This window comes from Methanoculleus sp. UBA208 (assembly GCF_002498065.1).
GTDB lineage: Archaea > Halobacteriota > Methanomicrobia > Methanomicrobiales > Methanoculleaceae > Methanoculleus.
Genome location: NZ_DAFZ01000095.1, coordinates 22,454 through 70,362, shown reverse-complemented (window position 1 = coordinate 70,362; position 47,909 = coordinate 22,454). Strand labels below are relative to the sequence as shown.

45 protein-coding genes, 3 tRNA genes and 1 pseudogene are annotated in these 47,909 nt (G+C 61.7%); 14 read left to right on the top strand and 35 right to left on the bottom strand.

What is annotated here, in order from left to right; all coding sequences use genetic code 11:
* Window positions 1-319 precede the first annotated feature (319 nt).
* Entirely contained in the window at window positions 320-1,498 is a 1,179-nt protein-coding gene (pscS, locus tag BRA62_RS10075; RefSeq protein ID WP_292366437.1) for an O-phospho-L-seryl-tRNA:Cys-tRNA synthase, read from the bottom strand.
* Window positions 1,495-1,677 (bottom strand): hypothetical protein, encoded by a 183-nt coding sequence (locus BRA62_RS10070; RefSeq protein WP_048112783.1) that lies wholly within the window; start codon window positions 1,675-1,677, stop codon window positions 1,495-1,497. Before BRA62_RS10070 ends, pscS begins: the two co-directional genes overlap by 4 nt.
* Window positions 1,678-1,807: 130 nt before the next feature.
* Here BRA62_RS10070 and BRA62_RS10065 point away from each other — a divergent pair, with 130 nt between their 5' ends.
* From BRA62_RS10065 to BRA62_RS10050, 4 genes are read left to right on the top strand one after another with little or no spacing between them, the layout of a single operon-like run.
* A complete protein-coding gene (locus BRA62_RS10065; RefSeq protein ID WP_292366436.1) occupies window positions 1,808-2,968 on the top strand; it encodes a metallophosphoesterase family protein in 1,161 nt (386 codons plus the stop codon).
* A complete protein-coding gene (locus BRA62_RS10060; protein WP_292366435.1) occupies window positions 2,955-6,128 on the top strand; it encodes an AAA family ATPase in 3,174 nt (1,057 codons plus the stop codon). The genes BRA62_RS10065 and BRA62_RS10060 overlap by 14 nt, the downstream gene beginning before the upstream one ends.
* On the top strand, window positions 6,125-7,165 hold the full coding sequence (locus BRA62_RS10055; RefSeq protein ID WP_292366434.1) for a DNA double-strand break repair nuclease NurA: 1,041 nt from the start codon (window positions 6,125-6,127) through the stop codon (window positions 7,163-7,165). Before BRA62_RS10060 ends, BRA62_RS10055 begins: the two co-directional genes overlap by 4 nt.
* Entirely contained in the window at window positions 7,143-8,741 is a 1,599-nt protein-coding gene (locus BRA62_RS10050; protein WP_292366433.1) for an ATP-binding protein, read from the top strand. Before BRA62_RS10055 ends, BRA62_RS10050 begins: the two co-directional genes overlap by 23 nt.
* A gap of 88 nt (window positions 8,742-8,829) precedes the next feature.
* Here the strand turns inward: BRA62_RS10050 and BRA62_RS10045 are convergent, their stop codons facing one another.
* Window positions 8,830-9,339: a nucleotide-binding protein gene (locus BRA62_RS10045; RefSeq protein WP_292366432.1), complete on the bottom strand. Its 510-nt coding sequence runs from the start codon at window positions 9,337-9,339 to the stop codon at window positions 8,830-8,832.
* Between the two features lie 11 nt (window positions 9,340-9,350).
* Window positions 9,351-10,223, bottom strand: a complete 873-nt coding sequence (locus BRA62_RS10040) for a formate/nitrite transporter family protein (protein ID WP_292366431.1) — start codon at window positions 10,221-10,223, stop codon at window positions 9,351-9,353.
* Between the two features lie 964 nt (window positions 10,224-11,187).
* Between BRA62_RS10040 and BRA62_RS10035 the strand changes: the two genes are divergently transcribed.
* Window positions 11,188-13,080 (top strand): chloride channel protein, encoded by a 1,893-nt coding sequence (locus tag BRA62_RS10035; RefSeq protein WP_292366430.1) that lies wholly within the window; start codon window positions 11,188-11,190, stop codon window positions 13,078-13,080.
* Between the two features lie 10 nt (window positions 13,081-13,090).
* Here the strand turns inward: BRA62_RS10035 and BRA62_RS10030 are convergent, their stop codons facing one another.
* From BRA62_RS10030 to BRA62_RS09995, 8 genes and pseudogenes are all read right to left on the bottom strand, one after another.
* Complete coding sequence (locus BRA62_RS10030) at window positions 13,091-14,356, bottom strand: Coenzyme F420 hydrogenase/dehydrogenase, beta subunit C-terminal domain (RefSeq protein WP_292366429.1); 1,266 nt, start codon at window positions 14,354-14,356, stop codon at window positions 13,091-13,093.
* Between the two features lie 3 nt (window positions 14,357-14,359).
* A complete protein-coding gene (gene fdhF / locus BRA62_RS10025; protein WP_292366428.1) occupies window positions 14,360-16,420 on the bottom strand; it encodes a formate dehydrogenase subunit alpha in 2,061 nt (686 codons plus the stop codon).
* 93 nt (window positions 16,421-16,513) lie between these two features.
* Window positions 16,514-17,128: a hypothetical protein gene (locus BRA62_RS10020; RefSeq protein ID WP_292366427.1), complete on the bottom strand. Its 615-nt coding sequence runs from the start codon at window positions 17,126-17,128 to the stop codon at window positions 16,514-16,516.
* 203 nt (window positions 17,129-17,331) lie between these two features.
* Window positions 17,332-17,751 (bottom strand): annotated as a pseudogene (locus tag BRA62_RS12840) (hypothetical protein); the annotation flags it as partial.
* Window positions 17,752-17,787: 36 nt separating this feature from the next.
* Window positions 17,788-18,651 (bottom strand): DNA-methyltransferase, encoded by an 864-nt coding sequence (locus BRA62_RS10010; RefSeq protein ID WP_292366425.1) that lies wholly within the window; start codon window positions 18,649-18,651, stop codon window positions 17,788-17,790.
* 58 nt (window positions 18,652-18,709) lie between these two features.
* A complete protein-coding gene (locus BRA62_RS10005; RefSeq protein ID WP_292366424.1) occupies window positions 18,710-19,210 on the bottom strand; it encodes a hypothetical protein in 501 nt (166 codons plus the stop codon).
* A gap of 41 nt (window positions 19,211-19,251) precedes the next feature.
* Window positions 19,252-19,324: transfer RNA gene (locus BRA62_RS10000), tRNA-Thr, on the bottom strand.
* A gap of 51 nt (window positions 19,325-19,375) precedes the next feature.
* Window positions 19,376-19,648, bottom strand: coding sequence for a DUF504 domain-containing protein (locus BRA62_RS09995; RefSeq protein WP_292366423.1), 273 nt, complete (start codon window positions 19,646-19,648; stop codon window positions 19,376-19,378).
* Between the two features lie 125 nt (window positions 19,649-19,773).
* Here BRA62_RS09995 and mmp10 point away from each other — a divergent pair, with 125 nt between their 5' ends.
* Window positions 19,774-21,000 (top strand): methyl coenzyme M reductase-arginine methyltransferase Mmp10, encoded by a 1,227-nt coding sequence (gene mmp10 / locus BRA62_RS09990; RefSeq protein ID WP_292366439.1) that lies wholly within the window; start codon window positions 19,774-19,776, stop codon window positions 20,998-21,000.
* Here the strand turns inward: mmp10 and BRA62_RS09985 are convergent.
* Together BRA62_RS09985 and BRA62_RS09980 are read right to left on the bottom strand one after the other, a co-directional pair.
* On the bottom strand, window positions 20,988-21,563 hold the full coding sequence (locus tag BRA62_RS09985; protein ID WP_292366422.1) for a type 1 glutamine amidotransferase: 576 nt from the start codon (window positions 21,561-21,563) through the stop codon (window positions 20,988-20,990). The genes mmp10 and BRA62_RS09985 overlap by 13 nt on opposite strands.
* On the bottom strand, window positions 21,560-22,240 hold the full coding sequence (locus BRA62_RS09980; RefSeq protein ID WP_292366421.1) for a diphthine--ammonia ligase: 681 nt from the start codon (window positions 22,238-22,240) through the stop codon (window positions 21,560-21,562). The genes BRA62_RS09985 and BRA62_RS09980 overlap by 4 nt, the downstream gene beginning before the upstream one ends.
* A 548-nt stretch (window positions 22,241-22,788) precedes the next feature.
* Here BRA62_RS09980 and BRA62_RS09975 point away from each other — a divergent pair.
* Window positions 22,789-24,663, top strand: coding sequence for an ATP-binding protein (locus tag BRA62_RS09975; RefSeq protein WP_292366420.1), 1,875 nt, complete (start codon window positions 22,789-22,791; stop codon window positions 24,661-24,663).
* 100 nt (window positions 24,664-24,763) lie between these two features.
* Window positions 24,764-25,282, top strand: coding sequence for a flavodoxin domain-containing protein (locus BRA62_RS09970; protein ID WP_292366419.1), 519 nt, complete (start codon window positions 24,764-24,766; stop codon window positions 25,280-25,282).
* Window positions 25,283-25,302: 20 nt separating this feature from the next.
* Here BRA62_RS09970 and BRA62_RS09965 read toward each other — a convergent pair.
* From BRA62_RS09965 to dps, 3 genes are all read right to left on the bottom strand, one after another.
* Window positions 25,303-25,387 (bottom strand) — tRNA-Leu (locus BRA62_RS09965).
* A 288-nt stretch (window positions 25,388-25,675) separates the two neighbouring features.
* Complete coding sequence (locus BRA62_RS09960; RefSeq protein ID WP_292366418.1) at window positions 25,676-26,488, bottom strand: ZIP family metal transporter; 813 nt, start codon at window positions 26,486-26,488, stop codon at window positions 25,676-25,678.
* A 107-nt stretch (window positions 26,489-26,595) separates the two neighbouring features.
* The gene (gene dps / locus BRA62_RS09955; RefSeq protein ID WP_292366417.1) at window positions 26,596-27,147 is read right to left on the bottom strand and encodes a DNA protection during starvation protein; all 552 of its coding nucleotides are present in this window, start codon (window positions 27,145-27,147) and stop codon (window positions 26,596-26,598) included.
* 149 nt (window positions 27,148-27,296) lie between these two features.
* Here dps and BRA62_RS09950 point away from each other — a divergent pair, with 149 nt between their 5' ends.
* Window positions 27,297-27,716, top strand: coding sequence for a tetratricopeptide repeat protein (locus BRA62_RS09950; RefSeq protein WP_292366416.1), 420 nt, complete (start codon window positions 27,297-27,299; stop codon window positions 27,714-27,716).
* Window positions 27,717-27,912: 196 nt separating this feature from the next.
* Here BRA62_RS09950 and BRA62_RS09945 read toward each other — a convergent pair whose 3' ends face one another.
* Both BRA62_RS09945 and BRA62_RS09940 read right to left on the bottom strand, forming a co-directional pair.
* Window positions 27,913-28,698 carry an SDR family NAD(P)-dependent oxidoreductase gene (locus tag BRA62_RS09945; RefSeq protein ID WP_292366415.1) on the bottom strand — a complete coding sequence of 262 codons (786 nt, stop codon included), beginning with the start codon at window positions 28,696-28,698 and terminating at the stop codon, window positions 27,913-27,915.
* A gap of 52 nt (window positions 28,699-28,750) precedes the next feature.
* The gene (locus BRA62_RS09940) at window positions 28,751-30,580 is read right to left on the bottom strand and encodes an aldehyde ferredoxin oxidoreductase family protein (protein WP_292366414.1); all 1,830 of its coding nucleotides are present in this window, start codon (window positions 30,578-30,580) and stop codon (window positions 28,751-28,753) included.
* A gap of 356 nt (window positions 30,581-30,936) precedes the next feature.
* Here BRA62_RS09940 and BRA62_RS09935 point away from each other — a divergent pair, with 356 nt between their 5' ends.
* The gene (locus BRA62_RS09935) at window positions 30,937-31,815 is read left to right on the top strand and encodes a glycine betaine ABC transporter substrate-binding protein (protein ID WP_292366413.1); all 879 of its coding nucleotides are present in this window, start codon (window positions 30,937-30,939) and stop codon (window positions 31,813-31,815) included.
* A 38-nt stretch (window positions 31,816-31,853) separates the two neighbouring features.
* Here BRA62_RS09935 and BRA62_RS09930 read toward each other — a convergent pair whose 3' ends face one another.
* The 16 genes from BRA62_RS09930 to BRA62_RS09855 all read right to left on the bottom strand — a co-directional run bounded on the left by BRA62_RS09930 (window position 31,854) and on the right by BRA62_RS09855 (window position 43,917).
* Window positions 31,854-32,348, bottom strand: coding sequence for a nucleotidyl transferase AbiEii/AbiGii toxin family protein (locus BRA62_RS09930; protein WP_292366412.1), 495 nt, complete (start codon window positions 32,346-32,348; stop codon window positions 31,854-31,856).
* A complete protein-coding gene (locus tag BRA62_RS09925; protein ID WP_292366411.1) occupies window positions 32,345-33,103 on the bottom strand; it encodes a type IV toxin-antitoxin system AbiEi family antitoxin domain-containing protein in 759 nt (252 codons plus the stop codon). Before BRA62_RS09925 ends, BRA62_RS09930 begins: the two co-directional genes overlap by 4 nt.
* 253 nt (window positions 33,104-33,356) lie before the next feature.
* Window positions 33,357-33,466 (bottom strand) — tRNA-Met (locus BRA62_RS09920).
* 73 nt (window positions 33,467-33,539) lie between these two features.
* Window positions 33,540-35,015, bottom strand: a complete 1,476-nt coding sequence (locus tag BRA62_RS09915) for an acetyl-CoA carboxylase biotin carboxylase subunit (protein ID WP_292366410.1) — start codon at window positions 35,013-35,015, stop codon at window positions 33,540-33,542.
* Window positions 35,016-35,029: 14 nt separating this feature from the next.
* On the bottom strand, window positions 35,030-36,778 hold the full coding sequence (gene oadA / locus BRA62_RS09910; RefSeq protein ID WP_292366409.1) for a sodium-extruding oxaloacetate decarboxylase subunit alpha: 1,749 nt from the start codon (window positions 36,776-36,778) through the stop codon (window positions 35,030-35,032).
* A gap of 53 nt (window positions 36,779-36,831) precedes the next feature.
* Entirely contained in the window at window positions 36,832-37,485 is a 654-nt protein-coding gene (locus tag BRA62_RS09905; RefSeq protein WP_292366408.1) for a hypothetical protein, read from the bottom strand.
* On the bottom strand, window positions 37,467-38,165 hold the full coding sequence (locus BRA62_RS09900; protein WP_292366407.1) for an ATP-binding cassette domain-containing protein: 699 nt from the start codon (window positions 38,163-38,165) through the stop codon (window positions 37,467-37,469). Before BRA62_RS09900 ends, BRA62_RS09905 begins: the two co-directional genes overlap by 19 nt.
* A complete protein-coding gene (locus BRA62_RS09895; RefSeq protein ID WP_292366406.1) occupies window positions 38,162-38,833 on the bottom strand; it encodes an energy-coupling factor ABC transporter ATP-binding protein in 672 nt (223 codons plus the stop codon). Before BRA62_RS09895 ends, BRA62_RS09900 begins: the two co-directional genes overlap by 4 nt.
* On the bottom strand, window positions 38,830-39,339 hold the full coding sequence (locus BRA62_RS09890; RefSeq protein WP_292366405.1) for a biotin transporter BioY: 510 nt from the start codon (window positions 39,337-39,339) through the stop codon (window positions 38,830-38,832). Before BRA62_RS09890 ends, BRA62_RS09895 begins: the two co-directional genes overlap by 4 nt.
* Window positions 39,340-39,406: 67 nt before the next feature.
* On the bottom strand, window positions 39,407-40,387 hold the full coding sequence (locus BRA62_RS09885; RefSeq protein ID WP_292366404.1) for a biotin--[acetyl-CoA-carboxylase] ligase: 981 nt from the start codon (window positions 40,385-40,387) through the stop codon (window positions 39,407-39,409).
* Window positions 40,388-40,392: 5 nt separating this feature from the next.
* Window positions 40,393-40,839, bottom strand: a complete 447-nt coding sequence (locus BRA62_RS09880; protein ID WP_292366403.1) for a DUF2111 domain-containing protein — start codon at window positions 40,837-40,839, stop codon at window positions 40,393-40,395.
* 7 nt (window positions 40,840-40,846) lie between these two features.
* A complete protein-coding gene (locus BRA62_RS09875; RefSeq protein WP_292366402.1) occupies window positions 40,847-41,425 on the bottom strand; it encodes a hypothetical protein in 579 nt (192 codons plus the stop codon).
* Window positions 41,422-42,858, bottom strand: a complete 1,437-nt coding sequence (locus tag BRA62_RS09870; protein WP_292366401.1) for an RtcB family protein — start codon at window positions 42,856-42,858, stop codon at window positions 41,422-41,424. The genes BRA62_RS09875 and BRA62_RS09870 overlap by 4 nt, the downstream gene beginning before the upstream one ends.
* 9 nt (window positions 42,859-42,867) lie before the next feature.
* Complete coding sequence (locus BRA62_RS09865; protein WP_292366400.1) at window positions 42,868-43,275, bottom strand: archease; 408 nt, start codon at window positions 43,273-43,275, stop codon at window positions 42,868-42,870.
* 3 nt (window positions 43,276-43,278) lie between these two features.
* Window positions 43,279-43,452, bottom strand: a complete 174-nt coding sequence (locus BRA62_RS12775) for a hypothetical protein (RefSeq protein WP_331519213.1) — start codon at window positions 43,450-43,452, stop codon at window positions 43,279-43,281.
* A 150-nt stretch (window positions 43,453-43,602) separates the two neighbouring features.
* On the bottom strand, window positions 43,603-43,917 hold the full coding sequence (locus BRA62_RS09855; protein WP_292366398.1) for a DUF2551 domain-containing protein: 315 nt from the start codon (window positions 43,915-43,917) through the stop codon (window positions 43,603-43,605).
* A gap of 401 nt (window positions 43,918-44,318) precedes the next feature.
* On the opposite strand from BRA62_RS09855, the gene BRA62_RS09850 reads away from it, so the two are divergent.
* The 4 genes from BRA62_RS09850 to npdG all read left to right on the top strand — a co-directional run bounded on the left by BRA62_RS09850 (window position 44,319) and on the right by npdG (window position 47,626).
* A complete protein-coding gene (locus tag BRA62_RS09850) occupies window positions 44,319-45,173 on the top strand; it encodes a protein translocase subunit SecF (protein WP_292366397.1) in 855 nt (284 codons plus the stop codon).
* Window positions 45,170-46,630 carry a preprotein translocase subunit SecD gene (locus BRA62_RS09845; RefSeq protein ID WP_292366396.1) on the top strand — a complete coding sequence of 487 codons (1,461 nt, stop codon included), beginning with the start codon at window positions 45,170-45,172 and terminating at the stop codon, window positions 46,628-46,630. Before BRA62_RS09850 ends, BRA62_RS09845 begins: the two co-directional genes overlap by 4 nt.
* 61 nt (window positions 46,631-46,691) lie before the next feature.
* Window positions 46,692-46,979 (top strand): thioredoxin family protein, encoded by a 288-nt coding sequence (locus BRA62_RS09840; RefSeq protein ID WP_292366395.1) that lies wholly within the window; start codon window positions 46,692-46,694, stop codon window positions 46,977-46,979.
* A complete protein-coding gene (npdG, locus tag BRA62_RS09835) occupies window positions 46,976-47,626 on the top strand; it encodes an NADPH-dependent F420 reductase (RefSeq protein ID WP_292366394.1) in 651 nt (216 codons plus the stop codon). The genes BRA62_RS09840 and npdG overlap by 4 nt, the downstream gene beginning before the upstream one ends.
* Window positions 47,627-47,909: the final 283 nt, after the last annotated feature.

Sequence of the window (47,909 nt, the reverse complement as noted above, 5' to 3'; positions counted from 1 at the left end):
CTCGTGCTCCTGTCGTCCCGACAGTCGCACACCCCCGTGGCGATAAACGATGCGTGCCCGAAGGGCAGGCTGAGTTCGAGCACCAAAGGTGCGAGTCTCCCACGGTCCAGTGTACTGGTTTTGCCCCCGTTCTTATCTGTTCAACAGGTGTAGTGACACAGCCGGGACGCTTAATTTTCGTCATCTCTAACTTGATGGGCATTTACTTGGTTCCAGACTTGAAGCCTGGTTGCTACCCCAAAAAATCTCTGGGAATGATAACTGCGATAGACGCCCCGGCCCGCACGCACCCGCTCAAAAAAGAATTCCGAGGTCTCCTTCAGACTATATTCAGCCCGTTCTCCCGCGCAATCTCGACAAACGACTCCCCGACGTGCCGGATCTGCTTCTCCGTCAGCCCGAAGGTGTTGAACTTCCAGACCCTGGTGGAGCCGGGGATGACGCCGGTGATGCCCCGCTTTTTTAACTCGCTCGATAGGAAGTAGCCGCGTTTCTTGTGCTGCTCTGCCACCTTATCGAAGGACTCGCGGGTATCGATCCGGGTCAGGGTGTGCTGCCGCGGGTAGTCGGAGAGCACCTTCGTCCCCTCGATGGAGAGGAGGGCGTCCGTGACCGCCTGCGAATGCGCCACCTCGGTATCCCAGTGCTTCACACGCTCTTTGACGTGGGGGAACGAGGCCATCATCCCAACGACGGTGACGCCCATCAGGGTGCAGCCCATCATCTCGACCTCTTTTATCCCGAACGTCCGGCCGGTGACGTCTCCCTTCGCCTGCGTCGTCCTGAATACCCGCTGTGCGTGCTCGTTCGTCGTCGCGAGGAGGCCCGATGGCGCCGGGGCCGCCATACTCTTGTGGCCCGACCCGACCACGAAGTCGGCACCGAGCGCTTTGCCGTCGACGGGCATGATCCCGACCGAGTAGGCCCCATTGACGAGGACCGGGATGTCGTACTGGTGGGCGACCTTTATGATGCCCGCGACGTCGTGGACGTTCCCGAACTGGTAGTCGACGTGGTCGATGAAGAGCAGGGGCGGCGTCTTCGAGAACTCCCGGATCACCGCCTCGATCTTCTCTGCGGCGGCGTCGGGGGTGATATGGTTCTTCGCATCCTTCGGGATCTCACGCGGAATTCCGCCCGCTTCCTCGACCGCCACGAACTCGGTGTAGTGGGCGAGCGCCGTGACGATGACCGGGTCACCTTTCTCCACGTATGTGCTCGCGACCGCCTGGAACCCCCGGCGCGCTCCCGGCACCACCCGCACCGCGTCCATATTCAGCCACGCGGCGAGGTCCGCGTGGAACTGCGCGATGGGTGGCTTCTTGATGTAGTCGAGCCTGAAGGGGCTCAGGCAGTTGTCACAGACCGAGTAACCGTCCCCGTACGCTATCGCCGCCTTCATGGCATCGACGGTGAGCCGCCCGCCCGCCTGGATGGGATCGATGTTGATGTACATCTCCTCGACGTCGCGGGACTCGATATCGACCGCGCACTTCACCGTACCAACTCCTCTTCGAGGATTGCAACCTGCCGTTTCACCTTCTCGAGGGTTGTTGCGGCGCGCTCCTTCTGGCCCGCGTCGAGGTCATGCCCGGGAGCGGTCTCCCGGAGCAGGAACCGGACGTCGGAGAGGAGGAATAGTGCCTGAAAAACTGCATCAACGGCTCTTTTTGACACGAGATCACCATACAAATATCAGTGGAGATATATTAGATTACGCGTATTCCGGACACCGGTTCGGTGCCGGATACATTCACACCGCGCAGATCAGGCATTTATACTCAAGCGACACGGAGACTAATTGGGCATGAAGATCGTTCACCTGGCAGACACACATCTCGGGTTATCGGCTTTTAACCGGGTTGATCCGGAGACCGGGATGAACCTGCGCGAACAACTCATCTACGACAATTTCCTTGCCGCCGTCGACCGGATCATCGCCTTACGGCCCGATGCGCTCGTCCACGCGGGCGATCTCTTCCACCAGGTCAAGCCGAAGACCCGCGCCTACACGACGGCACTCGACGCCCTCTCCCGCCTGCACGATGCGGGGATCCCGGTGCTCGTGGTCGCGGGCAACCACAGCATGGCCAAGACCCGGTACACGGCGTCGCCGTTCGAGGTGCTCGAGCGGGGCGGCTACGCTGCAGGCGACCTCTACGTCGCCCACCACAACCGCTACCGGCGGGTGGAACTGGGGGACACGGTCTTTCACCTGATACCGAATATGCTCGAGGCGGAAGGCTACCGGAGGGCGTTCGAGGGGCTCGAGTTCTCCGGCGGCACGAACGTGCTCGTCACTCACGGTCTTGCAAGCATCTTAAAGGACAAACGGCTGCACACCGTCGCCGAGCACGAGCTGGATGCGACCATCCTCTCCGACCGGTTCGACTACATCGCGCTCGGCCACTTCCACGGCCAGGTGCAGGTCGCCGACAACGCCTGGTACAGCGGATCGCTCGAACACTGCAATTACGGGGAGATCGCGGAGGAGAAGGGCGGCCTCGCCGTAGACCTCGCATCCGGGGAGGTCGAGCATATCGACCTCCCGCGCACGCCGATGTTCAGCCTCGGCCGGATCAACTGCGACGGGCTCTCGGCCAGAGAGGTCGTGGACGGCATCCTCGATGCCGCCGAGAACCACGGGAAGAAGCTTCACCACGCGATCTGCCAGGTCACGCTCGACGGGATACGCCGCGATACGCTCCGCGCGCTCGACCAGAAGGCGCTCCAGGATATCAGGAACCGTGCGCTGGACCTCAAGCTGCAGGTGCTGGCCGTCGACGATCCGTCCCGGATCTTCTACGAGGACTCGCTTGTCGGCCTCGACTACGTTGCCGAGTTCGAACAGTTCGTGGAGAAGGAGCACCTCGCTCCCGGCGACGAGGAGTTCGTGAAGAAGAGCGGGACGGAGGTTCTCCGGTCGGTCATCGCGCGCCATAAAGAGGGAGAGCGTGCTGCTGAATAAACTCCGGATGCGCAACTTCAAGCGCTTCCGCGACCAGGAGATCGTGTTTCAGGACGGTATCACGGGGATCGTCGGGAACAACGGGACAGGTAAGAGCAGCATCGTCTCCGCCGTCCTCTTCGCCCTCTATGGCCTGCAGGGCACCGGGCTCGACGGGGATTATGTCGTCAGTTCCTTTGCGGGACCGCAGGATGTCTGCGAGGTTCGCCTGGACTTCTCGGTCGGCGGCAACGAGTATGCCGTCATCCGCAAATTCAAACGCCGGCCCTCCTCAACCCTTCACGAGGCAAACCTCTACCTGAACCAGAAACTCCTCGCAAGCAGCGTCCAAAAGGTGGGGCAGGAGGTGCAGCGGATCGTCGGCATGGGCCCGGGCGATTTCCGCAACACCATCTACGCCGGGCAGAAGGAACTCCTTGCCCTGCTCGAGACCCGTGCCGGATCCCGGAAGGACTGGTTCATGCAGGTGCTGGGCATCGATTACCTCAAGAAGGACAGCATGGAGCACCTCAAGTCGATCATCGATGCCCGGGAAGGGAGCTGCCGCGAGCTCTCCGGCCGGCTCCAGGAACTGGATGCCGAAGGGGTTCGCGCCCGCCTTGCGGCGCTCCGCACGGATCTCGCCGGGGCGGAGGAGGAGGCAAAGAAGGCCCTGGGGAGAGGGAAGGCTGCCGCGGAGGGGCTCGATGGTGCGCGCACGGAGCGCGACCGGCTACTCTCCGTGCGCGAGCGCTACCTGCACCTTGCACGGGAAGAAGAAGTGCTCGCAGCCGAGATCGAGCGGCTCCGCACTGAGTGCCGGGAAACGGAGGAGGAGATAGCCGAACGTCAACGGCTGCAGAGCGAACTCGAAGGACTCGCCCTCCTTGCCGACCGCTACGAGGCCCTGAAAGCCGAAACGGCCGCGATGGCCCGGGAGAAGGAGCTCGCCGACCGCCTGAGCCTCGAAGCGAACGCTGCGGAGGAGCGGGTCAGGGAGTACGGCGAGCGCCGCACGAAGGTCGAGGCGGAACTCGCCGCGCTTGCAGAGGACGAAAAGGCGGTTGCCGGTCTCGAACGAGACGTCGCTGAGTGGCAGAGCCTCCGCGATCGCATCGCTGCGATGAAAGCACTCCAGCCGGAGTACGATGCCCTCCGCGAAGAACTCACGCGCATGGACGAGCGGTTCGCCCAGATCGAGCGGCGTGTCGGGGAGAACCGGACGGAGATCGAGAAGATCGAGGAGAAGGCCGGGCGTCTCCGCGCGCTTGAAGAGGAACTCGGGGGTTACGACACCCTTCTGGCCCGCGAAGAGGTGTTTCTCCGGGCCCAGGAGCTTGCCCGCCAGGAGGAGCGGTGCCTGCGGGAGGTCGACGCGGCTTTTGAAGAGATGAGTTCCCTCGAGAGCGAGATTGCCGGGCTTGCCCGGCAGCTTGCCGGGATGGATTCCATCGAAGAGCAGATCAAATCCGCGGAGAGCCGAAAAGACTACCTGACCTCGCGAATCAGTGCGTGCGCTGAGCGGCAGGAGGCGATCCGCGAGGAGATCCGAAGGCTTGCCGAACACCGGGCGGAGATCCTTGCCGCCGGCCCGGAGGGATCGTGCCCGACGTGCCACCAGGGCCTCGGCGACCATTACGAGGAACTGGTCGGCGATCTTGCAGATGCCGCCGCGGCGATGCAGAAGACGCTCGCCGATCTAGAGGGCGAGCATGCGAGGGCGACCGCCGACCGCGAGAGCCTCGCCGCCGCGCTGAAGGATCTTTACGGGCAGCGCACCGCCTCGCAGCGCTTAAAAGAGCAGCACGCGCTTTATTCGTCCAGGTACGAGCAGAGCGCGAGCGTCGGAGAGCGGTGGCGGGCCGAGGCGGAGGGGCACCGTGCGGCGATGCGGGCGCTCGGGGTGGAGGAGTACGACCCGGAGGCACACGCCGCGCTCAAAGAGCGGATCCGTGCTCTCTCCGAGAAACGGGCGGCGGCCGATACCCTCCGGGGCGAATGCAGCCGCCTCCCCTCCCTCCAGGAGGAACGTCAGCGGCTCATCGGCGACGTCGAGGACTACCTCACCCGCAAAGAGGAACTTGAAGCGAAGGTATCGCGGCTCGGGTTCGACCCGGCGGCCCTGCAGCGGTTGGAAGCCGAGGCGCAGGCGCTCGAGCCGTCTTACCGGGCTTACGCGGAAGCACAGGCCCGGCTTCTGCGGCGGCCGGCGCTGGAAGAGGAACTGCAGGGCATCTCCGCACGAATCGACGACCTTCGGGAGAGGCTGCAGGCAATCCGGGACGAACTCGCCCGGCTCTCGTTCGACCCCGACCGGTTCGCACGCCAGAGCGAGGAGTGCGGGCGTGCCGAAACAGCGCACCGGAGAGCGTTCGAACTCCGCGTCCGCCTTGAAGAAGTCCCGAGGCTGGTCGAGGCGCTGGAGGCGAAGCGGACCCTCCTCGCGACCAGGGAGGCCGAACTGCTCCGGGTCGGGGAGGCCGTCGAGGAACTCGGGTTTACCGAAGAGGCGGTCACGGCGGCAGAGGGGCGGGTCGCGAACTGCGAACGGGACCTCGCGGCGGCGCGGGAGCAGAGATCCGCCGTTGCTTTCCGGATAAACAGCCTTAAGATGGATATCGAGAAAGAGATCGGGAGACTCTCGCGTGCGGCCGACCTCGTCAGGAATCAGGAGGCGCTCACCGAGGAGATCGGGCGGCTGAAACTGACCCGGTCGCTGATCAAAGAGTATGCCGATTACCTCCTTCAGGTGGTCAGGGACCGGATCGAGGAGGAGGCGGGGAGGGTGCTTGCGGAGATCACCGACGGGCGCTACGGCACGGTGATGCTGGACGACGACTTTACCGTCCTCGTCCACGACATGGGGGACGACTACCCGGCCGACCGGTTCAGCGGCGGCGAACAGGACGATATCGCCATCGCTCTCCGGGTGGCGCTCTCGCGGTTCCTCGCCGAGGTGAACGAGGTGCATGACTCCACGTTCCTGATCTTCGACGAGATCTTCGGGAGCCAGGATGAGGGGCGGCGGAATAACCTTCTCCGGGCGCTCCGGACCCAGGAGGCCCACTTCCCCCAGATCCTCCTGATATCCCACATAACCGAGGTTCAGGACGAGTTCTCGACGACGCTGATGGTCGAGATGGGCACAGACCAGGCAAGCAGGGTCAGGGAGTTCGAATGACCGATCCGAATACCGTTTACCGGGACGCGATCCGGCGGATCACAGGCCGAATCCGCGAGTACGCCCCGCCGGACCTTGCCGGGCGGTTCGCGGCCGCCGGCGAGTTTAATACATCATCCTACCGCCGTTGCCGACCCAGGTTCGACGGGGCAGTCTGCGCGGTGGACGGGAGCAACACCGTCATCCTCGATGCAGGCAGTTTTGCCGTTGCCGGCGTCCGGGCATCGGTCAGCTCGTATGCGGACGGTTCGCGCCTCCACCACCGGACGACGCCTCTCCACATCGTCACGGTCAACCCGGGAACGGGGAACGAGGACTTCGACGAGATCTATCACGACTGCTTCCACTGCACCCCGAAGGTGCACCTCGACCACGACGACCCGGTCCGGAACACCGCCGTCATACGGGATACCCTTGAGTTCTGGGCGGCGACGGAGATGGCCGCGGAGCTCGATGCCGGCGACCTCATCGTCCTGGACGGCACGCTCCAGGTCCGCCACGCAAGCCACGACGAGGTCGTCGAGAAACTCCTGAACCTCTGCAACCTCCGGGGGGTGCTGATCGCCGCGGTGACGAAACGGACGTCGCTCACCTGGGGCGGGGGATACCCGATCGTCCCGGCGGCGGAAGGGCTTGCACGCGACCTCGGCGTCCCCGGACCCTGGTACCTCTGCGTCTCCGCCGCCGACGGCCTGATCGACCGGCGGGAGACACGCACCTGGAAGCAGCGGGGCGAGCAGTACGTCGCCCGGCTGCACCCGCGGGCAGAGCGGGCGTTCAAGGTCGAGATCCCGACATTCTACAGCCCGGAGATGGTCGAACGGGTCTTCTCGGCGCTCGCGGCCTACGCCGACGACGGGAGGGTGGCAGGCTACCCGTACCCGCTCCTGGACGCCCACCTCACCACCAAGATCGGGAAGGATGCGGTCGAGCAGGTCCGCCAGGACATCATCCGGGACATGGACCGGCTCGGCATGAGCCTTGTCGACTACACCGGCATCTTTGGTGACTATCATGACGAGTTTGACCGATATTGACGGCGACGACGCCTCGAAATACCGGCTGATCGGTGACCGGGTGCTCGGTTACCGGTTTGCCGTCCCCCACGATGCGGAACTCTATCTCGGGGACGTGCTGAAGATCACGGACAGTGTCAAAGGGCTGACGTTCTTTGCGAAGGTGAACGACCTCCTCCACGACTGCAACTTCTCCGACCCGAAGTGGGACACGCGCCCCCATACCGAGCACTTCTACGGGATCGGGGAGAATGTCTTCATCCTCGTCGAGGCAACGCCGCTCGGGTACGTAGGGGAAGACGGCACCTTCCGCAAACCCCGGACGCTCCCCGCGAAGTTCTCCCGCGTCGAGCGCCCGGAGTCGCGCGATTTCGCGTTCCTCGCGCAGGTGATGGGCGAGATCGAGGTCGGCGTGATGAAGACCGGCCAGGGCGTCTTGAAGGACGTCAGGGTGGCGCTCCACGCGCAGGTGATGCGCCAGCACATGGGCGTCTTTGCAACGACCGGCATGGGGAAGAGCAACTTCATGAAGGTCTTCTGTGCCTCCTGCATGCAGGCCAGGGCGTTCGGGCTCCTCATCGTGGACCCGCACGGCGAGTACGTGGCGGGAGGGCGGTCCTCAAGCGGAGAGGCCACCCAGGGACTCCTGCACTACCAGGCAGGCCGGGACGGGCTCGCGGTCTTCTCCACCCGGCCGGAGCCGTTCAAGCGAAAATACCTCTTAGACGATCTCTACCTGGATTATGACGATTTCAGGACACCTGATCTCCTCCTCCTCTATGAGCACTCCCAGCCCCAACGCGAGGTCGTGGAGATGCTCGAGAGCACGCCCGGTTCCGACGTGATCGACTTCTTCCAGAACACCGACTTCGCGACCTTCGATGCCGAGACCTACAGCGGCCGGCACCCCCGGATTGCCCGGGACTTAAAGAACTTCTCGCCAAGCACGCTCTCGGTGATGCAGCGGCGCATCACGGGCATGATGAACCGGAACCGGGGCTTCTTCCGGAGGCAGGGCTCCTCGATCCCCGACATCCTGAAAGCGCTCCACGAGAACAAGGTCGTCCTGATCGATATCCCGGGGATGAGCGAGCAGAGCGAACTCTTCGTCCTCTCGATCATAACGCGCAGGATCATGCGCAGCCACCAGGGCGAGGAGGCCGGGGGCGGGGAGGAGCCCAGACAGGTGTTGATCACCATCGAGGAGGCACAGCGGGTGCTGGGCTCAGGGCTCGGGAGCACCAGAACCTTCCGGGAGGCGGCGATGGAAGGGCGGAAGTTCGGCGTGGGGCTCTGCGTGGTCACCCAGCAACCGAAGAACATCGATGCGCGCGTCCTTGCCCAACTGAACACCTTCGTGGTGATGGGACTCTCCGACCGGGGCGACCGCGACATTATCGCAAGCAGCGCAAAACAGGATCTCTCACGTCTGGACACCGAGATTCAGACGCTTGAGGCGGGAGAAGCAGTCATCAGCACCATCGGGATCCCGTTCCCGGTGAGTACCAGGATCCATCTCTTCGAGGACTACGTCCGGGACCTCAACGGAAGGCCTAGAGCGAGGCCGATAGACGACGGGCTCGACAACGCATTTTAACGGCAACGCACGAAGGTGATTTGGGCAGGAAACCCTTCCGTTTCCGCCGGTCCCTTCACTGAACTGCTTGGCGCTCCCCGGGGGAGCGTCAGGATTGCTGACTGTTCTCGACTTTGCGTATGGAGACGCAGTTGATGACCGCATCCCCGGACAGGATGTAGCGTTTGACGACGGTTCCAAGTACTTCGACCACGTCGCCCTTCTGCACGTCTTCAGGGGGCGAGGTGAACATCTTGACCGATATCTCACCTGTCCGGTCGGCGACGAGGTACTGCGGCCGGTTGAGGAGCTGGAAATACGTCCGCTCGACGACGCCCTTTATACGCACCGGTTCGCCGATCATGCTCAGGTTGATCGCCCGGATTCTGACGCTCTTTGCTTCCTGTTCATACATCGGCACCAGTGATGCATACTGTTTCTGGCTCATGTAGTTGAGCGTTGCCGGGATGATCAGGAGTAGGGCGAGGATCGGAATTCCCCAGATCAGGATCGACGTATCTCCCGTGGCAATAACCGTACCGAGTAAAATAATTGTGAAGATACCAAAAACGGCCAGAGACATGACCGATATCTTCACATTGATGTTTCCGATTTTCATCTGGTATCTCTTTACTTGAGTGCCGCAATCTCCTTCCGGAAGGCGACCCAGTAGAGCACACCGACGAAGAGCATACCGCCGATGATGTTGCCGATGGTTGCCCCGATGATGTTGTTGGTCCACATCGTCACCCAGTTCAGGCCTTCCAGTTTGGCGAGACCGATCTCGGTGATCTGGTCTGGGCTCAGGTAGCCCTTGGTCAGGAGACCTGCGGGGATGAAGTACATGTTTGCGACACAGTGCTCGAATCCGGTGGCAACGAAGGCCATGATCGGGAACCAGATTCCGAAGAACTTGCCGATCAGGTCGTCGGCACAGATACCCAGCAGGATGGCCAGGTTGACGAGCCAGTTACAGGCGATTGCCTTGAGAAGGAGCGACCACTGTCCCATCATGCTGACATAGGATACCTTTCCGAGCGCGATGTTCACGGCGGTGAGACCGAAAGCGTTGACGGTCGCGGCGCCCGTTGCGCTGAAGGTTGTCAGCGGCCCGTTGGCCATGATATACGCGAACACGATCGAACCGATAAGGTTGCCGATGTATACCCAGATCCACAAATTGATCACGCTTGCCCAACTGACCTTGTGGACGAACGCTGCCATAGGGGCGAGCATCGCATCGCCGGTAAAGAGTTCCGCACCGGTCAGAACGATGATGATAAGCCCCACAGGGAAGACAGAACCGAGAATCAGTTTTGCAAAGCCGGCACCGAGGAATGCTGCCACACCGGTACTACAAACCGTTGCAAGGGCAGCGCCCATGGCAATATATGCTCCCGCCATGAATCCACGGAGGATCATATTCCATATCGGCAGGCCGATCTTATACTTCCCGGCATCACCCGCTTTTGCTACGATAGCAACTGGAGGATGGAATACCATTTTTCATACACCTCTCTAAACGTCCTACCTATACCATCAAGTAATCCGAATGGATAGGTCTAATTAATCAGTAATTTGAGATTGCTATTAATAGGTTTCGAAATGATCGCTACGCGCGGTGAGTACAGCCCAAACTCAGGCGTTTATCATTGCCGCGAGTTAATTGCCATAGTTAAACATGAAGAATCGATAAACGATGCATTTACTTTTGTTTTTGAGAGCACGCGGAATATAGGTGATTTCAGGGAGTTAATTGGGCGAGTGTGTGGGAGCGGGCGCGCAGATTTCCCGATCTCCACCCATATTTATGCCGGGGCAACGAACGCCCGGTAAAATCACCTTAGATACCTGCGCGTCGGGGTGTGCTTCAGGAATGGGTGTGTGAACCAGATTAACGACGAGTTTTTGGGAAAACAACCCGTTTGCTTCAATTGCCCAAGTCGGCCCAACTCCGAACAGGGTTCCTCTTCAAACAGTTTTAAGGGTCCTGTGGCACCCTCCCCGCCGGGGGTGCGCTCTGTCTCTCCGGGGGTCCGGTCCCGGCAGCCGTCACCGGGGACGGCGAATGCAATGCGGGCTTTCGTGGACCGCCCCTTCCCTGAGGGGCGGCCATTCGTTCCTCCCGGGACGGGTGCCTTCGATTGTGGCCGGCTGCAAACCGCCATCCGGTGCCACGCTCCTCCCGGTGAGAGAAGTATACCGGACCTCTGGCGGCTGTGAATCCGCCCCTGCTGTCAACAACCATCCTCCCCGGATAACGCGGGCCATAGGAGCATTGTCGGGCTTCTGGTGGTGAACGGTACCTGGACACGGGGAGATACCGCCGAGGAGCGATGGCGATGGGGAGAGGTAAAAGGAAGTACCGCACCGGGACGTCCTGCGGTGATGCGCAACCCTGTACCGTTACTGCCGGTAAAAGTCAACCACTTTAAATAAGTGTTAAACAAATTTATATCATAACTTCATGCAGATCGAGGAAACCGTCACTCCCTACAGGAGGATCATACTTATCGCCATCATCGTCGGGCTCATCTCCGGCATCGGCGCTCTGCTCTTTTTCGAAGGATTGAAATTAGGAACAGCGTTTTTCATGGAAGGCATCGTCGGGTTCCATCTCCCGAAGGAAGGGCAGGCTCTTCAGGATATCAGCCAATGGGCCCCTCCCGATCACCTCTGGATGATTCTTCCCGTCATCTGTTTCGGAGGACTCCTCTCCGGCCTCCTGGTCTACACCCTTGCCCCGGAAGCGGAAGGTCACGGAACCGATGCGGCAATAAAGGCGTTTCATGGAGAAGGGCGGGTACGCTGGCGCGTCCCCCTCGTCAAAGCGGTCACTGCCGTCCTGACCATCTCGACAGGGGGGAGCGCCGGGCGTGAAGGGCCGACTGCACAGATGTCGGCCGGTTTCGGTTCGATCGCCGCCGATCTTTTAGGCCTCTCCGCCCGTGAGCGGAGGCTTGCTATCGCCACCGGTGTCGGCGCCGGAATCGGCACGATCTTCATGGCGCCTCTCGGAGGGGCAATCCTTGCTGCGGAGATCCTCTATAAACAGGACTTCGAAGCCGAAGCGATCGTTCCCGCTTTCCTCGCCTCTGTCATCGGATATGCCATCTTCGGTCTCGTTGAAGGTTTCGAATCGGTCTTCGGCCCCTGGCCAACCTCCTGGAACGTCTACCAGGTCCCTCTCTTCGTTCTCCTCGGCGTGGTCTCGACTGCAGTCGGCCTGATTTACATAAACACCTTCTATGGCACAAACAGGATTTTTAAAGATATATTCAGCCGCCTGAACCTTCCGAATCACTTCAAACCCCTCGCAGGAGCGTTCCTCACCGGCATGTTCGTTCTTGCTCTCGCGGTTCTCTCTCCCGAAGCGGCAATCGTCGGCCTCGGCAGCCTCGGAACCGGATACGGGTTCACGCAACTCGCGCTGTATAACATGCTCCCGCTCGGGGTGCTGCTTTTCCTTCCGTTTGCAAAGATCCTGACGACATCGCTCACCATCGGCTCCGGGGGGAGCGGCGGCGTCTTCGCGCCGGGGCTGGTGATCGGCGGGGCGACGGGAGGCGCCTTCGGCTCCCTGCTACACCTCGCGCTCCCCGGGATCGTGCCCGTCGAATCGGTGCCGGTCTTCGTCGTCGTCGGGATGATCGCTCTCTTCGGCGCGATCTCCCACGCACCGATCGCGGTCATGATCATGGTCGTGGAGATGACCGGCGACTTCTCCCTGCTCGTCCCGGCGATGGGTGCCGTCTCGGTGGCGGTCCTCCTCATCGGTCAGTCCACTATCTTCCGTGAGCAGGTGCTGAACCGGTCCAAATCGGCCGCTCATCGCGACGAGTATATGATAGAGATACTTCAGGATATTCATGTGAGCGACATTATGGTGCCCCGCGACCGTATCGCCGCCGTATCGCCCGATGATACCACCGGGAGGGTGCTCCGCCTGATCGACGAGACGCTGCATACCGGGTTTCCGGTGCTCGATGGGGAAGGGAAACTCGTCGGCATAATCGCTCTCGACGATATCAGAGATCACCGGATAAACGGCGAACATGACATACTGGTGGAGGACGTCATGAGTTCACGGGTGTTCACCGTGCATCCTGCCTGTACGCTACGTGAGGCTCTGGATCTGATGACCGAACACGATATCCATCACCTGCCCGTCGTCCCGGCGGAGGACCCGAGGACACTCTCGGGATTTGTCACCCGAACGGACGTCATGAAGGCCTATGTCAGGAGAGCGTCGCAGTTAGGGGGAAAACACCGCCTTACCGGGAACAGCACCCTGATCGGACCGGGTGCGGCATCCGAAAACAGCCCCGACGGGAAAAAAGGGCCGATAGTGGAGGGGTGAGCGCCCCGGATCAGCGGAAGATGTCGAAGATCTGGTCGCTCCCCGTAGCCTCGAGGCGCTTTCTCTCCGCCGTCTCTTCGACCAGGGCCAGCACCGGCGGGGTCATATCCTCGCCCGGGTGGAACCCAAAGAGTCTCTCGAGATCGGTCTGAATGGCATGGAGGAAGACAGAATTCGAGATTTCGACGGGGCAGAGTTCCTCGCACTGGCCGCAGTTGACGCAGGAGTCGGAGATGTGCGCAAACCGGATCAGGTGGAACATGAACGGCGGCGGGATCACGCCGGGCTCGACCAGGTAGTCCTTCTTCGTGCTGCAGTCGATGCAGTAGCAGATCGGGCAGTTCTCGATGCAGGAGTAGCACTTGATGCACCGGCTCGTCTGCTCCCTGATTTTGTTCAGGCGCTCCGTGCCCTCGCCGAGCGCCCCGAAGTATCGTTCCCGCCATTTGTCACCGAGTTTCAGCATCGCGTTCTCGACCTTGCCGCGGATCTCGATCCCCTTCGGGTTCGCAGGCTCGGTGGCGACCGCCCCGGCTTTTGCGGCGGCGTTGAGGAGGTTTGCGCCCTTCTCGGAGCAGACCTCGACAAACGTGGCGTTGCCGGCCTTATCGCCGATGACACCCCAGTTGCCGCAGGCGAGGTCCGCCTGGCGCGGGATCTTGATCTTGCACCGCCGGCAGTTGCTCCGGCGGCCGAGGCCCTCGTTCCCGAGGAGATCTTCCGATCCCTCTTCGAGTTCGTCGATCGAAACGGAGGCGTGCTCGCCGTCCTTCGTGATGACGATGAACTTTCCTTTGTCGATCTCCTCCTTGACGACCGAATCGGGGTCGAGGCCGAGCTTCTCGCGGACGATGATCCGCGCCGTCTCCGGCCGGATAGTGCCGCCGCAGTTGAGGCCGATGACGATGATGTTGTCCAGGTTGACCTGGCCGCGCTTGGCCATCTCGTAGATCGCCTTGACGTCGCAGCCTTTGAGGACGGTGGCGATCCTCATGTTCGGCTCGGTGGAAAGAAGACAGCGGCGCATCTGCTTTGGGAGAAGCAGGGTGCCGCAGTGGAGCGATCCTGCGATCCCCCCGATCTCGGCGGGGTCGGTGATCAGTGCCGGAACCGCGTCGTAGACGTCCGCGCCTTTCCTGACCGCAAAGACCGCGTCGACCATACCGCTCTCGAGGGCGTGGCGCAGCAGCGCGGTGACCGCACCGCCCGTTTCCGCTCTCTCCCGGAGTTCGTCGTCAGTCGTCCACGCGTAGAGTAAATCGCCTTTTCCTGCCATATCTCACACCTCCTCGATCTTCTCGACTTTCACGGCACAGGCCTTGAACTCGGGGATTTTGGCGATTGGGTCGAGCGCGTTGTGGGTCAGTCGGTTCGCCGGGTGCTCCTTGTAGTGGAACGGGATGAACGTGACGCCCCTGATGATCTCAGGGGTGACCCGTGCGGGGATCTCGACGGACCCTCGGCGGGTGCTCGCCCGGACGACCTCTTCGTCCTTGATCCCGAGTTCTTTCGCGTCCTCGGGGTTGATCTCGATCCAGCCGATGGGCGCCTCCTTCTCAAGGCTCCATGACCGGCGGGTCATGGTACCGGTGTGCCACTGCCAGAGCGTACGGCCGGTCGTGAGCACGTAGGGGTACTCGTCGTCCGGCACCTCGGCGGGCGGCTTCCACTCGATCGGTGAGAAGACCCCGAGACCATCGGGCATGGCGAACCTCTCCCGGTGGAGGATCGGCGTTCCCGGGTGCTCTTCGGTCGGGCAGGGCCAGTGCAGGCCGTCAGGGTCAAGGCGGGCGTAGGACATGCCGTGGTAGGACGGCGTGACGGCGGCGACCTCGTTGAAGATCTCCTCGGCGCTCTGATAGGGGAACTGCTTCGCGTAGCCCATCTTCGCAGCGAGTTCGCTGATGATCTTCCAGTCTTCCTTCGCCTCCCCCGGCGGGTCCTGGGCTTTCTTCCAGCGCTGGACCCGCCGTTCGGTGTTCGTCTGGGTGCCGTCCTTCTCCGCGTAGCATGCCGCAGGCAGAACGACGTCGGCGAAGTTGGCTGTCTCGGTCAGGAAGATGTCCTGGACGACCAGGAACTCGAGGTTCCTGACCCCCTCCTCGACGTGGTGCAGGTCGGGGTCGGAGAGCATCGGGTTCTCGCCCATGATGTACATCGCTTTGAGTTCGCCGGGCTTGTCGGCAAGGACGTTGACCATCTCAGTGACAGTGTAGCCGACCCTGCCCTCGGCGATATCCTCGACGCCCCACATCTCCTTCATCTTCTTCTGGGCCGCCTCGTCGGTGACCTTCTGGTAGCCGGAGTAGACGTTCGGGAGGGCTCCCATGTCACAGGCGCCCTGGACATTGTTCTGGCCGCGAAGCGGGTTGACGCCGCCACCGGGCTTGCCCATGTTGCCGGTGAGCATCATCAGGTTGGCGGTGGATTTGACGTTATCGACGCCGACGGTGTGCTGGGTGATGCCCATTGAGTAGATGAGCGTGGCGACGTCAGCCGTTGCAATCCACTCGGCGGCGGTCCGGAGGCTCTCGACCGGGATACCGGAGACCTTCGAGACGTTTTCAAGGCTGTAGTCATCCTTCATGACGACTTCCTTGAGTTTCTCGAAGTCCTTCGTGCGACTCGCGATGAACTTCTTGTCCTCCCAGCCGTTTTTGATGATCTCCTGCATCAGGCCGTTCAAGATGGCCACATCGGTGCCCGATATGAACGGCATGTAGAGGTCTGCCTGCTTCGCGGTCGGGGTGAGGCGCGGGTCGGCCACGATCACCTTCCCGCCGCCCTCCCTTGCGCGGATGATGCTCCGCGCGATCAGCGGGTGCTGCTCGAAGGTGTTGGACCCGAGGACGAAGACGCATTTCGACTCCGAGATGTCCCTGATCGAGTTGGTCATCGCGCCGGACCCGAAGACCGCCGCGAGTCCCGCGACGGTGGATGAGTGGCAGAGCCGGGCGCAATGGTCGACATGCGGGGTCTTGAGCGCCACCCGCGCAAACTTCTGCATCAGGTAGTTCTCTTCATTCGATGTCCGGGCGGAGGAGAGGCAGGCCGTCTCCTCGGGTTTGTAGGAACCGAACTTCTCCGCGATCAGGCCGTAGGCTTCGTCCCAGGTCGCCTCGACAAACTCGCCGTCCTTCTTGATGAGCGGTTTTGTGAGGCGGTCGGGGCTGTTAATGAACTCGTGGGCATAGCGCCCTTTGGGGCAGAGTTTGCCCCCGTTGACGGGTGCGCGCTGCCAGTGCGCCACGTCAAAGACCTTGCCGTCGCGGACGACGAGGTTGAACCCGCACCCGGTGCCGCAGTACGGGCATGTCGTCGATACGTACTTTATTTCCATCATTCTCCCTCTGGCAGGGACTACATACCGCCCGTATTATATAATAGGCTTGGTCAAGGCGGATTTTTTGAGGAATACCAGTGGGGACCTATGTCACGGTACGCCCTGGATCACCAGCGCCGCCGCGAGCGTGACGAGGCCCGCCGCCGAGAGCGGCAGGGTGTAGTTTCGCACGACCGCGGAGAAGTCGTCGCCGGTCGTGCGTTTGAGCAGCCAGAAGAAGGGATCGCTCACGTAGGAGAACATGAACGCCCCTGCGGAGACCATGAGCACCAGGGCGAGCGGGTCGATCGCCGCGACGGCCGGGATCGTGGCGAGGATGGCGGCGGTGACGGCCGCGGTGACAACCCTCGAGCCCTGCGCCGCCTGCACCAGGGCGGCGATGACGAACGGGAGGAGCGTTACGGGGAGGAATCCGAGTACCAGCGCGGTCACGTCCGCAGAGAACGTGCTTGCGGCGATGACGCCGCCGAACGCCCCGGCACCGGCGAGGTCGAAGATGATGATCCCGGCGTTCTTCGTCCCGCGTGCAAGGGCCCGCTCCCGGACGTCGGCGGGAACGGTGGCAAGGGCGGCAAAGAGGCCTGCAAGGAGCGCCAGGTTGATGTTTGCGAGAGCGTGGAACTGCGGGACGAAAGACCCGACTGCGAGCACCCCAACGATGACGAGGAACGGCAGCCAGGCACGAAGGTCCCCCCCGGCCGCCATCGTTTCCTCCGTCTCTTCGGCCGGGGGGTGCGGGCCCGCAGGGCGAGAAGGAGCCCGGCGAGGAGAAGGAGGGAGAGGGGGAGGGCGATGAGGTCGATATCCCAGGGCTCGCCGGAGAAGAGACCGGGTGTCGTCACGGTGGAGTAGACGACGGGAGCGGGATACAGGAGCACGTAGGAGATCATCCCGGCGACGCCGGCGCAGTAGAGGAGAATTTTCGACGCCTGCCGGTCGGGATGGAGGTGCGTGAGAATGGGGGCGAGGATGACGAACGAGGTGATGCCGCACATCAGGGGGACGGAGAGGAGGTAGCCGGCCGCTCCCGCCGTGGCGAGGGGGCGGCGCACCAGGCCCCGGATATCGGCGACGATCTTCTCTACCCGGCCGCTCTCGCGGAGGACCTGGGCGATGCCGACCCCGCAGAAGATGACGATCCCGAGGATGGAGAAGATCCTGCCGGCGCCGCCCGTGATTGCCGCAACGAGCGTCTCCGCCGGCATGCCGGCAAGAAGGCCGAAGAGAACGGACGTCCCGACAAGGGTGAGGAACGGAGGGAGGCGATGCCTGAGCGACGCGACGGTGATCGCCACAAGGGCGACGGCGAAGGGGATGAGGGTCTCCATCAGTCTCTCGTTAGGGGTTCTGGGATATAATACCCGTCAGATCTTTTCTTTCTCGCGACGCGCTTCGGCGATCCGGCTCTCTGCGATCTGGCGGTACTCCGGGTCGATCTCGAACCCGATGTAGTCCGCGCCGAGGGCGATCGCCGCAAGCGCCGTGTTCCCGATGCCCATGAAGGGGTCGAGGACGAGCATTCCGGGCCGGCAGCCGTGGAGCCGGATGCACATCCGGGGGAGTTTCTCGGGGAAACTGGTCGGGTGGGGCCGGGAGGAGCGGATCGTCCGGTAGGGGATGAACCAGGTGTTCCCCCGGTCGCGGAGGTCGCGCTCCGCTGCTTTCCAGCGGCCGATGTTGCTCTTGTCCTGGTAGGGCACGCCAACGCCCAGTTTGTCGAGAGCCACGTCGCCCTTCTTCGTGAAGTGGAAGATGTGCTCGTGGCACTGGCTCAGGTAGCGGGCGCTGTTTACAGGCTGGTAGTGGCCGACGGCGATGTCGCCGGCGATGTTTTCGTAACCGCCCACGTCTTTCTTCTCGATCGCGATCGATTTGACCCAGTGAATGACGTTCTGCAGTTCGAAGTGAGGGCGGAACCGCTGGACGACGTCGAAGGGGATCCAGGGGTCCCGGGGTTTGCCGCCGATGTTGAGGAAGAACGAGCCGTCGTCGGCAAGGACCCGCGCCGCTCCGGCGGCGACCTCCCCGATCCAGTCGAGGTAGTCCTCGCGGGGCTTTTTGTCGTCGTAGGAGTTGTAATCCTTCCCGATGTTGTAGGGCGGCGACGTGACGATGATCTCGACAGAGCCCGCCGGGAGGCGCCGCATTCCCTCGATGCAGTCCATGGTATGGATGGTGTTGACGGCAAGCCCGCCGGGTCCGGGTGTCTCTCTCTCCTCTTCTGCCACTCCGATCACTTATGGGTTCGCGGTCCCGGGCAAAAAAGGTGAACGAACCGGGAGGGTGTCAGGGTCTTTCGTCCTCGCCGAGCACCTTCTGCCGCGTCCGTTCGAGCGCGTCGACGAAGTCCTCGACCTCGTAGGGGTTGAGCCCCTCCGAGCCTTCAGGTTCGAGGCGCACGACCTCAAGAAGCGCGTCTTTGAGGATCTCGAGGCGGCTCTCCGGGGGAAGGATGATCTCGAACCGGCGGAAGATGCGGTCGGAGATGCAGACGAACTCGCCGTGGAGGGAGGCGAACGTCAGGATCTCGTCTGCGGCAGGGACATCCGCCTGGTCCACTTCGACCTCCAGGACCGCAGGCGTATCGGCGCTTTCCTCTGCAAAACAGCGGGCGACCCTGATCTTCGTGGCGACTCCCTCCGGTTCCGGCCGGATATTCTCCCGGGAGAATAATATAGTTTTATGCCGGGACAGGTTGCCCGGCGGACAGTCCTGCCGGCATCGGGTATGGCCGGCAAGGAATCCTCCCGGGACAGCGGGGTAATTATGGGATGCTGAACGTAGCATGGAATTAAACGAAGCCCAAAGGATTTGAACCAAAAAGCGAAAGCCCCAGCCGAGATTTGAACTCGGGACCTGCTGATTACAAGTCAGCCGCTCTGCCAGCTAAGCCACTGGGGCATACCTTATATCGTGGGCTGTCTGCGGTAAAAAAGATGGCGCCGGTTCTCCTCATGCTTCCCCGGCATCCCCCGGTCGATCGCCATACTGCCACATGATTTCGCCATCATAAAGTATCCGCCGGACCCGGTGATACGGAATACACGCCACGTGCGTCCCGGCGTCCACCTCCAGGTACTGCGCATCGAGCGCGAGGACCCGGTCGCCCCGAACCGTCGAGCGGTCGCCGGGTGCTCCTCTGTCGACGTACTCGACCTCGACCCGCGAGAAGTCGTAGCCGGGGTCGTGATAGAACCGGAGCAGCAGCCGGTGGCTCGTCCGCATAGTTATCCCCGGCTACCTCGCCCCGCCGGAGCATAAAGATGCAGGGTGTCCCGTTCGGCCGCGAGATGACGACCGCGGTCGGGTCTGCAACGTTCATAACAAAGGAGCACAGAAGTACCAGCAGGATGTCGCACCTCACCGTCGATCTCGGAGGCCGGCCCGGCCTCGACTGCCGGGGATTCTGTTCGTACTGCTACTTCAAACACGTCAAGGGGGAGACCTCGTTCGGCTGCAGGTACTGCCTCCCCTTCCAGAAAGGCTGCGACTACTGCACCCGGGGCGTACGTGAGGGGTACTCGGGGTTCAAGGACCTCCGGACCGTCGCCGACGAGACGCTCGCGAACCTCCAGATGATGAGCGACGATGTCGACCGGATCACCATCAGCGGCGGCGGCGACCCGAGCTGCTACCCGGAGTTCAGCGACCTCGTCGAACTGCTCGGCAGCATGGAGGTGCCGCTCCATATCGGCTACACCAGCGGCAAGGGGTTCGACGACCCGGCCGTCGCCGACCACCTCATCGATAACGGCCTCTCCGAGGTCTCCTACACCGTCTTCGCCGCCGATCCCGACCTCCGGCGGCAATGGATGCACGACCCGACGCCGGAAGCCTCGCTCGCGGTCCTCGACCGGCTCTGCGGTGCAATCGACGTCTACGCCGCGGCGGTCGTCATCCCCGGCGTCAACGACGGCGAAATCCTTGAGCAGACCTGCGCGTGGCTGGAGGAGCGGGGCGCAAAAGGGCTGATCCTGATGCGGTTTGCGAACCGGACCGACCAGGGGCTTATCCTCGGCAACGCTCCCCTCATCGAGGGGCAGCAGGTCCACACCGTCGACGAGTTCCACGATATCGTCACCGACCTGAACGACCGGTTCTCGATGAAGATCAGCGGGACCCCGCTCGGCGACCCCTCGACCGGGTCGCCGTTTGCGATCCTCCACGAGCCCGACCTCTTGAAGAAACTCCCCCGGGTCCGGAAGCGTGCGACGGTGATCACCGGGAGCGTCGCGGCCCCCTTCATCCAGCGGATCCTCTCGATCCGCGGCTCGACATCGAGGGTCGTCAGGGTCAGAAAGGAGATAGCCTGCCTCATCACCGCCGACGACCTCACCGGGGTGGACCTGGCGAAACTCGAGGACGTCGTGATCCTCCCCGGGCGGGCGTTCGTCCACGACGCTGAGGCCCAGGAGATCCTCTCCGCCGACGGCGTCGACCGCGAGGTGGTTCGCGGGCCAGAGATGCTGACGGCCGACGCGGAGATGAGCATGGGCATGACCCGGACGGAAGTGCTCGATAAGGAGATGGAAGGATTCGCAGCCCTGATCAACACAATCAACCGCTACGGCCGGTAACGGGCGGTCTCTACCAGCCCGAGGAACCGCTCGATAATCCACTCGTTCCTGGCCTCCGGGTGGAAGAGAAGGCCGTAGAGAGGAAACGAGCGGTGCCGGATCGCCTGGACGCATTGGTCGGAGGCGGCGAGGGATACGAACGTATCCGGCACCCGCGCGGCGTATTCGTGCAGTTCGTATGCGGAAAAGCCTTCCTCCCCGGCAAAGAGGGGGTCGGGCGCGAGCACCTCCACGTCAGTCATGCCGATCTCACAGCACGGTTCGGTGCCGGCGCCGAAAGCCGCCGCGAGGGCCCGCATGCCGGAAGATATGCCGAGCACCGGGCGCTCGAACGAGAGGAGCCACCGGAACTGTTCCGGGTGCCCGGAAAACCCGGTGTCCCGGAGCGCCGTCCCGCAGAGGATCGCCGCATCAGCGGCCTCGACCTCCGGTGCGCCGACGGCGGTGTAGTGGCGGGTGAAGAACGGAGCTCCGATCTTGCGGAGAAGCCGTTCGACCGGCCCGACGAACTCGTCCCGGGAGAGCGAGCCGTCCCGATAGCAGAGGTCGACGACCAGGATCATTTCGCCACCAGCCCCGCCCGCTCGATCCGGAGAACGCCGTTGTAGTTCCGGTAGTCTCTTGATGCCTCCTCGATCGCGACACGCCGGGAGAAGAAGGGGGCGTCGACGACAAACGTCTCGAACTCCCCTCCTTCGCCGGTGAGGGTGATCCGGTACTTCCGGGCGATCTCCCGGAGTTCGTCGAGGGTGCGGCGGTCGATCTCCCTCCCGAGCCAGGATGCGTCGAAGGGGCTGGAGAAGACGCCCACGATGACGACCCGGAATCCCGCGTCGATGAGTTCTTCCATGTAGGCCTCCTGATCCGGGCTCCAGAGCGGGTTGAAGCACCAGAGGCCCAGTTCACGGCAGACCCGCTGGACCCTGGCTGCCTGGTAGACTGAGAGAACCGCCCCGGTGACGACTCCTTCGATCCCGAACTGCTCCCGGGCGACAAGAAGAGCCCGCTTCAGGTCCAGGAGCTCTTCCTCCTTCTCCCCCGCCGTCTCCACCTCCACGAGCGGGAGCCCTGCCGCCTCGGCCTGCAGTGCGGCGAGGCGGATGTTCGGGGTGTGGAACATGTAACTCTCGGGGTTCCGAGAGATGACCGTAATCAGGCAGACTACTTCTTCCTGCTGCATCGCTTTCCAGCAGGCGAACGTGGAGTCTTTCCCGCCGGAGAAGAGCACGCCGAGTTTCATGATCGTTCCCGTATCTGTTCTCTTCCGGGCACGATAACCCCTGCGGCGGCGGCGGCGGAAGAGGGCTGGTGGCAAAAGGCAGGGGTTGGAGTCCCGTATCGGGCAGCGGAGGGATTATCGGGCGCCGCCGCCCGGAGAGGATCAGGATTATATGCTGTCGGATCTTCACCCGGTATGAGCACCCGCGGTGTATCAGGAGGGCTCACTATGGCAGAGAACAGCCAGCATCCGGAAGAACAGATCGAAGTGGTGGTTGATTGCATCCTGGTAAACTACCGGGGGGATCCCGAGTCGCGGGCCGGATTGTCCACGCGATCCTTGAGTGGGCAGAGGAGCACCCGGACGAGTGGGACGAACTGCAGGCACGCTGCCAGCAACGTCACGAAGCGCTGGCGTAAGCCTCCCGGACAGGATATAACACCTCTTCTCTCCTCCCATCTCCGGGGATAAGACCGCGAGAAGTCGTCGGGTCCAGGGTGTCTGACGGTATGCTCTCAATACCTGGTGTTAATGTAGCACAACAACAAGCTTGTAATCGGGCAACTTGGATGGCTTCAGCAGACAGCAGCACCGGACCCGTGAACCAGAGGCTCAACTGGCAGCTGCTTGCCGCCGCGCCCGTCCTTCTGCTGGCACTGGTCGTTGCGGCCCAGTCCTTCGTGAATATTCCGTTTGATTTCGTTGCTTCCTTCCAGGCGGCACTCAACGTCCTCCCGAACATGGGTTCCGTGCTCCTGGCCGTTCTCGTGGCATGGGCCGCGATGAAGACCGGGCGGCTGCAGCTTGTCTGGATGGGGTCCGGCATTCTCGTGCTGAGCCTGGCCATTCTGCTTGCGAACCTGTTCGGGACCCCGATCAGCCTGAACAACGGGGTGCAGATCCAGAATCTCGGTGCCGTTCTCGCCGGTGCCCTGCATCTTGCCGGCGCTCTGATCGCCGTCTTCTCGATCGGACTCGCCAGGCCCGATCCGCGACAACGGGCGGTTGCGCTCGCAGCGGGCTACGACGGCAGCATAGCGGCGGTCACCCTGATCGTCATCGCGAGCACGGCCGGGGTGATTCCCGAATTCTTCATCCCGGGGGAGGGAGGGACCGCGATCCGGCAGGTGGTCGTCACCCTCGCTGCGGGTCTCTTTGCCGCTGCTGCGCTGGTGGTATTTGTAAACTATATTCGTTCGCGTTCGTCGTTCCAGTACCTATACGGTCTGGCGCTGGCTCTTCTCGCCCTCGGCCAGATCGCGTACCTGCTAACCCTGTCCCGCGGCGACCTCATGGCCTGGGCAGGCAGGGCAGGGCAGTGGGGTGCCTCCCTGTACTTCCTGCTGGCCCTGCTCCTGATCCTCCGCCTTTCAGGCAACCGCATGGCGGACGTTCATTACGTGCTGGACTACATCTTTCCTCCCTCCAGCAAAGGCTACAGGTTTCTGATCGAGTCGTCCCCCGACGCAATCATCGGCCTGGATGCGGGAGGAAACGTGCTGGTATGGAATGCTGCCGCCGAGAGCATACTCGGCTACAGCAGCAGGGAGGTCGTCGGGAGGCCTATCAGGGATCTGATAAGCATCCCGGTCCCGGAAGGTTCCGGCATGCAGGAGCCAAGGGAGATATTCTTCCGGCGCCGGGACGGCAGAGAGATGTGGCTTGAGGTCTCGGTGGCACACTGCACCGTCCGCGGGAGTCCGATCACCACCGTCAATATCAGGGACATCACCGATCGGAAGCGGGTGGAAGAGGAGCGAAGACAACTTTACGAGAAACTTGAAGATGCGCACCGTGAGGCGAACCTGTATCTCGACATCATGACCCACGACATCAGGAACGCCAACACCGTCACGACGATGTACGCGGATCTCATGCTCGAGATGCTGGAGGGCGAGCCGGGTGCGTATGCAGAGAAACTGCACGGCAGTGTCGAGAAGAGCAATGAAATTCTCCGGAATGTCGCCACCATCAGGCGGCTTCAGGAGGACCCGTCCCTGTTTGTTCCGGTGGACCTCGATACCGTCGTCCGAAAGGAGATCGAGGCCTTCCCCGGGGCATCGATCCGGTACGAGGCCGCGCCGGTCGAGGTGAGGGCGGACGAACTCCTCTCCGAGGTTTTTGCGAACCTCATCGGCAACGCTGTCAAGTTCGGTGGACCGGACGTTGAGGTGACCATCCGGGTCAGCGAGCTGGACGGGGAGGTCGAGGTCTCGGTCGAAGACACCGGTCCCGGTGTTCCGGACGATGTGAAGGAGAGACTTTTCCGCCGGCTGGAGCGCGGAAAAGCCAGAGGTCCGGGCAAGGGGCTTGGACTCTTCATCTCCCGGATGCTCATCGAGCGCTACGGCGGGGAGATCCGGGTGGAGGACCGGGTGCCCGGGCATCCTGAGGAGGGGGCTGCGTTCCGGTTCACGCTCAGGAAAAGCACGCAGGATGGATGAGCGATCTTCTGCGGGCGGGCCGGTGTACACCCCCGGGCCCGAACAAGCAGTTATGCTTATGAGGCGACGGGATTCAGGTGCCTTCGAGGAGCGGGCGCACATGAACGTTATCGTTGTCTACAAAAGTAGATACGGGTCTACAAGAGGCATCGCGGAGTTCATCGCCGAAAAGCTGCGGGAGCATGACGTGCAGGCGGAAGCCCGGAGCGTCGACACGGACCCGGACCCCGGGGAGTACGACGCCGCCGTGATCGGGAGTGCCGTGTATATGGAGCACTGGATGAAGGAGGCGGCGGAGATCGTGCGGCGGAACCGGACAGTCCTTGCCGAACGGCCGGTGTGGCTGTTCAGCAGCGGCCCGCTCCGACTCGAGCCGGGAACGAGCCCGGACGACCCGGAACTGGAGCCCAAAGAGATCGCCGAGTTCCGGGAGGTCATCCACCCCCGGGACCACCGCGTCTTCTTCGGTGCGCTGGACCCGGGCAGGCTCGGACTCCAGCACCGGCTGATCCGGAAGCTGCCGGCCGGGCGTGCGCTCCTTCCCGAGGGCGACTTCCGCGACTGGGACGAGATCGAAGCCTGGACCGGCGGCATTGCGCGGGCGCTGGGAGCTCCTTAACGGTTATCTGGAAAAACGAATGCGAGGGGAGCGATTCGAACGCTCGAACTCCTACGAGACTAGGCCCTCAACCTAGCGCCTTTGACCTGGCTTGGCAACCCTCGCCCGGATATGAGGTGGTAACATGCTCAGTGCATGAACGGAGACGGAAGATGCATCGATTGCGTTTTCACGCCCCGTTTACCTCATTTAATCTGTTGTCATACATAAAATACCTTTGTGCGGGGCTGCGATGAGGGAGGGGACAGGCGGTTGCACGGGGCACTATTTCTGCAGGACGGCGGAGATCACGGGAGCGGTCGCACTTCGCCACGGTTCGAGCGACCCAAGACGCCCCTTTGCCCCGGCCGGGTCTAACTTGCGTCCACCATCATGACCAACAGGCTGCACGGATCAGCTGAACGTGACATCCAATACCATCATCGTTACGAATCCGACGAGCAGGCTCATTGTGGCGAGATCCGTATTCCCATGCCTCTGCGATTCGGGGATCACCTCTTCCCCGACGACGAAGATCATCGCACCGGCAGCAAAGGCGAGGGCATACGGGAGCAGCGGTTGGACGATAAACACCACGGCTGCCCCCAGAACAGCAGCAACGGGTTCTACAACCGCAGAGAGCTGACCGTACCAGAAGCTCCTGATCCGGGAATACCCTTCCCCGGCGAGCGGGGCCGATACGGCAAAGCCTTCGGGGAAGTTCTGCAGGCCGATGCCGACGGTAAGAGCAATCGCCGCTCCCAGGGTTTCGTGGGGGAGACCTGTAGCGACGGCTCCAAACGTTACCCCGACCGCAAGCCCTTCCGGGATATTGTGCATCGTGATGGCGATCACGAGAAGCGTTGTCCTGCGGAGGGACGAACTCGGCCCTTCCGCCTCCCGGAGCGGATATCCCGGGTGGAGATGCGGGAGCAGGATATCGAGGCCTCTCAGGAACACCCCCCCGGCGAGGAACCCGACAGCAACCGGAATGCAGGCCTGCAGACCGGTCGATCCGGATAGCTCGAGCGCAGGTAACAGGAGCGACCAGAAACTGGCAGCGATCATAACACCGGCTGCAAACCCGAGCATGGCGTCCAATCTCCGGCGGTTCATCTCCCGCGAGAGGAAAACGCCTCCTGCGCCGAGAGCGGTCAGTCCCCAGGTGAAAAGTCCGGCGAGAAGCGCCTGGTGAACCGGATTTAACCCGGCAAAGTGGGCGAGCATCGTGTTACTCCGGGGCGGCGCACAGACCTGCGGTTCGGTCCGATGGGATTTTGCACCCGGGCGATCGACAGCGCTTCATCGTAAAAAAGAAGAGGGAACGCCTTTCTCTATCGAAGGAACTTCGAAACAAAAGGCGACGTCTCTCCTCTCCGCAGGAAATGGCCTGAAGGCCCTTCTCCGAGAAACTCGGAGAACCATGACTCGTGCTCGATCTCCTCGTTGAGGATCGAGAGTGAGAGGTCGTAGGTACGGTGATCCTTGCCGGCAGTCAGGTTGCAGATCTCCGTATACCCTCTTACGGCGCATCGCTCCGCGTTCACCAGCACCGTGAGCATCCCGGTGATATCTCTCGGGTCTTCCGGCAACCGTGCGGGCCTGCAGGCGGACATCTCGTGGAAATCCACCATGTTTTCAGGAATTTTCCCGCCCAACTCATAAATGCGGGGAACAAGCGCCTCGAAATGGTTGCGATCCTCGACGCGTGCCGTCTCGGCGATCTCTTTTATTCCCTCTCCCTCAAGCCCGATCAGGTTGACGCGGAGAATGGTATAGTAGTAATACGTCGTCAGTTCGGCCGATGCGTTCTTGATGAGCAGCTCGAGGAGCTTTTCGACGTCGACTCCTGCCTTCTCCACCATTTCACGTGCAACTTTCGCCATTTTTCACCTCGGTCGGGTCACAAACGGATCCGGCGACACATCGTTCTTCGGGTATATATTCCTTGAGATGAGACGGAAAACAGAACGGGCAATGGGCATTCTCTGCGAGCGGCGTAGCCTTCATTAATTGTCAGGTCCAATACGGCTCTATGAAGTTCCCGTCGCCGACCGCATGCCTTTGCTGTGCGTTAATTCTCATTCTCTTCTCCAGCGGCTGTACGACCTACACTGAAAGCCGGAATAACGAAAACATGACATATTTTATGGAAAAAGTGAATGCAAGCCAGGAATATTACGATAACCGGGTTGTAGCGGAGCCAAACAATGCTGAGGCGTGGTGCATCCGGGGAATGTACTACAACAACTGTTACGGTCAGTACGCCGAAGCAATGGAGAGCTGCAACAGGGCGCTTGAACTGGACCCGGAATACGGGGTGGCCTGGTTCCTGAAAGGAGTCATTCTGACGAATATGAATGTGACCGATGAGGCGGCGCTGTGTTTTGAAAATGCGACGAGGTACGATCCCGGGCTGGCGAAGGATGTGCAGTTCGTTGTCGGCAATGCGTGATGATGCGGGTTTCAATTTCTTACTGTTTTTAAAACCCTGATCGTTGCGAGATCAGGAGCGAACAATTGTGAGAGATGCCCGGCGGCTGCACGAGGCCGGCCCCGCATCTGTGGGATACGGGCGACGATTGCGGTCGGGTGACCAGAATTATTCAACACGGCCCCCTCACGGGACGGTGGGATGTACGAAGAAAAGATTAGTGGGTTTCAAGACCGCCGCTGATATTGAGCGCCTGGCCGGTCATCCAATCGGCATCGGGAGAGGCGAGGAACCCGACGACGTTGCCGACGTACTCGGGCTTGCCGAACGACCCGAGCGGAATGGAAGCAAGCGCCTCTTTCTCGATCTCTTCAAACGTGCTGCTGGTGGCCTTCGCCCAGCCCTCAAGGAAGTTTCGGTGCATCGCGGTCTCGATGTAGCCAGGGCAGACTGCATTCACGTTGATCCGGTGTTCTGCCATCTCGGCGGCGAGCGCACGGGTAAACCCAACGACGCCGTGCTTGCCTGCACTGTAGGAGACAAGTTCCGGGTACCCGGTTTTCCCTGCATCCGACGAGATGTTGATGATCTTGCCCGACTTCCTCTCGATCATCCCGGGGAGAACAGCTTTTGTGTAGAGGAACATAGCGTCCAGATTGATCGAGAGATCCTTCTTCCACTCCTCATACGTCTGGTCGACGAACTTGACGGCACCGAAGAAGCCGACGTTGTTGACCAGGATATCGATCTGCCCGCAGGCCTCCTCTGCCTTCCGGACGACCGCCGCGACATCGTCAGGGTTCGTTGCATCGCCTGCGGTCACGATCGCCTCGCCACCGGCATTCCGAATGAGCTGCGCCGTCTCTTCGGCACGCTCGACCCGGATGTCGTTCACCACGACCTTGGCGCCCATCGACGCCAGTTTCAGGGCGCTTCCCTGTCCGTTTCCTGCACCCGATCCTGTTACCAGAGCAACCTTTCCTGCAAGTACCTTATCTGCCATAATCTAATCTCCTTTTCTCTCGTTTCAGTTTCGTTGTTGCTTTTCATCTGTCTCAGCGGCGCCCGCCAGCCTGCTGGCCCGGCGAAAAATCGGCAAGACCGAGTCGCTGGATGCACTCCGGGGCCGGAATGCCGTCTTCGTCCCAGGTGCGGAGGTGGTAATACTCATCCAGCATACCCGTGAATTCCTCCGGCCTGACGGCGTTTCCTGCCGCAGGCCCTCCGCCCTGCAGCGGTTCGCCGAACCGTTCGGGCATGGAATCTGCGGCTCTTGAAAAACCCTCCCTGACATTGAAGAGTCGCGTCATGTTCCAGACCCGCTCACCGGTGACCTCGAGATCGGTGCCGGAGAGATCGAAACCGAGCGCGTTCAGCCACCGGAGCGCCTGCTCGGGTGAATACTCCGCAAAGTCACACGCGATGAGCGAGTAGGTGAGGGCTCTGAAGTTCTGATCTGCGATCACCGCTTCGGCCTGCCCTTCGACCGAATAGGGGTCGCGTTCTCCTCCGAGGGCGTCGGTGACGATCGGCAGTGCACGGGTGTGGCAGCCGCCGCGATCGCTCGTCGCATATGCCAGGGCAAGGCCGTAGGATGCCCTGGGATCGAACGAGGGGCACTCGAGGCCTTTCACCTCGACGGCATGCTCCAGGCTGCCGTTATAGAGGGTCTGGCAGGCTGCCCGCACACCCTCGGCGAGGAGATCGCCGATCCCCTCGCGCTTCGCGATCAGGCTGATCAGGTCGCGTGCACCCTTCCCGTCGCCGAAGCGTATCGGATGGTCGAGGACGCCCATCTCATGACACTCCATCGCGAACCCGAGCACGTTTCCGGTGCTCATGGTATCGATTCCGAGGCGGTCGCAGAGTTCGCCGATCCGGGCGATCTCCTTGAGATCGCCGATGTCCAGGAGCGGCCCGTTCAGGACGACCGTCTCATATTCCGGACCTTTCCCGGTCTCGAAGACCTCCCCACCGTCTTCCGGGAACGCAAGATTGTAGCCGCAGGCGATCGGGCATGCATGGCAGGTGACCCGCTTCTTCGTATGCCGCTGCACCGCAACCGTATCGATCGCATCGACCCTCTCAAACCGCCCTTCCGTCCAGTAACGCGTCGGCAGCGCGCCCACCTCATTCACCGGCGCAAGGAAACTTATCGTCCCCTCGTCCCGCGTCGCGGCGAGGTCGTCTGTGGTGCGGAGGTGCCGCATGTGCTCTCTGCGCAGGTTCCGCAGATTCTGCGGCATCTCGGGCTCCGAAGCGGGCTTCACTGCGATGGCCTTGAGGCGCTTTGCGCCCATGACAGCGCCGGGGCCGCCGCGGGCGGCGTGGTGGATACCGCCGTCCGTCGATATTGTCGAGAACTTGACCAGGTTCTCCCCTGCAGGGCCGATCGCGGCGGTCGTGTAGCCGTCGAGGGCTGCAGCCGTTTCTTTCGTGTCAAGACCCCAGAGGTGATCGGCATCACGGATCTCTGCCGCTCCGTCCTCGATGACCAGCATGACCGGGTTTGCCGCCGCCCCGTGTATCACCATCCCCAGGTGATCGGGCATGCTGTAGCGCAGGTGCGCCGGGAAACGCCCTCCCGAATAGCAGTCAGTCAATGCGCCGGTCAGCGGGGATTTCGTGAGAACACAGCAGCGCGATGAAGCAGGGGCTATCCCGGTCAGGGGCCCGAGCATAAAGATCAGACAGTTTTCCGGAGACTGCGGATCCACATTTGGCGGAGTTTCCCGGTACAGATATGCCGCTCCAAGACCCTTTCCACCAAGAAAACGGACAAGGAGGTCTTCCGGGATGGGTTCGGAGGTAATTGTTTTATTTGATAGGTCAACGTGCAACAACCGGTACCGACCGATCAGATCACGCCCTGAATCCGATTTCATGCGGGTAAAAAGCTACGGTAGGGCAAAATAAATATTTAATGGGTTTAATTCAAATAGATCCGCCGGTCAGGGGTGAAGAGCGCGATATCGCCATATCGGAGACACGAAAATCAAAATTACGCCCGATTTTACCAGATAAATTCGCAGAATTGCGAGCATATGCAGATACCTTAGAAGGTTGTACAGCAGATCCAGATCCTTGCTGAGACTGAGAGGTATCCGGAGGAAAACCCCGAATTATGGCAGATTTCAGGAACGCAACACATAAGTAAACTTAACTCGCAACGTTACAGCGTGGAGTTGAATTGATGAAAAAAAATCGAAAAAATGTTCATCGGAAGCATCTCATCCTTCTTTTGTCGTCACTTGTGATCACCGCATGCCTCTTTACAGCAGGCTGCACCGACACCATAGCCCAGGAGCAGGAGACAAACCCTGCAGAAACGATTGTCTTCGGCACGCCCAACTGGCCGGGAGTAACCGTCAAGACGCACGTTGTCAAGAACATCCTTGAATCAAACGGCTACGACGTCGAGATCATGTCGATCGCGGATCCTGGCCTCATCTATACCGCAATGGCTGAAAGGGGCGATGTTGACGTCCTTCTCGGTGGGTGGTTACCGGCGACCCAGAAGCCGTACTGGGACAAGTACGGTGACAAACTCGAGCTCGTCAACATCAATGTCAACGAGACGTGGCTCGGCCTTGGCGTGCCGGGGTATGTCTACGATGCCGGCATTCACTCCATCCCCGACCTGAAAGGCAACGCAGAGAAGTTCGACGGTCGCATCGTGACGCTCGAAGCCGGGAACGGAATGACGATAGCTGCGGAGAAATCCATCGAGGCGTACGGCCTCGACGGATTTGAGGTGCAGATCAGCAGCACGCCGGCCATGCTCGCCGAGGTTCAGCGTGCCGAAGGACGCGGCGACTGGATCGTCTTCTGCGCATGGGAGCCGCATTACATGATGCTGGACTACGATATCAAGAAACTCGAGGATCCGCAGGCTTTCTTCGGCAACAACGACGACGTCGTCTACACAGTGACGCGGAAAGACTTCAAGGATGACTTCCCGTGGGTCTACGAATTCCTGAAGAACTTCCAGGTCTCACCGGACGTGCAGAGCGTCTGGATCGGTGACTTCAGTGCAAACGACGACCCCGACGATGTGGCGAAAGAGTGGATCCAGAACAACCCAGATCTCGTCGAGAGCTGGATGCCTGAGACCGCCTGAAAAGGATCGGACAGTTTTACCCGGAAGAGCGGACCCGATCAGGGCCGATCTTCCGGCAACACTCCTCTTCTTGTGCCACAGGGGACGGCGGTTGCCATATCTGTCGGATCTCCGGGGAGCAGAACGCTTTCGTTACTCATGGTCGTGAGGTCGATGATGATCTTGGTCGGGGTGGATGCGTTCATGGGGATGATCCTGAACAGGGCCGTCGCCCGGAATCCGGTCGCCGTCTCGATAATGCTGATATCCTCCTCGAACCTGATGCCGCTCTCCTCTCGCGCGCGGGATACCGCGTCCTTCACTGCCTCCTGCAGGCCCTCCTTTTCGTACGGCTCCAGCAGGGTGAAATCGAGATCGTCCGAGAAGCGGTAGTTCTCGATGAAGACTTTCCGGATCCCTGTCCCGCCTTTCAGCGCCATGGGGAGGACGCTCAGATGAGCGAGGAGCCAGTTCTGCACATAGTCCCACTCGATAGTCGATGGGGGAACCCCGAAGGCACGGGCGGCCTCTTTGATCTCCACGATCGGTATCACTCGGAGTCCCCCTGAAGCGTAATCTCGGTGTTGATGACCAGCCGCCACCTCGGATCGTTCTCTCCCTGGTGCGGCATCGTAGGATCGAGGAGGAGATACCTCCTGGATGTCGGGAGAGGCAGATCCAGTGGAATTCCCATCTGTTCGCTCAGGTACCCGAGCCTCCGGACAACAGCGTTGTTCCCGAGCTGCTGGGCGTATCGACTCAGGGTCTCGCGATCCAGCGATGCGCTCTCCAGCGCCTTTGCGACCTCGACGATCCCTCCCGCGTATTCGGGTCTGTCGAGGCAGTCGACTATAGTCTTCTCCCTGTCGGTGACGGTGACCGGTGTCTCCTCGATCCACTCCTTCTTGAAGCAGAAGAACTTCTCCGGCTTTACCCGCACGATCCGGTAGTCCACGCCGAATACCTCGAGCTGGTTCTTCTTCTTCCGCGCCGTCGTCTGGACAAAGACCGTTACCGGGATCTGTTCAGTCAGGCCGTGGTAGTGGAGAGCGCTCCAGTATGCAATCGCGGACGGCCGGACGAGGTGCGATGCAATCACGAACTCGTGGAGCGTGTACTTGCCCTTCTCGCTCTCAAGCGGGATGATCAGGTACTTTCCCCTCTCGATCCGCTCGACGAAGCCCCGATCTTCCCAACGGGAGAGCATCACCGAGAGTACGCTTTTTGGGATCTGTGTCTGCCGGTGCAGCTGCTCAAGCGTGAACACCTGCCCGTCGCGGGCGATGGACTTCAGGATATCAATTGTCACTTGCTGTCTCCCGTATTCCTCATTTAGTACACCAACCTTATCATAATTGTTAATTTCGGTGTACTTGATGGTGATTGCCTCTCGGGGAGCAGGGGGATGAACATCAAGGGGAGCGGGCAAGCTAAACGACCAGAGATTACAATCGTGCACATGAAAAAACTCTTTATCTTCGGTAACAGAGTAGGATCGTGAGAGAGTAATCTCAAGAGAAAAACGCTCTTTTCAAAATTGGATTCCAAACCAACTTTTAAGATGCTGCGGGTGGGATCCGAACCCACGATTTCCAGATGTCCCAGGCTTGGACGCACCGTTCTTCACAAAACCCTATGAGTCTGGCGCCCTAACCGACTAGGCCACCGCAGCACACAAAGTGCAGTATAACAATGCTGTATTGCCAAATAAACCTTATGGCTTACCGGAAAAATTGGATGGAGGGTTACTTCGAGTTTTTCCGGATATAGACATCGACCGCCGCCGTGATCGCCGCTATGTGCTTCCCCTGGCGGAGCGAGTCGGCCAGCGTCTGCATACGCGCCTCCTCTTCGTGGAGGTAACGGCGCAGGCTCGTCGCGATGTGCTCCTCCTGCAGGAAGTGCGTGTGGGTGTCGCCGGCGATGAAGTGGGCGTTGTGCATGATCGCGTAGTGGAGCGGGAGCGTCGTCTTCACGCCCAGGATGACGTACTCGTAGATGGCCCGGCGCATCCGCTGGATCGCCTCCTCGCGGTCGGAGCCCCAGGCGCAGAGCTTCGAGATCATCGAGTCGTAGTGTGAGGGGATGGTGTAGCCCATGTGGATGCCGGAGTCGACCCGTATCCCCGGGCCGCCCGGGGAGCGGTAGCGGACGATCTTGCCCGGATCGGCGGTGAAGTTGTTCAGCGGGTCCTCCGCATTGATCCGGCACTCGATCGCGTGTCCCCGGATGCTGATATCTTCCTGGTCCATCGCGAGATCTTCGCCGGCCGCGACCGCGATCTGCTGCTTCACGATATCGACCCCCGTGACGAACTCCGTGATGGTGTGCTCCACCTGCAGCCGGGTGTTCACCTCCATGAAGTAGTAGTTGCCGTTTGCGTAGAGGAACTCCACCGTGCCGGCGTTCTTGTAGTTCGCCGCTCTTGCGGCGGCGATGGCCGACGCCGTCATCTGCTCCCGGAGAGCGGGCGTCATGATCGGGCAGGGCGCCTCCTCAAGCAGTTTCTGGTGCCGGCGTTGGATCGAGCACTCGCGGTCGTAGAGGTGGACGGTGTGCCCTTTCGCGTCCGCAAGCACCTGGATCTCGATGTGGCGCGGCTTCGTGAGGTACTTCTCCACGAAGATCGTCGGGTCCCCGAAGGCCGACTGGGCAATCCGCATGCCCTTGTCGATCGCCTCCTCGAGCTCTCCCTCGCTCTCGGCGATATGCATCCCGATACCGCCGCCGCCCGCGCTCGCCTTCACGATCACCGGGTAGCCGATCTCCGCGGCGACCTTCTTCGCTGCATCGACGCTCGTGACACCCTCCGGCGTGCCGGGAAGGACCGGGACGCCGGCCTCGCGCATCATCCGCTTCGACCCGATCTTCGAGCCCAGCGCCTCGATCGTCTTCCACGACGGCCCGATGAACGTCAGACCTTCTTCCTCGACCAGTTTCGCGAACCCGGCGTTCTCCGCGAGGAACCCGTATCCCGGGTGGATCGCCTCGGCCCCGGTCTTCCTCGCCACGTCGCAGATCCGCTCCTTGTTGAGGTAACTCTTCGACGGGTGCGCCTCCCCGACACAGAACGCCTCGTCGGCGTATTTGACGTGGAGCGCGTTGCTGTCCGGCTCGGAGTAGATCGCGACCGTGTCGATCCCGAGTTCCCGGCAGGCCCGCATGACCCGGATGGCGATCTCGCCGCGGTTGGCAATCAGGATCTTGTCAAAGTATTTCATCGCGCAAGCAGCCCTCACTCAATGACCATCAGCACGTCGCCGTTCTGCACGACGTCCCCGGCATCCACGAAGATCTCCGAGACCGTGCCGTCGCGGGGGCTGGGGATGGGGTTCTCCATCTTCATCGCCTCGAGGACGATGAGCGTGTCGCCCTTCCTGACGGTGCTCCCGCGCTGGGCCATCACCTTCAGGACCATGCCCTGCATGTTGCTCTTGACGCCGCCGGCGACGTCTCCGCGGGGAGCCGCCGCCGACGCGGCGGCGGCCGACGGGGCCGCGACGGAGCCTCCCTCCACGGTGATGATCCGGACCGAGAAGATCTCGCCGTCCACCTCGACCTCCATGGAGCGGGGGATCTCCGCAACCCCCACCGGTCCGGCGGGTGCCATCTCGGGGATCGCCTCGGCCTGACGCTCGCCCCGGAGGAACGACGGAGCGATGCTCGGGTAGAGGATGTAGGTGAGAACGTCTTCCTCTCTGGTGACGAGGCCCTGCTCCTCCGCCTCCTTCCTCATCTGCTCGTAGATGGGCGCGAGAAGATCCGCCGGGCGAACCGTGACCGGCTCCTCGTCGCCGATGATCGTCCTCCGGATCTCGGGGCCGATCGGGGCGGGAGAGCGTCCGTAGAGGCCGCGGACGTAGTCCTTTACCTCCTTCGTCACGTTCCGGTAGCGCTCCCCGTCCATCAGGACGTTGAAGACCGCCTGGGTCCCCACGATCTGGCTCGTCGGCGTAACGAGCGGCGGGTAGCCAAGATCCTCCCTCACCCGGGGGATCTCGCGGAACACCTCGTCCAGGCGGTCGAGCGCATCCTGCTCCCTGAGCTGCGAGACAAGGTTCGAGATCATCCCGCCCGGGAGCTGGTAGATCAGCACGTCCGAGTCGACCCGGTCCGCGATGGAGTTGAAGAGCGGCTCGTACTTCTCCCGCATCTCGCGGCAGATGTTCCTGACTTTCCGGAGCGGGAGAAGATCGATCCCGGTGTCGCGCGGCGTCCCGGCAACGCTTGCAACGACACTCTCCGTCGGAGGCTGGGAGGTGCCGAGGGCGAACGGCGACATCGCCGTATCGAGGATATCCACGCCCGCATCGATCGCCGCCTGGTAACTCAGGGGCGCGACGCCGCTCGTGCAGTGAGAGTGGAGGCAGACCCTGACGTCCGCCGTCTTCTTGATCCCGGCGATAAGGTCGCGGGCATCGTGCGGCATGATCAGGCCGGCCATATCCTTGATGCAGATCGAGTCGCAGCCGAGCGTATAGAGCTCCTCCGCCATCTCAACGAACGTCGCGACGGAGTGAACCGGGCTCGTCGTGTAGGATATCGCGCCCTGCAGGTGCGCCCCGACGTTCTTGACCTCCTCCATCGCCTTCTTCATATTCCGGATATCGTTCAATGCATCGAAGACCCGGAAGATGTCGATCCCGTTCTCTGCCGACGCCTCTACGAACTTCTCCACGACGTCGTCGGGATAGTGCCGGTAGCCCACGAGGTTCTGGCCCCGCAGGAGCATCTGGATGGGGGTGCGTTTCAGCTCGGCCTTCAGCATCCGGAGACGTTCCCAGGGATCGTCGTTGAGAAATCTGATGCAGCTGTCAAAGGTTGCCCCGCCCCAGGCCTCGACAGAGAAGAAACCGACTTCATCGATGGCACGGGCAAGAGGGAGCATGTCCTCAGTCCTGAGCCGGGTGGCGATGAGCGACTGATGCGCGTCCCTAAGCGTGGTATCGGTGATATTGAGTGAATCTAATTTGGCAGCACACATCGAATTTTACACCTCGAAGGGCTGAGAATATATCAATAAAGCCTCTAAAAAATTCATCCTACTAATATAAAAACGTCGCGAAGCGGGAGAGTCGATAAAAGAACGGGTATTACGGCCATTATTGAGGCCAGGACATCCCGTGGATCCGCTTCAAATCCGGGGCATACCCGACCCCCGATCGTGTATCCCCGTACTACGAGCAGCCCGGCAATCTCGTCGGCTCTCCTGATCTGGGTGACGATGAGAGTCATGGCGAGCGGCACGATCGAGCGCACGCCGGGCCGGATTCCCTTCAGCGCCATTGCTACCCGCATCTGCTCGATCTCCTGCCGGATCACGGCAAGGCCTGTAAGCCCCATCTCGGCGATGAGCCCGATCTCGAACCCCACCCGGTTCCCGAGGGCCCAGACCGCCACGGCGAGCACTTCTCCTTCTTCCGTCTCGGCGTACACCCATGTGGCGAGGAGGAGGAGTGCGATCATCCGGATCAGGTAGGAGAGCCCGGGGCCGCCTCCCCACGCCGAGAGGAGTGCTGTTGCCGCGATCATCGCGATGAGGGAGAGAAGCACTCCGGGCCGCGGGAGGGCCTTCGTGCGCGGGGTAAAGAGGAGCCACCAGGCGAGAGCCGCGACGGCTCCCGCCGTGCTCGCAAACGCAGCGAGCGAGAGGACCGCGGCGGCAAGAAGCCTCAGCCGCGGATCCTGCATAACGCCTCCCGGGCGTCGGACAGCCTGATGTTCTCCGGACGCGCACCCTCCCGCAGGGCATACGCGAGGTAGGGCGGGGCGTGCCGCCAGAGGGGGATCACGTCGGGCACGCTGCCGCGGGGTGTCAGGGCTCCGTCCTCTATCTCCCAGACGGCATCCACCCGGGGCAGGACCGCGCGCTCGTGCGAGAAAATGATCGTGATGCCCGCGCCGCGCTCCTCGATCGTCCTGCAGGCCTCCCTCTTCGCGACGCAGTCGAGAGAACTGAACGGTTCGTCCAGCATCAGCAGGTCCGGGTTCCGCGTGACGGCGCAGGCCAGGGTCAGCCTCCTGAGTTCCCCGCGGGAGAGGTGGAACGGGTCGTCGTCCCCCCGCCCGACAAGGTTCGCCCGGAGAAGCACGTCCTCCGGGGCAAGCCCCCAGGAACGGACCTCTTCGGCAACCGTCGGGCAGGTGACGTGGTGCTCGGGAAACTGCAGCAGGAGCAGGGCCGACGAGACGCCGTGCCGCCGGACGGCGCCGCTCCCGGGCTGGAGCAGTTCCGCGAGCAGAAGGGCGAGTGTCGATTTCCCGCTTCCCACCGGCCCGCTGACCAGGTGCACGCCCGCACCGAAGGTGCCGCTGCCCCGGAGGGTGAACGAATCCCGGGAGAAGACGAGATCCTCGAGGTCGACCCTCACCGGAGAACCCTCCACATCGTGGGATAAAAGCACGTCTCCTCGAGCGCGGAGAAGACCTCTTCCGGTGTGCCTTGGTGCCGGACGAGGCCGTTCTCCATGAAGAGGACGTAGTCCGCACCGGCCGCGGCGTCCATCGACTGCGTGCACCAGAGCACGTGGGCCGCCGTGCTCTCCTGCACCACGCGGTAGACGCGCTCCACCGTCCCGGCATCCAGGTGCGAGTCGGCCTCGTCCAGGACGAGCACCTCGGGGTCGTCGGCACAGGCCGCGGCCAGCGCGACGAGGGCCTTCTCGCCCCCGGAGAGAGACGAGACCTTCCTGTCGAGGAGGTGCGATATACCGACCCGGGTTGCGGCCGCCCTGACCCGCTCATCCGTCTCGGGGCAGGGGTGGTGGCGGAACCGGGGGGTCGACGCGATCTCGTCGTATACCCGGGAGAAGAGGAGCGTCCGGTCGGGGAACTCCCCGACCCACCCGACCTTCACGGCGGACGGCGGCCGCTTGAGAAGCCGGACCGCCCCCGCCCGGGGCTCCTCAATGCCGGAGCAGACGGAAAGCAGCGTCGTCTTTCCGCTCCCGTTCGGCCCGATCACGGCGATGCGACGCGCATCCACCGCGAGGTCGGGGATATCGACGAGCCGGTGCCGGAGATCGACGATATCGATCATGCCACCCGCTTTCCTATGGCATATGCCGCTATGCCCTTCACGACGGCACCGACGACGAACGGGGCGACGCCGACCAGGATCGCCTGGTAGATCGAGAGCGACGCAGAGTAGACGAGCCACGCGACACCGAAGACGTAAGTCGCAAATATCGCCGCGATCAGCCCTGCGACCCGGGACTTCGGCGATTCATGCTCGTAGGCGAGCCCGACGATGAGGGCGGCGGGAATAAAGCCGGCCAGGAACCCTCCTGTGGGCCCGAGAAGCACCCCGAGGCCCGCCGTGCCGTTGTGAAAGACCGGGAGGCCGGCCGTCCCGAGGAGGACGTAGAGGGCGACGGGGATCACCGCATACCGCTTCATGACGACACCGGAGAGGAGAACGAAAAGGGTCTGGAGCGTCAGCGGGACCGGGGGCAGGGGGATGGATATCCAGCTCCCGGCAGCGATCAGCGCGACGAACGTACCACTGTAGGCGAGGATCTGGGTGCGGTGCATCATGTCAACCATTTTATTTTGGACGGTTGACAATAAAAATCCTGTCAACCAAAAAATTCTGGATGGTTGACAAGAAGCACTAGAGCTGGAAACAGTCCCCGGCGATGACCCGCTCTATCTTCCCGTTGTCCTTGCGGATGATCAGGGCGCCGTGCTCATCGATATCGATGGCCTCTCCCGAAAAGGTCTTGTTGAGGGTCTTGATGGCCACCCGGTGGTCGAGCGTCAGGGAGAGGCTCTTCCACTCGCGGATGATAGGATCGTACTCGCCGTCCTCGAGCTGCCGGTAACGCAGTTCGAACTCCCACAGGACCCGGGCAAGAAGCGCCACGCGGTCGACCTCGCGGCCGACCTCGGCCTGGAGCGTGGTCACCGTATCCCGCAGGTTCGACGAGAGTTCGTCGAGGGAGACGTTCGCGTCGATCCCGAGCCCGAGGAGGGCGTAGTGCACGGTATCCGCCTCCGCGGTGAGTTCCAGGAGCAGCCCGGCGACCTTTTTGTCCCCGACGAAGATGTCGTTGGGCCACTTGATGAGCGCACTGATACCGTACTCCTTGCGGATAGCACGGGCAATCGCGATCGACCCGGCCATGGTGATCATGAAGAGGTGATCGAGCGGGATCTTCGGTTTTAATATAATAGTGGCCCAGATCCCGCCGGGAGGCGAGACCCAGGCACGTCCGAGCCTTCCCACCCCGCCGGTCTGCTCTTCGGCGACGATCACCATGCCGTGCAGGTCTTCAGGATCGGTCTCGTCGGCAAGTTTCTTCCCGACCCAGCTTGTGGAGGCGGTGCTGTCGAAGTGGCGGATCTGCCTCCCGATGACCCGGGTGCGGAGATGCTTGCGGATCTCGTAAGGGAGGAGCCTGTCGGTCTTCGTTTCGAGGCGGTAACCCTCCGCCCGCGACGACGAGATACTGTATCCCAGCCTCCGGAGTTCGCGTATCTGCTTCCAGACAGCCAATCGGGTGATACCCAGTTGCTCTGCAATCCGTTCTCCCGATACCGGGCCGGGCGATTCTTCGAGAATCTTCAGTACGTTGATTGCCGTATCCTTCATAGCCATTACCTTTTCGCTGCAGGCGACTCGGTCGGGAGCGGACACGGATCCTCACCGCAGACCTGTTTTCGGATCCCCGCGTTCTGCTCCATGAAACCCGCCAGATCGAAGATGCCAGTCACATCGACGATGCCGATTGCGCCGATGGCTCTGCCTTCACTGTCCCTTATCGGCGCCACGACAACCGGGATGCCTTTGTAAGGGCCGCCAGGGGGCCGGACCCTTTTCGTGGCGTTCTCCTCGAGGACCTCCTCGAGGATAGGGCCCGTATAGGCCTCGTCGATGACCTTCCCATCCTCGATCCGGACTCCGGGATGGTCGCGGGATCGTGCCGTGACGGGCAGACGACCAAGAAGATCATGGAGGCAGATCATGACGGGAGCGAGATCCCGCGCTCTCGACGAGACAGAGATGATGTATTGCTCCATGGTCGTATCCCTACTTTCCATCATGGTTTATCTAAAATAAGGTTTCCCTATCGCCGCACGAGAACTCCTTCAGGAACTCCCGCGAGGGGTACTCGTGGATGCTCGAGACCAGGATCATGCCGTCGCCGACCGCCTTCCCGACGAGAAGCGCCTCCCCGGCAGCCGAGGCGGCAAGCGTCTCGCCCCCGTGGGCCGGGAACGAGCCGTCGCACTCGACGGCGGCGAGGTCGTACCCGGAAAACAGGGAGTTGTAGTCGCTCTCCCCGGTAAAACGGACGGCACGCGGCCCGTACGAGAACGCGTAGGTCACCGGGAACGGGAGCCAGTCGTAGGCGTCCTCCCGCAGGCCTCCCGCGCCGAAGACCAGCAGGCGGCCGCCGTTCTCAACAAAACGCCGGATGCGCCCCTCTGCAGCCCGGAGCGCCGGAAGGAGGTTTGAGTAGTCGGGGTTCGCAAACCCCGTCGGCACGATGAGCGAGACGAATCTCCCCCGCCAGAAGGGCGAGGCAAGCATATGGGGATTGACCGTCTCGCAGCAGGCGCCGCAGTCCTCGATGAGGCGCGAAAACATGAGGGGGCTGTCCCAGAGCAGCCCGGTTCTGCAGGTCACCCCTTGATCACCCCGAGCGGCTCCAGCCGGGCAACGATATTCGAGAGGCCCGCTTCGTGCACGACACGCACCACCTCCCGGCTCGGCTTGTAGGCTTCGGGCGCCTCCTCCGCGAGGGCCGAGTCGCTGTGAGCACGCACCAGGATGCCCTCTCCTGCGAGGTGCTCCCGGAGTTCCTTCCCGCAGACCTCTTTTTTGGCCTTCGTCCGGCTGAGCACCCTGCCGGAGCCGTGACAGGTGCTCCCCCACGTCTTCTGCATCGCGGTCGCCGTGCCGCGGAGGAGGAAGGAGGATGTCCCCATGCTCCCGGGGATGATCACCGGCTGCCCGACCGCGGCGTACTCCCGGGGGATACCCGGGGCTCCCGGGCCGAACGCCCGCGTCGCGCCTTTGCGGTGGACGCAGACCTCCGTTGAGGCGCCGTCGACGTCGTGGCGCTCGAACTTGGCGACGTTGTGCGCGACATCGTAGATGAGCCGCATCTCGTCGTAGTCGATCCCGAAGAGATTTGCAAACACCTTTCGGGTCTCGTGCATGATGACCTGCCGGTTTGCCCAGGCATAGTTTGCAGCGCAGACCATGCCGCCGTAGTAGGCGCGGCCTTCCGGGGAGGCGATAGGGGCGCAGGCAAGCTGCCGGTCGGGGAGACGGATCCCGTACTTCGCGAGCGCACCCTCGAGCGCCCGCAAATGATCGGTGGCAACCTGGTGGCCGAGACCCCGCGAGCCGCAGTGGACCATGAAACAGACCTGTCCTTCGGTGACACCGAAGGCCTTTGCCGCCTCGGGGTCGACGATCTCTCTCGCCACCTGGACCTCCAGGAAGTGGTTCCCCGCGCCGAGCGTCCCGAGCTGGGGTACGCCCCGCTGGCGCGCTTTGGCGCTGACCGCTTCGGGGTCCGCGCCCGGCATCGCCCCCTCTCCCTCGCACCGGGCGAGGTCCGCTTCGGTGCCGAGCCCGCGTTCAACCGCCCACCGTGCGCCGTCGACCATGACCCCGGTCAGTTCTTTGTTCGAGACCCGCATGGTGCTCTTCGCGCCCACACCGGTCGGCACGGCATCAAAGAGCCGCTCGATGAGTTCCCGTTTCTTGCCGGCGAGATCGGCCTCGGTCAGGGGTGTCGTGATCAACCGGACGCCGCAGTTGATGTCGAACCCGACCCCGCCGGGAGATATGACTCCCTCGGTCATATCGAACGCGGCGACACCGCCGATGGGAAACCCATATCCCCAGTGGATATCGGGCATGGCAAGCGAGTTCTTCACGATCCCGGGGAGAGTCGCGACGTTCGCGAGCTGGCGGACCGCCCCCTCTTCGAGGGTCTCCGCGAGCGCCCGGGAGAGGAAAAAACGTCCCGGCACCCGCATATCGGGAACATATCCGATGGGGACCTCCCATTCGAGGTCCCCAAGCCTATTGATTCCGGTAAGCATAACAACCCCTCAGATATCGAAGATGATCTCCACCACATAGCCCTCTTCTTCTTTAACGATTTCGAGCCCGAAGTAGGATATACCCTTGACGATTGTCCCTCCGGAGTGCCGTGCAGGGTCGAAAGGTTCGCCCCTGAGAACGGCGGAGAGCCGGTTACCCCGGACGTCGATGTCGAAGGTGCAGAAGACGGTGTTCTCGACCTCGGTGATGAAGAGCAGTTCCGAGAGGTAGTCGATAAGGAGCGATTCGAGGTTGTCCGCCTCGAGGGAGAGCCGCCGTTCGATGCCCCGGTCCTCGCAGGGGCCGTACATCACGTGAAACATGGCCCGGCCTGCGTCGGCAAAGATCTCGTTTATGGTAGCGCCCCGCACCCGCATGAGGACATCGGCGGTATGCTCCAGTTCTTCGAAACTCATGGTCTAGAAGTCTTCGTAGAATATGGGAATCATTCCTCTATGGATGGAATCGATGTAGCGGGCCTGGTACTTCGAGATATAAACGGTATAATCGCCGACCGGGATCTGCAGGTCGGTAATCTTCGGCGGTTTGACCGATGCCGGCAGGAGGATCGGTCCGCTGCAGGATGTGCTCACTCTGAAGTCGCGTTTTCTCTGGAGAATGTACGATCGGACGTCTTCCGTGACATATATACTCCGCGACTGTCCTGACTCCCCAACGTCGCTCTGCATGGTAGTCCACCATATTTGTTCTGGGTGTAAAAAAAGAGGTATGGTTTTTGAGTGTTACGTCGTCCCGAGGATCTTCGCCACCACGTCCACGTACTGGTCCTTCAGCTCGTAGATGGTGTTCGTTCCCTCCGCGTTCCGCCTCACGTGCAGGATGCCTATCCGGGATGCGATGATGCCTACCATGGACGCGATGGAGTGGTAACTGATCGAGAACTGCTTCTGCAGTTTCTCGTAGATCTGAGGTATGGTAAGGGATTTTACTTTTACGAACAGGTTGAGCAGCTCATGCCGGATTCCGTCCCGGTCCCGTGAGAGATAACCTTTAAGTCGAGCTTCTATCTCTTTTTTGAGCTCATAGGGTGATCTCATATGTGCTTGTGATTCGGTATTTTATATATATCTTTTCTTTTCAATCATATAATCGGAGATTCTGCCAGTAGGACGACAATTGTCTGACGAAATGAGATCAGGGATGGTATAATGACATCATTTACCGAAAAATTGATCTTAAACCGTCTGATGCTCTTTTACACGTAAATACTCCCGACTTCGCAACGCCCCATCCCCGCGACCCTCTCCCCCACGCGCGTCTGCAGCACCGCCTCATCACACGGGGATCTGATCCCCTCGCCGGGAGTGCAAGCATCGGAGCGGTATCCCGTGAAGGACGCCCCCGGAAAAGGACGCGCTTACGGCTCCGGTCGACGCCGATTCGCGCCTTATGTGCATGAACAACCCTTTAACCTTTCACAATCGTACACTCATACAGCATGGAATTTGCCAGATACGACGTCAACAAATACTCTCCGCGGCAGATGGTAGCGCTGCCCCTCGTTCTTCTCCTCCTTGCCGGGGTCCTGCTTGGCTACACCACGCTCGCCACCGGCCTGCCCCTGAAACCGGGCATCGACTTTGCAGGGGGAACGGCGGTCACGGTGTTCACATCCGACAGCAGGGAGACGATAGAGGCAAACTTCGCCGGATACCCGCTCTTATCGGTGGGTGAGGGTATCGGCAACGGGAAATACATCCAGTTCGGCCCCATGGACGACGCCCAGTACCGGAGCCTCGTTGCACTCATCAACGAGAAGTACCCCGACGCGAAGGTGGACCAGATCGGTGAGACGTTCGGAAAGACGCTCCAGGGCCAGGCCTTCCTCGCCCTGGTCTTCTCGTTCATCGGGATGGCCGTCGTGGTCTTCATCGCGTTCCGCAACGTAGTGCCGGCGGGCGCGGTCGTCCTCTCGGCCTTCGCCGACATCGCCATCACCGGGGCGGCCATGCAGATCATCGGCATCCCGCTCTCCCTCGGGACGACAGCGGCCCTGCTGATGCTGATCGGCTACTCCGTCGACAGCGACATTCTGCTGACCACGCGCCTCTTAAAGCGCAAGGGGAAACTCGACGAGAAACTCTCCGGTGCGTTCAGGACCGGGATCATCATGACGACCACGACGCTCGCGGCCATCGCCGCGATGTGGGTCGTCGCTACGGCGGGACAGATCCAGATCATCAGCGAGATCGCAGGGGTCCTCATCATCGGGCTCTTTGTGGATATGATGAACACCTGGATGCTGAACGCCGGGATTCTCAAGGAATACATCCTCCGGGGGAATAAGAAATGAACAGCGAAACCGTCATGAACCTTATCAAGGACTGGCGGGTGGCCCTCGTGCTCCTGCTGGTCGTCGGCTCCCTTGTCGGGATCTACCTCGCCCCCCCGAGCCCGGAGAAGGGGCTTGAGGGGAACCTCCAGTTCGGCCTCGACCTTGAGGGCGGGTCGTGGCTGCAGATGGAGTTCCAGTCCGTGGTCGTGGCCTACTCGACCGACGGCCCGGTCGGCGACCTCGTAGGGGATCTTCGAACGAGCCTCGAGACAGAGGTCATCCAGATCGACGAGAACCACCTCGAGATCCGAAAGAGCGTCTCCCGCGCCGACCTCGAACCGATCTTTGCGGAATCGGGCGCCTCGATCGTCACCTACCAGGAGGGCGTATCGGCGTTCACCGCAGACGAGGTGAAGAGGATCCTCAACGAGAAAGTGAACGCCCTCGGGATGCAGGACGCGAGGATTAACCTGCTCACCCCGACGGGAAGCGAGTATCCGCAGTACGTGCGGATAGAACTCGCCGGCGTGGATATGGCGACGGCGCAGGAGATCGCCGGCAAACAGGGCCTGTTCGAGATCCGGGTCCAGACAACCGGAAACGAGACCGAGCACGTCCTCTACGGCGACCAGATCACCAGCGTCGGCGTGCCGCAGAGGGACCCCGCGACGCAGACGTGGGGCGTCGGGTTCACGCTCTCCGAGACAGGCGCCCAGGCCTTCCGGGAGGGCGCCCTCGAATCCGGAGCGGTCGACAACCCGGGAGCCCACCACCTCGTGATGATCCTCGACAATGAGACCGTCTACAGTGCCCCCCTCGACGCGGGCCTCGCAGCACAGCTCCGGTCGGGCCCGGTCAGGTCGCTCTCCGCGAGCACCGGGACCGGCGATGCCGGGCTCGAGGATGCGATGACGCTCGAGATCCACCTGCGAGCAGGTGCGCTGCCGGTGCAGGTGGACATCGTCGGGTCCGGTTCGGTCCCGGCGGCACTCGGCGAGCAGTTCAAGATGACGGTCGCCATCGCCGGGTTGCTCGCGCTGCTCACGGTAGGGGTCGTCGTCTACTACCGCTACCGTGAACCAGCGATCGTTCTCCCGATGATCGCGACCAACCTCGCCGAGATCGTCATCCTGCTCGGGATCGCCCGGTTCGTCATCCAGCTCGATCTCGCCACCATCGCCGGCCTGATAGCGGTGGTGGGTACCGGCATCGACCAGCTCGTCATCATCACGGACGAGGTTCTCCACGAAGGGCGTGTCCCGTCGCCGAACCTCTACATGAAGCGGTACGGGCGGGCGCTCGGCATCATCGCCGTTGCTGCTGCGACGGTCTTCATCGCCATGCTCCCGCTGGCGCTGATGGATCTCTCCACCCTCAGAGGCTTTGCCATCATCACCATACTCGGTGTCCTGATCGGTATCCTGGTCACGAGGCCCGCGTACGGGAAGATAATCATGGTGATCCTTTCAAAATAACAACCCTACAACAACCTTTATTGCCCCGTTCACACACAATGTTTGAACGGGGTACAGCCTTATGGGAAAACCGGTTTTAATGGATTTTTTTGCCGAGTGGTGCGGCCCGTGCCACCAGCAGACACCGATCATCGATGAGCTCAAAGCAAAAATGGGCGATCAGGTCGACATCAGAAAGATCGATGTCGGCGTCGATTCAGAACAGACTCGGCAGTATGCCGCGAAATACGACATCCAGTTCGTACCCACGCTCGTCATCGAGAAAGACGGCAATCTCGTCAGGAAACTGGTGGGCGTCCAGGACCTCGGTACGCTTGAGAGCATCTTAAAGCCGCTGGTGGAGCAGTGAAGATCGGTATCGTTGGCGGAACCGGCGAGATCGGGGAGGGCATGGCACTCCGGCTCTCTCCGAAGTACGATGTCATCGTGGGGTCCCGCGAGGAGACAAAGGCGATCGCGACCTGCGAGACCTGCCGGGAGACCCTGCAGGAGCGGGACCTCTCGTGCAGTCTGCTCGGTGTCTCCAACCAGCGTGCGGTCGATGAGGCGGATATCGTCGTCCTCGCGATCCCGTTCAAGCACGTGGCTCCCACCCTGAAAACCATGACCGGGTTCGAGGACAAGATCGTCGTCAGCCCCGTCAACCCGATCGAGCGGACGACCTACTTCTACTACGCTCCTCCGCCGGAGGGCTCGGCGGCGATGATGATCAAGGGGATGCTTCCTTCGAGTGCGACCGTCTGTGCCGCGTTCAACAACATCGCCGCAAACAAGTGGCAGATGCTCGACGAGGAGCTCGATTACTCGGTCGCGGTCTGCTGCGACGACGACGGGGCCAAGCAGACGGTGATGGATATCGTCAACAACGTCTCAAGCCTCCGCGCCTACGATGCGGGGCCGCTTGCGGCCGCATCCATCGTCGAGAGCGTAACACCCCTCCTCCTCAACATCGCCCGTTTCAATAAGATGCGGGACGTCGGCGTGAAATTCGTATAATTTTCTTTCTTTTGCCCCAGGAGAGGGTTTGTGGCTCAGGACCCGTGCCTAACCCCAGAAGCCGAAGATCTTAGGCGCTCCTGTTTACCACGTCCCCGAGCACGGCTTTCCGGTAGACTGTGCACCTAGCGGTGCTCGAACACCTACCCTTGACCTAGATGCTCACGCCCGTACACCGATTTCCAGTGGATATCGCCGAGAGGGGGGTGGGGACAGGGGAGGGGGGGATACTCCCCCCTCACCGTCAGCCCCTCCCCCAGGGGCGATAGCCACCACGGTCCAC

Coding starts and splice junctions, on each gene's coding strand:
- BRA62_RS10065 (WP_292366436.1), top strand. CDS start 1,808: ATGAAGATCGTTCACCTGGCAGACACACATCTCGGGTTATCGGCTTTT.
- BRA62_RS10055 (WP_292366434.1), top strand. CDS start 6,125: ATGACCGATCCGAATACCGTTTACCGGGACGCGATCCGGCGGATCACA.
- BRA62_RS10050 (WP_292366433.1), top strand. CDS start 7,143: ATGACGAGTTTGACCGATATTGACGGCGACGACGCCTCGAAATACCGG.
- BRA62_RS10045 (WP_292366432.1), bottom strand. CDS start 9,339: ATGAAAATCGGAAACATCAATGTGAAGATATCGGTCATGTCTCTGGCC.
- BRA62_RS10040 (WP_292366431.1), bottom strand. CDS start 10,223: ATGGTATTCCATCCTCCAGTTGCTATCGTAGCAAAAGCGGGTGATGCC.
- BRA62_RS10035 (WP_292366430.1), top strand. CDS start 11,188: ATGCAGATCGAGGAAACCGTCACTCCCTACAGGAGGATCATACTTATC.
- BRA62_RS10030 (WP_292366429.1), bottom strand. CDS start 14,356: ATGGCAGGAAAAGGCGATTTACTCTACGCGTGGACGACTGACGACGAA.
- fdhF (WP_292366428.1), bottom strand. CDS start 16,420: ATGGAAATAAAGTACGTATCGACGACATGCCCGTACTGCGGCACCGGG.
- BRA62_RS10020 (WP_292366427.1), bottom strand. CDS start 17,128: ATGGCGGCCGGGGGGGACCTTCGTGCCTGGCTGCCGTTCCTCGTCATC.
- BRA62_RS10005 (WP_292366424.1), bottom strand. CDS start 19,210: ATGCTACGTTCAGCATCCCATAATTACCCCGCTGTCCCGGGAGGATTC.
- BRA62_RS09995 (WP_292366423.1), bottom strand. CDS start 19,648: ATGCGGACGAGCCACCGGCTGCTGCTCCGGTTCTATCACGACCCCGGC.
- mmp10 (WP_292366439.1), top strand. CDS start 19,774: ATGTCGCACCTCACCGTCGATCTCGGAGGCCGGCCCGGCCTCGACTGC.
- BRA62_RS09985 (WP_292366422.1), bottom strand. CDS start 21,563: ATGATCCTGGTCGTCGACCTCTGCTATCGGGACGGCTCGCTCTCCCGG.
- BRA62_RS09980 (WP_292366421.1), bottom strand. CDS start 22,240: ATGAAACTCGGCGTGCTCTTCTCCGGCGGGAAAGACTCCACGTTCGCC.
- BRA62_RS09975 (WP_292366420.1), top strand. CDS start 22,789: ATGGCTTCAGCAGACAGCAGCACCGGACCCGTGAACCAGAGGCTCAAC.
- BRA62_RS09970 (WP_292366419.1), top strand. CDS start 24,764: ATGAACGTTATCGTTGTCTACAAAAGTAGATACGGGTCTACAAGAGGC.
- BRA62_RS09960 (WP_292366418.1), bottom strand. CDS start 26,488: ATGCTCGCCCACTTTGCCGGGTTAAATCCGGTTCACCAGGCGCTTCTC.
- dps (WP_292366417.1), bottom strand. CDS start 27,147: ATGGCGAAAGTTGCACGTGAAATGGTGGAGAAGGCAGGAGTCGACGTC.
- BRA62_RS09950 (WP_292366416.1), top strand. CDS start 27,297: ATGAAGTTCCCGTCGCCGACCGCATGCCTTTGCTGTGCGTTAATTCTC.
- BRA62_RS09945 (WP_292366415.1), bottom strand. CDS start 28,698: ATGGCAGATAAGGTACTTGCAGGAAAGGTTGCTCTGGTAACAGGATCG.
- BRA62_RS09940 (WP_292366414.1), bottom strand. CDS start 30,580: ATGAAATCGGATTCAGGGCGTGATCTGATCGGTCGGTACCGGTTGTTG.
- BRA62_RS09915 (WP_292366410.1), bottom strand. CDS start 35,015: ATGAAATACTTTGACAAGATCCTGATTGCCAACCGCGGCGAGATCGCC.
- oadA (WP_292366409.1), bottom strand. CDS start 36,778: ATGTGTGCTGCCAAATTAGATTCACTCAATATCACCGATACCACGCTT.
- BRA62_RS09905 (WP_292366408.1), bottom strand. CDS start 37,485: ATGCAGGATCCGCGGCTGAGGCTTCTTGCCGCCGCGGTCCTCTCGCTC.
- BRA62_RS09895 (WP_292366406.1), bottom strand. CDS start 38,833: ATGATCGATATCGTCGATCTCCGGCACCGGCTCGTCGATATCCCCGAC.
- BRA62_RS09890 (WP_292366405.1), bottom strand. CDS start 39,339: ATGGTTGACATGATGCACCGCACCCAGATCCTCGCCTACAGTGGTACG.
- BRA62_RS09885 (WP_292366404.1), bottom strand. CDS start 40,387: ATGAAGGATACGGCAATCAACGTACTGAAGATTCTCGAAGAATCGCCC.
- BRA62_RS09880 (WP_292366403.1), bottom strand. CDS start 40,839: ATGATGGAAAGTAGGGATACGACCATGGAGCAATACATCATCTCTGTC.
- BRA62_RS09870 (WP_292366401.1), bottom strand. CDS start 42,858: ATGCTTACCGGAATCAATAGGCTTGGGGACCTCGAATGGGAGGTCCCC.
- BRA62_RS09865 (WP_292366400.1), bottom strand. CDS start 43,275: ATGAGTTTCGAAGAACTGGAGCATACCGCCGATGTCCTCATGCGGGTG.
- BRA62_RS09855 (WP_292366398.1), bottom strand. CDS start 43,917: ATGAGATCACCCTATGAGCTCAAAAAAGAGATAGAAGCTCGACTTAAA.
- BRA62_RS09850 (WP_292366397.1), top strand. CDS start 44,319: ATGGAATTTGCCAGATACGACGTCAACAAATACTCTCCGCGGCAGATG.
- BRA62_RS09845 (WP_292366396.1), top strand. CDS start 45,170: ATGAACAGCGAAACCGTCATGAACCTTATCAAGGACTGGCGGGTGGCC.
- BRA62_RS09840 (WP_292366395.1), top strand. CDS start 46,692: ATGGGAAAACCGGTTTTAATGGATTTTTTTGCCGAGTGGTGCGGCCCG.